The following is a 57,671-nucleotide window of genomic DNA, read 5'->3' as shown; positions in this document are numbered from 1 at the left end:
CCGGGTGCGTTCCTGGGACCGGGCAGCCAGTGGCTGCCGGCCTTCATGGGAGGTGGGATGCTCCGTCACGCGTGGGATTCCGTCCGTCCGGGCCGGTGGTGCGAGACAACCGATTCGACTGGGTCCTGTCGCCGGACAGGACCTCGCGATGCCACCCTTGTCCAGGGGGCCCCGGGTCTGTGACCGCAGGGGCCCTCGCGGCCGGGCATCGGTACCTTGCGGCGGAAACGCCCGACAAGGATCCCGGGAACGCGGGTGTCGGCACGGCAGGCGTCCTGCACGGCTCCACCCCCTCGTTCGGTGTCCAGCGGCTGATGTGCGGCTGTCCTGCGGCTGTCTACGGCTCGTTCGTCGTACGAATCGTTCTCGCGTGCGTCGTGCGTCGTGCGGCTCGTTGGTCCAGCGACATGACCCTAAGTCAGCTCCGCTACCCCTGCGGTGCGTTGGTCAGGCGCAGCCTTGCGGAGGACGATCCTACGTTTGAACCCTGGGGGCGCATCAAGGGTCTCACGACGTCGGCGAACCCGCCCCGGCGATCACCAGGTACGTGCGGCCACCAGCACCCTTCTGCCTCATCTGGTCCGGACCTTTGCCGGTTCGGGCGCCCGGTCCCAGCCCTCCGGCAGCTCGGGAACGGACCACCGGGGATCGGGCCGCCAGTCCTCCCAGCCCGCGGAGAACGGCGCGCCCCACTTCTTGATCATCTCGACCGCCGCACTGCCGGCCTCCCGTACGCGCAGCGCCTTGCCGGTGTCGAGCAGCCCGACCCGCTGGGCCTCGGCGAACTCGTCCTCGTCCCGCCAGAGCCAGCTGCGGTCCGGGTAGACCGAGATGTCGAGGAAGTGGTCCTCGGAGTCGATGCCGCCCGCCCAGCGCAGCCGGGGCTCCTCAAGATTCACGTACCAGCTGCGGAACTGCCATCCGTCGTCCCAGAACAGCCAGATGGACCACGGCTCGCCGGGCCTGGCCAGCTTCAGCACACCCGTCCCCTCCCAGTGGGCACGGGCGGTGGCGCGCGGCGCCGTGTACCGGGTGGCGAGCGGTTCGTGGTGCACGGGCGTGCCGTCGGCCAGCACCGGCTTGACGCACTCGGTGCCCGGCGCCATCCACACGGCGAGCAGGTCGTCGGTGTCCTGGACGACGGTCACCGGCCGGCAGATGTGCACATGCCGAGAGCCGTTGTCCCGGTAGCGCCAGAGAATCCGCTCGCCCCGGTCCCAGTGTCGAATGCCGTCCGCACCTGTCATGCGCAGATCTTAGAGCCGGGGCCTTCCGGGCGCTGTGAGGTGCGCCCGGACGGCTCGATCTTGTCGGTCGCGATCACCGCCGGGCACGCCGGACGCCCAGGAGGACACCCGGGAGGACGTCCAGGTCTCACGGACGCGTCATCCGGAGGACGTCCAGGGCCTCGTCCAGCTGCTCCAGCGTGAGATCGCCGCGCTCCACGTAACCGGCGTCCAGTACCACCTCGCGGATCGTCCGCCGCTCCGCCAGCGACCTCTTGGCGACCTTCGCCGCCTCCTCGTAGCCGATGTACTTGTTCAGCGGGGTGACGACGGAGGGGGACGACTCCGCGTACTCGCGGGCGCGCTCCACGTTCGCCGTGATGCCGTCGACGGTGCGGTCCGCCAGCAGCCGGGAGACGTTCCCGAGGAGCCGTACGGACTCCAGCAGGTTCCTGGCGATCACCGGCAGCATCACGTTGAGCTCGAAGTTCCCCGCGGCCCCGGCCGTGGCGACGGTCGCGTCGTTGCCCATGACCTGGGCGGCGACCATCAGGACGGCCTCCGGGATCACGGGGTTGACCTTGCCCGGCATGATCGACGAGCCGGGCTGGAGATCGGGCAGATTGATCTCGGCGAGCCCGGTGCGCGGTCCCGACGACATCCAGCGCAGATCGTTGGAGATCTTCGTGAGGGAGACGGCGACGGTACGGAGCTGGCCCGAGGTCTCCACGAGCCCGTCGCGCGCGCCCTGCGCCTCGAAGTGGTTCCTCGCCTCGGTCAGCGGCAGCCCGGTCGTGCGGGCCACCTCGGCGATGACGGCGGCGGAGAAGCCGGGCGGAGTGTTGATGCCGGTGCCCACCGCCGTACCGCCCAGGGGCAGCTCGGCCAGGCGCGGGAGCGCCGATTCCAGCCGCTCGATGCCGTACCGGACGGCCGCGGCGTAACCGCCGAACTCCTGGCCCAGCGTCACGGGTGTGGCGTCCATCAGATGCGTACGGCCCGACTTCACGACGTCCGCGAACTCCTCGGCCTTGCGCTCCAGCGAGGCGGCGAGATGACCGAGGGCCGGGATCAGATCGGCGGTGACGGCGGCCGTCGCGGCGATGTGGATGCTGGAGGGGAACACGTCGTTGGAGCTCTGCGAGGCGTTGACGTGGTCGTTCGGGTGCACCTCGCGGCCCAGGCGCTCGGTGGCGAGGGTGGCGATGACCTCGTTGGCGTTCATGTTGGACGAGGTGCCCGAACCGGTCTGGAAGACGTCCACCGGGAAGTGCTCGTCCCAGCGGCCCTCCGCGACCTCGGCCGCCGCGCTCCGTACCGCCTCGGCGATGTCCCGGTCCACCACGCCGAGTTCGGCGTTGACGGTGGCGGCGGCGGCCTTGATTCGGGCCAGGGCCTCGATGTGGGCCCGCTCGATGGGCCGGCCCGAGATGGGGAAGTTCTCCACGGCCCGCTGGGTCTGGGCGCGCCATTTGGCGTCGGCCGGGACCCGGACCTCGCCCATGGAGTCGTGCTCCGTGCGGTAGCCGCCGGCGGTGGGGCCGGTCGCCGGGGGCGTGCCGTCCTGCGTGTTCGCGTCGCTCGTCATCGTGGTCGTACCTCCTGCAGAAGTTGAGCAATTGTCTTGTTCGGAGTGTTCCCAACTCCCTTACCCGCCAGTAAAAACCTCTGGTACCACTGAGATCGGGGAGGCCATGCAACGTACGAGACCCACGTTCCGAAGTACCGTCGCCACGCTCGCCGCATTCGCGACCGTCGTCGGCGGACTCGTCGCGCTGACCCCCGCGGCCCAGGCGTCCGACCGTGCGGGCGCGCCCGCCGAGGTCCGGGCGTCCACACCGCTGCCGCCCGCCCTCGAAGAGATCCGCGCGGCCGAGGCCACCCGCCTCTACGGCGACTCCGCGGAGAGGCCCCTCGACCAGCGCAAGACCGGGCTCGTCGCGCTCGGCGACAGTGAGATCTCCGGCGAGGGCGTCGGCACCTACGAGCCGGGCACGAACGGGCCCGACAACTGGTGCCACCGTTCGCCCGACTCGGCGATCCACCGCACCGGGATCGCCGCCGACGTCACCTACAACGTGTCCTGTTCGGGTGCCTCGACCGTCAACATCCGGGTGGGCGGCACGGCGCAGTTCGCCGACGAACTCGTACAGAGCGACAGCCTCGCCATCAAGGCGCGCAACACCAGGATCAAGATGGTGGTGCTGGTGGCGGGCGCCAACGACGATCTCCAGTTCGGTCCGGTGATCACCGACTGCGTGCTCCGCTGGTTCACCCTTCAGGGGCCCTGCGCCGACAAGTACCGGCCGGGCTGGCAGGCGCGGGTCGACGCGCTCGTCCCCAAGGTCGAGTCGACCGTGGCCGACCTGCGGGGCGTCATGCGCGGCGCGGGTTACGCCGACGGTGACTACAAGCTCGTCGTGATGGGCTACCCCGGCCCCCTCACCCCCGACTACGGCGACAACCCGAACTTCCCGGGCAAGATCCCCGGAGGCTGCACCGGCCACGACGCGGACGCCGCCTGGGCCCGTGACGGCGCCGTCCCCGCCTTCCAGAGCGGCATGCGCAAGGCCGCCAAGAACTCGGGCGCGGTGTATCTGGACAACTCGCGGCTCTTCCACGGCCACGAGGTGTGCACCGACGACGACTGGGCGCGGGGCCTGTTCATCGACATCGGCAACCCCTTCCCGCCGAACGAGAATTCGGTCCGGCAGTCCTTCCACCCGAACGCCGCCGGGCATGTCGCCTTCGCGTCGTGCCTGACCCAGCTGTACGACTCGGGCCTGAACGAGGCGAGTTGCGCCGACCCGGCGAGCACAGGACAGCCGGTGCTCCAGCCGGGCGGCTGGGACGACGTTTTTCAGCCACTCAAGAACGAGGGAACGGGCACCTGCGTCGACGTCAACGCGTCGAAGACCCGCAACGGTTCCAAGGTCACCGGTCACGGCTGCGACGACGGCCGTGACCAGGGCTGGTGGTACGACACCGGTGCGGGCGCCGGCGCCCGGTCGCTGCACAGCGAGCTGAGCCACGACCGCTGCCTCGACGTCCCGTCCGGCACGTACCGCGCGGGCACCGCGGTCACCCTCTGGGACTGCCACGGCGGCGCGAACCAGAAGTTCGTACGCGAGGCGGGCACCATCCGCCCGGCGTCGGCGGGCACGCTCTGCCTGACCCTGGCGTCGGCGCGGGACCCGCTCCGGCTCCAGAACTGCGACGGATCGGCGAACCAGCGCTTCGTCTGAGCCCCGGCGCGAGGAAGCCCCCGGCCGGACGGGTCCGCCGGGGGCTTCGTCATGCGGCCTGGGTCCGCGCTTACGCGAGGCCCGGCCCCCGCACCGGGATGCTGGTGAACGTGGGCGCCGGGGCGGGCTCGGTGAAGAAGTCGTTGCCCTTGTCGTCCACGACGATGAACGCGGGGAAGTCCTCCACCTCGATCTTCCACACTGCCTCCATGCCCAGCTCCTCGTACTCCAGGACCTCGACCTTCCGGATGCAGTCCTGCGCGAGCCGCGCCGCCGGGCCGCCGATCGAACCGAGGTAGAAACCGCCGTGGGAGCCGCAGGCGTCGGTCACCTGCTTCGAGCGGTTGCCCTTGGCGAGCATGACCTTCGAGCCGCCGGCCGCCTGGAACTGCTCCACATAGCTGTCCATCCGCCCCGCCGTCGTCGGGCCGAACGACCCGGACGCGTACCCCTCGGGCGTCTTGGCCGGTCCCGCGTAGTAGACCGGATGGTCCTTCAGGTACTGCGGCATCTCCTCGCCCGCGTCCAGCCGCTCCTTGATCTTGGCGTGCGCGATGTCGCGCGCCACGACCAGCGTTCCGGTCAGCGAGAGCCGGGTCTTGACGGGGTGCCTGGTCAGCTCTGCCAGGATGTCGTCCATCGGGCGGCCGAGGTCGATCCGTACGACGTCGTTCTCGTCGCTCCGGTCCAGATGCTCGTCGGTGGTGTCGGGCAGGAAGCGCGCCGGGTCGGTCTCCAGCTGCTCCAGGAAGACACCCTCGGCGGTGATCTTCGCGACGGCCTGGCGGTCCGCCGAGCAGGACACGGCGATGGCGACCGGAAGCGAGGCGCCGTGCCGGGGGAGCCGTACGACCCGCACGTCGTGGCAGAAGTACTTGCCGCCGAACTGGGCGCCGATGCCGATCTTCTGCGTCAGCTCGAAGACCTTCTCCTCCAGGTCCTTGTCACGGAAGCCGTGGCCGGCGGGGGAGCCCTCGGCGGGCAGCTCGTCCAGGTAGTGCGCGGAGGCGTACTTCGCGGTCTTGAGCGCGAACTCGGCGGACGTGCCGCCGACGACGATCGCCAGGTGGTACGGCGGGCAGGCGGCCGTACCCAGCGAGCGGATCTTCTCCTCCAGGAACTTCATCATGGAGGCCTCGTTCAGGACGGCCTTCGTCTCCTGGTAGAGGAACGACTTGTTGGCCGAGCCGCCGCCCTTGGCCATGAAGAGGAACTTGTAGGCGCCGCCGTCGGTCGCGTACAGCTCGATCTGCGCGGGCAGGTTCGAGCCGGTGTTCTTCTCCTCCCACATGGTCAGCGGGGCCATCTGCGAGTAGCGCAGGTTGAGCTTGGTGTACGCGTCGTAGATGCCGTGCGAGAGGGCGGCCTCGTCGCCGCCCTCCGTAAGGACGTTCTGTCCGCGCTTGCCCATCACGATCGCGGTGCCGGTGTCCTGGCACATGGGGAGGACGCCGGCGGCGGCGATGTTGGCGTTCTTCAGGAGGTCGAGCGCCACGAACTTGTCGTTGGACGAGGCGTCCGGGTCGTCGACGATCCTGCGCAGCTGGGCGAGGTGGGCCGGGCGCAGATAGTGCGAGATGTCGTGCATCGCCTCGGCGGCCAGCGTGCGCAGCGCCTCGGGGGCGACCTTGAGGAACGTACGGCCGTCGGCCTCGAAGGTGGAGACGCCGTCGGCGGTCACCAGGCGGTACGGCGTGGTGTCCTCTCCAAGAGGGAGCAGATCGGAGTACGCAAACTCTGGCATTTCGGCCATTCCTCACTCGGCAGACGGCGGCTGACCTTCGTCGGGCAGCGCGCCTCTCAGCGTAAGACGTGGCGCGCGGGCGGACGGGGTGAGGTGAGACTCAGTAGGAGGCCGGGGTGCGGGTGCGGGTGCGGGTGCGTGGGCGGGGCGCCGGATCGGGGAAGCTCGGCCGCGTCGCCCCTAGTCGCGATCTATCGCGTTTAGCTACTCTGGTGCGGTGGACCTCGAAAAGCACCCCCAGAAGCCGGTGGCACCGGCGGAGCCCGACTCCGGCATCCGGGCCTCCGACGCCGACCGAGACCGGATCGCCGACATCCTCAGGGAAGCCCTCGCGCTCGGTCGCCTGGATGCCGAGGAGCACTCCGAGCGGATCGACGCCGTGTACCGCGCCAAGACGATGGGTGAACTGGAGCCGCTGGTAAGAGACTTGCCGGCGACCCCCACCACCGCGCGGCCCGCGGCGGCACCACACACGTACGGCCCCGACGACGACACCGAGCCCGCCGACAACATGGTCGCGATCTTCAGCAGTTCGACCCGCAAGGGCCGTTGGCGCGTGGGTCGCCGTACGAACGCCTTCGCGCTCTTCGGCAACATCGAGATCGATCTGACCGAGGCGATCTTCGGCCAGCGGACGACCGTGATCAACGCGACCGCCATCTTCGGCTCCATCGAGGTACGGGTCCCGGAGAACATCTCCCTGCGCGGCGGCGGCACCGGCATCTTCGGCAACTTCGAGGTCAGAACGTTGGAGGGCACCCAGTCGGATGCCCCCGTCGTGGTCGTCAACGGCTACTCGGTGTTCGCCAGCATCGAAGCCAGGCCGAAGCGCGGGAAGTTCATCGCGGACCTCAACAGGCGGCTGCGCAAGCACCTGGGCCACTGACCCCCCGACGTTGATCGGTTCCGGTTCCGGTTCCGATTCCGGTTGGGATGTGGCCGGGGGGGCTTTTGGCCAGGCGGAGCGCGGGTGTTCGGCATTCCGCACGTGATTCCGCACCTCGCATCTCAGTGCCACTCAGTGCTTAGGCGCGCGCACAGCGGGTAGGGACTGCTGCATCGTCTCTCGCTCGCGAAGCCGTCGTCAGGAGTGGACCGTGCTGCCAATGCCGCATCAGCCCCTGCAGGTCGCCGCCGTACCGCCTCAGCGGAGTCCCGCTCGGGAGGTTCAGGCCGGACCCTGGCACACAGAGGCGGTGTGCCGCCGGGACGAAGCCGGATTGTTCTTCGCCCCGTCCAAGGAGCCGACGGCCGCGAGGCTGGCCCGTGAGGAGGCCGCGAAGCGGGTCTGCGGCCGCTGTCCGGTGATGGTCGACTGCCGGGAGCACGCGCTGCTCCAGCCCGAGCCGTACGGGGTGTGGGGCGGCCTGACCGCCGCCGAGCGCCGTGTGGTCCTGGCGCGCCGCAGGCGCCGCGAGGTGGAGCTGCGGAACGCGGCGTCGGCCGCGGGCCGGATCGCCGCGGCGGGCTGACCGCCCGTCCCACCCGATCAGTTGTGACCGGGGCGCCCCGCCGCACATGAGGGGCGCCCCGGTTTCACGCGTGCCGCCAGTTCGCGCGTACGGCCACTGGCACGCTGCCGGCGCGTGTACCGCTACTTCGCGCGGTCGAAGTCGATCGTGCTGTAGGCGCGCAGTTTCGACAGCCGGTGCGTCGAGTCGATCAGCCGGATCGTGCCGGACTTGGAGCGCGTGACCATGGACTGGGTGGTCGCTGTCTCCGAGCGGTAGCGCACCCCGCGCAGCAACTCGCCGTCCGTGATGCCCGTCGCGACGAAGAACACGTTGTCGCCGCCGACCAGGTCGTCCGTCGACAGCACCCGGTCCAGATCGTGCCCGGCGTCCAGCGCCCGCTGCCGCTCGGCGGCGTCCTTCGGCCAGAGCTTGCCCTGGATGGTGCCGCCCAGGCACTTGATCGCGCACGCCGAGATGATGCCCTCGGGCGTGCCGCCGATGCCCATCAGCAGATCGACGCCCGTTCCTTCGCGTACGGCCATGACCGAGCCGGCCACGTCGCCGTCCGAGATGAACTTGATCCGCGCCCCCGTCTCGCGGATCTCCTTGACGATGCCGTCGTGGCGGGGGCGGTCGAGGATGACCACCGTGACGTCCTCGGGAGCCGAGTTCTTGGCCCTGGCGACGCGTCGGATGTTGACCGAGACGGGTGCGTTGATGTCGACGAAGTCGGCGGCCTCGGGCCCGGTCACCAGCTTGTCCATGTAGAAGACGGCCGACGGGTCGAACATCGTGCCGCGGTCGGCCGCCGCGAGTACGGCGATGGCGTTGGGCATGCCCTTGGCGTTGAGCGTGGTGCCGTCGATCGGGTCCACGGCGATGTCGACCTCGGCACCGGTGCCGTCGCCGACCCGCTCGCCGTTGAACAGCATCGGGGCTTCGTCCTTCTCGCCCTCGCCGATGACGACGACGCCGTTCATCGAGACGGTCGAGACGAGGGTGCGCATGGCGTTCACGGCCGCGCCGTCCGCGCCGATCTTGTCGCCCCGGCCCACCCAGCGGCCGGCCGCCATGGCGGCGGCCTCGGTGACCCGTACGAGTTCGAGGGCGAGGTTGCGGTCGGGGGCCTCCGGAGAGACCTCCAGCGGGGGCGGGAGTTGGTGCTCGGTCATCGGAACGCACCTTTCTGCACGGTGACGGCCGGAATGAGGGTGCTGCGACTCTATCGGTAGGTCGACAAAATGAGCAGAGGGGCCCACGTATGAGCGTGAACCCTTGATGCGACTATGGGGAGGTGGCAGGTATGCGAGGCAAACAGACGGTACGGGACATGTTCCTGTCGATGGGCGTCATCGTCGCCGTCGCCGGGGTCATTTACATCGCCAACCCGCACGACGAGGACGCCGACCCGCTCAAAGCGGTCGACTACCGGGTCGAGCTGACGACGGCGCAGCGCGCGGCACCCTACCCGGTGATGGCCCCGGAGGGCCTTCCCGGGACATGGAAGCCGACGTCCGTGTCGTACGCGCGACAGGACGGGAACTCCTGGCACCTCGGTTTCCAGGATCCCGACCGTGAGTACGTGGCTGTGGAGCAGTCGACGGAGCCGGCGGACGAGTACATCGCCAAGGTCACGCACGACGCCGAGGACACCGGTAAGACCGCGCGGGTGGACGGTGAGACGTGGCAGCGGTGGGAGGGCCCCAAGTACGACGCCCTGGTGCGCACCGGGGACGGGGCGACGACGGTCGTGACGGGCACGGCGCCGCACGAGCGGCTGGTCGAGATGGCGCAGGCGCTGGAGCCGGGCAGCGAGTCCTGAGCCGGTCCTGAGCTGGTTCTGAGCGTCCCGCGCTTCCCCGGCCCCCTTCGACGACTTCTGCCGATCAGGCGTCCGGCTCGCGTCCGGGGGCCGCGGTCGGAGCCGGGTCCGACAGTGAGGCGTCCAGGCGGGCGCGCGCGCCGTCCAGCCAGCGGCGGCAGACCTTGGCCAGTTCCTCGCCCCGCTCCCACAGGGCCAGCGACTCCTCCAGGGTCGTACCGCCGGTCTCCAGACGCCGTACGACGTCGATCAGCTCGTCCCGTGCCTGCTCGTAGCCGAGCGCGTCCGCGCCCTCGGCGGCCGCTGCTGTCCCGCTGTCCTTCTTGGCCATGTGATCCACCCTATGTGCGGTCTACGACAACGACATACGTGAAGAAACGCGTGCACGAGGACCGGCCGTCCCCGGCCCCCGCCGGGTGCCCGCGGCTCATTCGGTGACCCGCACCGTGAACTCGCCCTCCGCCACCCTCGCCCGCAGCTCCTGGTCCGCCGAGACCTCCGAGGGCGAGCGGACGACTGCCCCGTCCGGCCGCTGGAGCACCGCGTATCCCCGCTCCAGCGTCGCCGCCGGCGACAGCGAGACCACGCGCGCGCGGGTGTGCGACAGCTCCGAGTCCGCGCGGTCCAGCAGATGCCGCAGCACCCGCCGGCTGCGGTCGGCCAGTGCTTCGATCTCGCTCCCGCGCTCGTCCACCATCCGGTGCGGCCGCTCCATCACCGGCCGGGCCAGCGCGTGCGCGAGCCCGCGCTCCTCCCGGTCGAGCAGCCCCTGCACCGTCCGCAGCGCCCGGTCGCGCAGCGCCTGCACACGGTCCAGCTCCTCGCCGACGTCCGGCACGACCTTCTTCGCCGCGTCCGTGGGCGTCGACGCCCGTACGTCGGCGACGAGGTCCAGCAGCGGTGAGTCGGGCTCATGGCCGATCGCCGACACGACGGGCGTACGGCACGCGGCCACCGCCCGTACCAACTGCTCGTCCGAGAACGGCAGCAGATCCTCCACGCTGCCTCCGCCCCTCGCCACGACGATCACGTCGACCTCGGGCAGGTCGTCCAGCTCCTTGACCGCCTGGACGACCTGACTCACCGCGTTGACGCCCTGCACGGCGGTGTTGCGCACCTCGAAGCGGACGGCGGGCCAGCGCCGCCGCGCGTTCTCCAGGACATCCCGCTCGGCCGCCGACGCCCGCCCGCAGACGAGGCCGATCAGCTGGGGCAGAAAGGGCAGCGGGCGCTTGCGATCGGCGGCGAAGAGCCCCTCCGCGCCCAGGGACTTCTTCAACTGCTCCAGCCTGACGAGCAGTTCGCCGATGCCGACCGGCTTTATCTCCGTGGCCCGCAGCGACAGCTGCCCCCTCGGCGCGTACCACTCCGGCTTCGCGTGCACCACGACCCGCGCGCCCTCGGAGACGACGTCGGCGATCGCGTCGAAGACCTGCCGATAACACGTGACGCTCACCGAGATGTCGTACGACGGGTCGCGCAACGTCAGGAACACGACCCCGGCACCGGGCCTGCGCGACAGCTGCGTGATCTGTCCCTCGACCCAGATGGCGCCGAGCCGGTCGATCCAGCCGCCGATGAGGCGCGACACCTCCCCGACGGGCAGCGGGGCGTCCGCGGACGTGTTGAGAGCCATGCCGTCGAGCGTATCGGCCGCCTCGGACAACGCGGCCCACGCGACGGGCGGCCGGACCCTACGGAACCGGGGGACCCTACGGAACCGACGGATCCTTCGGCGCGACCCTGCCGTTCCGCCACTGGATCGCGAGCACCACCAGTCCGACCGCCAGCCAGATCGCGCCCACCACCTGCGCCGTCCCCGCAGCCTCCACGATCACCGCGACCAGCACGGCCGCGCCGACCACCGGCAGCACCACATGGGCCAGGACCCGCGGTCGGCCCTCCATGCGCCGTACCGCGAACCACCCGACCACCGACGCGTGCAGCAGGATGAACGCCGTCAGCGCCCCGACGTCGACCACCGACACCAGATGGTCGAGCCCGTCGTCGGCCCTCGCCGCCCACACGGCGGCGATGAGGGTCACGACCGCCGCGAGCAGCAGCGCCACGCGGGGCGTCCCCGCGTCCGTACGGGACAGCAGCCGCGGCAGTCGCCGTTCGCGGCCCATCGCGAAGAGCAGCCGCCCGGCGGCGGCCTGGCCCGCCAGCGCGGCGAACGCGGCGCCGATCGCCTTGCTCACCGCGACCAGGTCGTGCAGCCACGTTCCTACGGAGGCGTCCACGGCGTCGTAGAAGGCCGACCCCTGCCTGACCAGGTCTGCGGCCAGCTCCGCCGAACTGAGCGGTTCGAGGAGGGCCACGAGATACGTCTGCGCGATGAACAGGACCCCGGCGAGCACCAGACAGAACAGCACCGCCCGCGCCACCTTCCGCGACCCGCCCGTCACCTCCTCGGCGAACGAGGCGATCGCGTCGAAGCCCAGATACGACAGCACGGCGACCGACACCGCCCCGAGGACCGCCGTCATGGAGAAGCTCATGTCCCCCGTGAAGGGAGTCAGCCAGCCGCGCGTCGCCCCGTCCCGGACGAGCACCACGATCGCCGACACCACGAACACCATCAGCACCACGATCTCCATGGCGAGCACGAAGAAGCCGACACGCGCGGCGGCCCGTACACCCCGGAGATTGAGCAGCGTGGTGATCACGACGGCGATCCCGGTCCAGATCCACCGGTCGACGGAGGGCACCAGCGCCTCCATCGCGATCCCCGCGAAGAGGTAGGCGACGGCCGGGATCAGCAGATAGTCGAGCATCGCCATCCACCCGGCGATGAACCCGGGCCCCTCGCCGAGCCCCTTGCGCGCGTACGCGAAAACCGAGCCGGCCTGCGGAGCGACCCGGACCATCTGCGCGTAACTGAAGGCCGTGAACGCCATCGCGACGGTGGCGCAGACGTAGACCAGTGCCACGGCCCCGTGCGACTTGGCGTCGAGCGTGCCGTAGACCCCGACGGGCGCCATGGGCGCGATGAACAGGAGTCCGTAGACGACGAGATCGCGGAATCCGAGAGTCCGTCGCAGCCCGCCGTCCTCGCCGGAGCCTTCCGCCGGGCCTTCGCCACCGCCCGTCCCCTTGCGCCCGCCCGTACCCCTGCCACCGTGGCCGCCCATGTGCCCACCCACATGCACGCCCGGGGGCGCGTCCGAACTCAGGTCCGGTCCCGGGTCCAGGTCGAAGCCGCCGACGCCGTCGCCCGTACGCGGGTCCGAACCGTCCGGACCGTCCGGAACGCCCGTACCGCCCGCATCCCCCGCACCGCTGTCGGCCATCGCGTCCCTCCGTCGATCACGTAGGCCCAGTCTCGGCCCGGCAGGTGATCTTCCGCCTCTTCTGGACGGCCTTACGATGGTGGGCATGACTGCTACGCCCAGCCCGTCGCCCGCCGCCACCCCGAGTGGAGACGCCGCGCGCCGCGCCGGCAAACGCGTCCTGCTCGCCGCGCCCCGTGGTTACTGCGCCGGCGTCGACCGTGCCGTGATCGCCGTGGAGAAAGCTCTGGAGCAGTACGGGGCGCCGATCTATGTCCGCCACGAAATCGTCCACAACAAGTATGTCGTGCAGACCCTTCAGAGGAAGGGCGCGATTTTCGTCGAGGAGACGGCGGAGGTCCCCGAGGGATCGATCGTCATGTTCTCCGCGCACGGCGTGGCCCCCGTCGTCCACGACGAGGCGGCCGAGCGCAAGCTCGCGACCATCGACGCGACCTGCCCCCTGGTCACCAAGGTCCACAAGGAAGCCGTCCGCTTCGCCAACGAGGACTACGACATCCTGCTCATCGGCCACGACGGCCATGAAGAGGTCATCGGCACCTCCGGCGAGGCCCCCGACCACATCACGCTGGTCGACGGACCCGGCGACGTCGCGAACGTCGCGGTGCGCGACGAGTCCAAGGTCGTCTGGCTCTCGCAGACGACGCTCTCCGTGGACGAGACGATGGAGACGGTCGACAAGCTCAAGGAGAAGTTCCCGCTGCTCATCTCGCCGCCGAGCGACGACATCTGCTACGCGACGCAGAACCGGCAGATCGCCGTCAAGCAGATGGGCGCCGACGCGGATCTGGTCATCGTCGTCGGCTCGAAGAACTCCTCCAACTCCGTACGGCTCGTCGAGGTCGCCCTCGGCGCGGGCTCGCGCGACGCGCATCTGGTGGACTCGGCCGACGAGATCGACGAGGCCTGGCTGGAGGGCGTCAGCACGGTCGGGGTCACCTCGGGCGCGTCCGTCCCCGAGATCCTGGTCGAGGGTGTCCTGGAATGGCTCACCAAGTACGGCTTCGAGGACGTCGAGATCGTCAAGGCCGCCGAGGAGTCGATCGTCTTCTCACTCCCGAAGGAACTCCGCCGCGACCTGCGCGCCGAAGCCGCCGGCCTGGCCGAGAAGTAGAGAGGCCAGGTCATCTCCCCGTAACGTTGCGTCCATGAACGTCTTCGGAGTGGACATCGGCGGCTCTGGCATCAAGGGCGCGCCCGTGGACCTGGAGCGCGGCGATCTGGCGGAGCCGCGCCACAAAGTGCTCACACCCCAGCCGGCCACGCCCGACGAGGTGGCCGACCGCGTCGTCGAGGTGGTCCAGCACTTCAACTGGTCCGGCCCTGTCGGCGTCACCTTCCCTGGGGTGGTGACAGGCTCGGTGATCCGTACAGCGGCGAATGTCGACAAGCGCTGGATCGACACGGACGCCGGCAGTCTGCTCGGCGACCGACTGAACCTGCCCGTCACGGTCCTCAACGACGGGGACGCGGCGGGGGTGGCGGAGATGACCTTCGGCGCGGGCAAGGGCCGCCAGGGCACAGTCTTCCTGCTGACCTTCGGTACGGGGATCGGCAGCGCGCTCTTCATCGACGGCAAGCTCGTCCCGAACACCGAGCTGGGTCATCTGGAGCTGAACGGCCACGACGCGGAGAAGCACGCGTCGACGAAGGCCAAGGAGGACCACGACCTCAGCTGGCACCACTGGGCGCACCGGGTGCAGAAGTATCTGGCGCATCTGGAGATGCTGTTCTCGCCGGAACTGTTCATCATCGGCGGCGGGGTCAGCCGCAAGTCGGAACGGTTCATCCCGCTCATCGAGGGCATCAAGGCGGAGATCGTTCCGGCGCAGCTTCAGAACAACGCGGGCATCGTGGGAGCCGCGATGACGGCCGCGGAGCAGTAGGCGGGCGGCTGATCAGCCGCGGCGGGCGACGGCGGTGCCCGCCTTCACTCCTGTCCGAGTCCCGGGGGCGCCGCCGCGCGTCGCCAGGTCGCGTGCGCGCTGTCGGCGGCCCATCTGACGCACCTTCCTCACGGAGGCGATGAGTCCGGCGACGAGCGTGCCGCCGTACAGCCAGCCCGCCTGCACGGCGAGCGCGGTGACGACGGCCATCGTCTGCCCGCCGAAACCGCTCGTCCCGCCGGAGATCGGGAGAGTGCCGAAGGCGAAGGCGATCGGCACGCTGATCGGGGCGGTCACCAGATCGGCGGTCCGCACCCAGAGCGCGGTCAAGGCACTGACCGGCAGGAACAGCACCCCGTACACCAGGGGCTCACCGTCGAACAGCAACTCGTCCAGGCATCCGATCACGAACATCGTGGCGGCGGCGAAGAGGCCGGCGCCCAGCCCGGTCAGCCGCGGATTCGGGAGTCTGCGCAGGGTGAGCATGACAGGCGGCACCCGGCGCGTGGTCGGCGCGGGAACCCGGTAGACGGCGCCGGCCTCGGCGCCGGCGCCTCGCGGACGGAGAGGGCTCTGCGGCGGCCGCGGCCGGCGCTGGGGGGGACGTGTCCTGTGCTGCTCCACCGGAACAACCTAGGTCGCGCACGTGTGGGATTCAGGCGATGGACACGCCCTTTGGGCGACCTTGGCGTTGCGTTCGACGGAGGCTGGGCGTGTCGCGCCGGCGGGTGCCGCCATCTGCCGTACGGACCGCCGCCCCGGCTGCGTCCGCCGCCGGGACGGCCCGCCCGTAAACTGGGGGATCGGCCCCCATCCGGGCGGCCACCCCGGCCGTACCGGCCCAGCCAGTCCTCACTTCAGGAAGTCGCCAACGTGTCGCTCACGATCGGAATCGTCGGCCTGCCGAATGTCGGCAAGTCGACCCTGTTCAACGCCCTGACCAAGAACGACGTGCTGGCGGCCAACTACCCGTTCGCCACGATCGAGCCCAACGTCGGCGTCGTCGGTGTCCCCGACCCGCGCCTGGCCGTCCTCGCCAAGATCTTCGACTCGCAGAAGATCCTCCCCGCGACGGTCGACTTCGTCGACATCGCGGGCATCGTGCGCGGCGCGTCGGAGGGCGAGGGCCTGGGCAACAAGTTCCTCGCGAACATCCGTGAGTCCGACGCGATCTGCCAGGTCATCAGGGCCTTCAAGGACGAGAACGTCGTGCACGTCGACGGCAAGGTCTCGCCGAAGGACGACATCGAGACGATCAACACCGAGCTGATCCTCGCCGACCTCCAGTCGGTCGAGAAGGCCGTCCCGAGGCTGACGAAGGAGTCCCGCCTCCAGAAGGAGAAGGTCGCCGTCCTCGCGGCGGTCGAGGAGGCCCAGAAGATCCTCGAAGCCGGCACGACGCTCTTCGCCGCGGGCATCTCGGCGGGCACGGAGAAGGGCCGGCTCCTGCACGAGCTGCACCTGCTCACCACCAAGCCCTTCCTGTACGTCTTCAACGTCGACGAGGACGAACTGGTCGACGAGGACTTCAAGAACGAACAGCGCGCCCTCGTCGCCCCGGCCGAGGCGATCTTCCTGAACGCCAAGATCGAGTCCGAACTGATCGAACTGGACGACGACGAGGCCCTCGAACTGCTCCAGTCCATGGGCCAGGAGGAACCGGGCCTCGCGACCCTGGGCCGCGTCGGCTTCGCGACCCTGGGCCTCCAGACGTACCTGACGGCGGGCCCGAAGGAGACCCGCGCCTGGACGATCAAGAAGGGCGCGACGGCTCCCGAGGCGGCGGGCGTGATCCACACCGACTTCCAGAAGGGCTTCATCAAGGCGGAGATCATCTCCTTCGCCGACCTGGTGGACGCGGGCTCGGTCGCGGAATCCCGCGCCAAGGGCAAGGCCCGCATGGAGGGCAAGGACTACGTGATGCAGGACGGCGACGTGGTGGAGTTCCGCTTCAACGTCTAGCTGGTGAGCGCCACCACATCACTGATCTGGCACGCGCGCAGGTCTGAAGAGGCCCGACTCTCCCGAGTCGGGCCTCCGGTCATTTCCCGCGCCGGTTCGTGGCCGGGGTGCCCGATCGGGCCGGTGATCACGGCGATCGAGCCCGTATCAGGCCGGTGGGCCGCCCGAAGTTGAGTGATTGCCTCCGGTGGGCCCGTGACTGGGTCCTGAGGCCCTGCGGCTGGGCCCGGTCTCGTCCCTAGTCTCCCTTTCGCTCGGGGAAACGGGTGACGGCTTGGGCGAGGAGTCCGGATGAACGGCACGGAATGCGTACCGAGGTCGCGGCGCCGGCGTGACAGGGGTCAGGGCGGTGTCGAGTACGTGGCGATGATCGGCGTCGTCGCCGCGGTCGTCGCGGGGATCGTGGCGCTGACCGTTCCCGAGGACACGGCCGTGGGTCTTCAGGACGCGGTGTGCCGGATCGTCAACGCGGGTGATGGCGGTGAGGGCTGTGACTCCGGAGAGGGAGGCGGGGGCGACGACGGCGGAGGTAGCGGCGGGGGCAACGGCACACCCGAGGGCCCTCCGGGCGACCCGTTCCAGCCCGCGAAGTGCCTGCTCTCCCAGGAGCAGACGAAGGACACGGTCGTCGTCCAGATCGCCTTCATCAAGATCAGCGGCTCCGAGCAGGTCAAGCTTCAGCAGTGGTCGGACGGCACGGTCACCCTGGAGCGCGTTGGCGAGGGCGGCATCGGGGCGACGGCAAGCATCTCCGCCGGTATCCCCGGTCTGAAGGACTGGGGTGGCAGCGCGTCGCTGAGCGGCAGTTACATGAAGGGCAGCGGCAGCGGCGGCCAGTGGCTGTTCAACGGCAACAAGACCGGCGACCCGCAGAAGGACCTGGAGCTCAACCTGGAGGACGCCAGGAAGTTCGCCGGGTACCTCAAGCAGAACGACGGGTGCCGCTACCAGAGCGGCTACAACCCCGGTGCGGCGATGGGGGCTTGCCAGCAGGACGCGGCCTCCAAGAAGCCCGACCTGCCGCCGGAGCGGGCGCCGGACGTCGACATCACCAAGACCAGCACCGAGGCGGCGGGCAGCGTCAGCTTCGGCAAGTCCTTCACGAAGGGCAAGGGCGGGAAGGACAAGGACGGCAAGCCGACCGATCTCGGCAACATATCCGGTGAGTTCGGGACCGGCACCATGACCGAGGACGTCGTGGTCATGCGTGCCAACACCGGCCCGGACGCCGGGAAGATCACCTTCGTCTATACCTTCAGCGTCGACGCCAAGGGCGGCGAACTCGCCCAGGGCAAGGCCACTCGCATGCAGCAGGTCGCCGTCACCTACGACGCCGCGACCTACGACCAGGAGGAGAAGGACGGCAAGGAGCACCGGCCCGAGAAGCTGGTGATCACCACCAGCCAGGAGAACGGCGCGGGCGCCGGCGTCCAGGCCGGGGCAGGCGCCAACGTCCCCGGCACACCGGTCACCATCGACGTCGGCGGCGGTGGCGGCACCATCGAATCCAAGATCCACACCGAGTCCGCCGAACTGGTCCTCGACAACGACGGCGACAGCAAACTCGTCGAGGACTGGCTGCGCGGCCGCGGCGACTTCCCCGCAAGCGACGCCCTGCCCACCCCGTCGGAGGCGGCGGAGGCACCCGGCAGCGACGCGGGACCGCTGGAGCGCCTGCTCCACGACAAGGCCAAACTGTCCCGCCTGGACTACAACGCCAACACCGACTGGTGGAACGCCTCACTCGGCATCGGCTTCGGCGTCGCGGCCGGCCAGGTGACGATGGGGTTCAAGCTGTTCGGCATCGACATCACGCACGAGGAGAAGAACCAGACCATCACCGGCGACCCGACGTACGCCACAGGCCCGAAGAACGGTGGGGCCAGGCCGTGGGTGGAGTGGAAGAACTGCACCCAGACGCAGCCGATCGTGTAGCGGGCGAAACCAACGGTTTCGGACAAGTCGTCTCCGCTCACTCCGACGGCAGCGCGATGACTCCGAGACACAGTCCACGCCCCGAAAAGTCGGAGCCTCCGGTGAGCCGATGATCAAGCCGCAATCCGGAAGGCTCGGCCTGAAGGAGCGGAAGGGTCGTCGGTGGACGTGGGGGTCCAATTCCGAGGTCAGAGGGAACGGCCGCGCGGAAAAAGGCGGCACTGGCAGCGACGGAACGGTGGGTTCGGATCGGGCCAAGCCGGCATGGCGCGGGAGTTCATGGCGCGGGCGCACCGGCTGGTGGCACGTATCGAGAGGCTTGGCGAGCCTGGATGAGTCGGATCGGGATGCTCGGGGGCCGGTGCGGCCTTGGTTCGCGGCCCTGCCCCTAACCCCGCAGGCACTCGCGGGCCGACGCGCGGAACGCTGCCACCAGTCGGCCGCGGTCCGCGGAGCGGGTCGCCACGACCACGTGGCCCGCTTCGACGCCGTGCAGCGGGATCGTGGTGAGGTCGGGGCGGACGCCGGCCGCGTGCAGGGTTGCCGGGACGATGGCCACGGCCTGTCCGGCGGCGATGTGTTCGAGCTTGTCCTCGATCGACTCGACCGCCGGTCCGTCGGGCGCGGGACGGCCTCCGGGCCGTGGATCGATGCGCCAGTACGCGTCGTACTCCCGATCCGGAAAGCGCGGGATGGGCTCGCCCTCGATGTCGTCGAGGGTGACCGACTCCTTGCCCGCCAGCCGGTGTCCGACCGGGACGAGCAGCATCTTGGGCTCGTCGTGGAGGACCGTCACGTACAGGTCGTCGCTTCGCAGCGGCAGCCGGGTGACCGCCGCGTCGACGCGGCGGTCGAGCAGGGCCTCGCGCGGCTCGTTCCACTCCAGGTGCAGCGTGCGAACGTCGGCGTCGGGGTGCTTGCGCCGCAGGTGCTGGACCGCCGGGGTAATGATCAGGCCGGTGGTGTAGCCGACGGTGATACGGGTGGGTCGCGCGGCGGCCCGGGCGGTGGCCGCGGCCTGCTCGGACAGGCGCAGCAGATCGCGTGCGTGGGGGAGGAAAGCCTCTCCCGCTTCGGTGAGCCGGGTGCCCTGCCTCGTACGGTCGAGAAGCCGCGCACCCACCTGGGCCTCGAGCTGACCGATCTGCCGGCTCAGGGACGGCTGCGCGATATGCAGCTCGGCGGCGGCGCGGCCGAAGTGCAGGTGAGACGCGACGGCGACGAAGTAGCGAACCAGCCGGAGATGGAGATCCGTCATACCTGAATCGTATGACGTGTTCCAGAACAGGTCTTTGATCACTGTGGGTGTGCGTCCCTACCGTGAGATCCATGACTACTGACAACGAGATCGCGGTCCGGCGCTCCTACGAAGCCCTCGTCACCGGTGACACGGCGCTGGTCGACGACGCCCTCGCCCCCGACTGGGAGGCCGTCCCGCCCCTGCGTACCGGGAACGGCCCGGAGGGATGGAAGGCGACCATCAGTCACCTTCACGGGGCCCTCGGCGACCTGACCGTCGAGATCGAGAACATCGTGGTGAACGGGGACATGGTCGCGGTGATGGCGGTCACCCGCGCGAAGCACACCGGGCACCTGCTCGGCGTGGAAGGCACCGGCCGAGAGGTCGAGTTCCGGGCGGCGGACTTCCACCGGGTGCTCGACGGCCGGATCGTGCGGACCTGGCACCTGGAGGACTACTTCGCGATCGCGCGGCAGATCGGCTTGGAGTTCACACAGGGCGCTTGAGGGAGAGACGGGGACGGATCCCGCGCGTGGTTACCCTGTGTGAACGACGGGGACTTCGGCGGGGTCCCCGGGGCAGGGAAATCCGTGGTGGGCATGATGGCGTTGGCGTGACCGGCCGGCCACGCCTCGTACGTCGTGCCGAGGGAGTGCAGAACATGTCGTACCCGGAACCCCGCCACCACGGGGACAAGGGCGAGGTCAACGCGGTGTTCCGGCCCGCGAGTACCCCCGCCGACGTGCGGTCCCCGTCGGGCACCGAGACGCACTTCGTGGCGTCCAGCGTGTCGACCGGCGGTGAGTTCGGGCTCTACCGGATGGACATGGTGCCCAGGGGCGGCGGGCCGAGCACCCACTTCCACAAGACGATCTCGGAGTCCTTCTACATCCTGGAGGGCACGGTCCGGCTGCACGACGGTGAGCGCTGGATCGACGCGGAGAAGGGCGATTTCCTGTACGTGCCGCCGGGTGGACTGCACGGCTTCCGGAACGACTCGGACGAGCCCGCCTCCACGCTCATCCTCTTCGCGCCCGGCGCTCCGCGCGAGGAGTACTTCGAGAAGGTCTCCACGATCGGGCAGATGACGGACGAGGAGCGCACGGCGTTCTTCATCAAGCACGACACGTACTGGGTGGACTGACGGGGCGTCGTCAGATGGCGAGACCCGTCTTGGCGCCCGCGCCGCAGAGGGGGACGGCCACGGTGCGATCCGTCCACTCCCCGACGGCCGCCCAGCAGGCGACACCGGTTGACTCGACGAAGAGGCCGCGCGATGCCAACTCCATTTGCGCCACGCGAATCCGGTCCTCGGTCACGGTGAGGAAGGTCCCGCCCGACTCGCGTACCGCTCGCAGGATCTGGCGGGCGCGTGGTGGCCGCGGGATGGCGATGCCCTCGGCGAGAGTGGGAGCCGGGGGCTTGAGTGTCGCGAGGAATTCGGTGCCGAGGTCGTCTTCCCCCGCGTGGAAGGCGGCGGCCAGCGGTGAGACGGCCTCGGCCTGGACCGCGATCAACTGGGGTCGGTCCGCGATGAGTCCGTGCGCGTGGAGTTCGTTGATCGCCAGCGAGGCGCCGAGCAGCAGAGTGCCGTTGCCGACGGGAACGGCGATCGCCTCGGGGAGGCTGCCGCCGAGGTCCTCCCAGAGCTCGTAGACGTAGGTCTTCGTGCCGTGCAGGAAGTACGGGTTGTACACATGGCTCGCGTAGAACGTGCCCTCCTCGTCGGCCGCGGCGCGGGCGGCTCGCGCGGTCGCCTCACGGTCGCCCTGGACGCGTTTGAGGCGCGCGCCGTGGGCTCGGATCTGCTCGGTCTTCTTGGGCGACGTGGACTCCGGGACGTACACGGTGCAACTCAGCCCGGCCCGGGCGCAGTACGCGGCGACGGCCGTCCCCGCGTTGCCGCTGCTGTCGGCGACGACACGGTGGACGCGCTCCGGTCCCAGCCGCAGGGCCAGTTCGGCCAGCATGACGGCGCCCCGGTCCTTGAAGGAGAGGGTCGGCATCAGGAAGTCGAGCTTCGCGCAGACGGTGGGCGTCATCGGCACCAGCGGCGTACGGCCCTCGCCGAGCGACACGGCCTTTGTCGGGAGCGGCAGCGCCTCCTCGTACCGCCACAGTGAGTTCACGCGCTGCCCCAGGGACTTGAGGGGCACGGGCGCCGCGGTGAACTCCAGGTCCCAAGGGCTGCCGCACTCGGGGCAGCACCAGGGGGCCGAGTCGACGGCGGCGCGGACCCCGTCGACCGGGCAGAGGTACGTCGTCATACGACCAGCATGACAGGCCCCGGGGAAGCCGTACGCGGCAAAGCCCCTGCTGATAACCCATCTAGTCACTTCATGTTAAAGCCTGGCCTATGCTTGCGGGCAACAACCAACGGTTGCCAGGGTGTTGCTGTCTGTCAACTTGTTGGGAGTGGCCCTGTGGCTTTCGGTGAGCAGCCGGCCTATCTGCGCGTCGCGAGTGATCTTCGGCGGAAGATCGTCGATGGTGCTCTGCCGCCGCACACCCGACTGCCTTCCCAGGCCCGGATCCGCGAGGAGTACGGGGTCTCGGACACGGTCGCCCTCGAAGCCCGCAAGGTGCTGATGGCGGAAGGGCTCGTCGAGGGCCGTTCCGGGTCGGGCACCTACGTCCGTGAGAGGCCCGTCCCGCGCCGTATCGCCCGCTCCGGCTACCGGCCGCCGTCGGGCGCCAACCCCTTCCGGCAGGAGCAGGCCGAGGAAGGGATGCGCGGCACCTGGGAGTCGAGCAGCGAACGCGACGAGGTGGCCCCGGACATCGCGACGCGACTCGGCATACAACCGGGCGACCCCGCGATGCGTACGCGTTACGTCTTCAGGGACGCGGGGGAGCCGATGATGCTCTCCACCTCGTGGGAGCCCCTGGAGGTCACAGGACGCACGCCGGTGATGCTTCCCGAGGAGGGGCCGCTCGGGGGATGCGGGGTCGTGGAGCGGATGGCGGCCATCGGGGTCGTGGTGGACAACGTGGTGGAGGAGATCGGCGCGCGCCCGGGGCTGGCGGAGGAGCTCCTGTTGCTCGGCGGTGTACCCGGCCATGTGGTGATGGTCCTGGAGCGGACGTACTACGCGTCCGGCCGCGCGGTCGAAACGGCGGACGTGGTCGTCCCGGCGGACCGGTATCGCGTCGCCTATCACCTTCCGGTCAGATGACGGTCCCCTGACAACCGGCCGGCCGAACAGACCGCCCCGTAGGTCCGCGACGGGTGCCTGCTGCCTCAACAGGACGTCGTAAGCGGGGAGATGACGGGGACCTATGCGGGTGCGCCCTGGGGCTGCGAATCTTCTTGGCCAGATGTGTACCTCTTTGTGTAAACGCGCATCCGCTGAGTGAAGGTCAGGCGTAGGCTCGGGCATATGCGGATCGGGGTTTCCAACAGATCGTCCGAGTGGTGTGGACCGTTGGTGGGAGGGGCGCGATGAGCGACGGCGGGGCTGTGCTGCCCTGGCTGGTCATACGCCAGGACGACAACGGAAACCGGTATCGCGTGGGCAGGTACGCCACGAAGGACGAGGCGCAGAAGACCGCCGACAGCCTCGGCATCAAGGGCGCCAAGCAGCTCTACTGGGTCGAGCGCCTGCAGCAGACCAGCCGCTGACCTCGCGGACCGCGGATCGCGCCCCCTCGTCGAGTACGCACGGACGAGCGCGTTACGATCCGGCGCATGAGTGACGGCGGAGCTGCAACGGTCTTGATCGACACGGTCGCGTGGGTCCGGGTGGAGCAGGGCAGGATCCTCTGTGCGCGTTCCCGCGGGAAGGATGTCTTCTACATCCCCGGGGGTAAGCGCGAAGGCGCGGAGACCGATCTGGAGACCCTGGTACGTGAGGTCGAGGAGGAACTGGCCGTGGCCGTTCTTCCGGCCACGGTGACCCATCTGGGTACGTACGAGGCCCAGGCCCATGGCCAGCCCGACGGTGTCCTCGTCCGGATGAGCTGCTACTCCGGCGACTACCGGGGCACGCCGGCCGCCACGAACGAGATCGAGGAGATCGGCTGGCTTTCCTACGGCGACCGGAGCCGGGTGGCTCCCGTGGACCAGCTTCTCTTCGACGACCTCAGGGCGTCGGGCGAGCTGACATGACCTCCCGTCAAGATAGATCGTCTTTGTTTCCGGGTATGTGCTGACAAGCCCTCCTGTAAGGGGCACGGGTCCGCTGTCAGTCTGGGGAAGTGGTCGGCTTGATCGAGGCGGAGAGCACCTACGCCGAGTGGACCTTCCCTGCCGAGCCGGATGCCGTACGCACCGCACGCCACGCGGTACGCGATGCCCTCGGCGCCTGGCTGCTGGACCACTCCGTTCGCGATACGGCTGTCCTGCTGGTCAGTGAGCTGGCCACCAATTCCCTGCAGTACACACAGGGGCCGATCGGTGTCAGGCTGGCTGTCGTCCCCTTGGGCCCCGCGGACCTCACCGGTGCCGCACTGCTGGTGGAGGTGTCCGATCCGCTCCCCGATCCGCCGACCGCACGGTCCGCCGGCCCCGACGACGAAGGCGGCCGCGGGCTCCAGCTCGTCGCTTGCTCGGCACGGCGCTGGGGTACACGCCGGGGGAAGACGGGTAAGACGGTGTGGTTCGAGCTGCCCCTCCCTGGTTAGGAGTGTTGAGGGACAACGATCACGAGGGTCTCGGCTCAAAAAGAACGAGACTGTGCTGTGATCGTGAACGCCGTGCCTGTCAGGGCCGTAGTGCTGAATACTGCGGGGATGGCCGGTCCGGTGCGTGAGCTGGAGGGGACGGTCGCGTGAGCGAGATATCTGGAACGGCGGACGACGTCGTGTGGCAGAGCAGTCCGCCCGGCTCGATCTATGACTACATAAGGGTCGCTTCCTTCTCGATCGGGCCCGACGGGCTGGTCGACCAGTGGAGTCTGCGTGCCGCTGAGCTGTTCGGAATCACTCCGGACCAGGTCAGGGGCAAGGACCCGGTCGAGGTGTTCGTACCTTCCGACCTCCGTACGCGAGGGCACAGCAAGATCGCTGAGATCCTCGACGGCAAGGAGTGGACGGGGCTCGTCCCGTTCCGCGTGCCCGGCGAACGTGGCCTGCACGGCCTCGCCGAGGTCTATGTGATGCCCAGTGAGACGGAGAACGGCGAACGGGCCGCGCTCTGCATCGTGGTGGACGTCCGAGCGCTGCGCCGCATCGAGACGGATCTCGCCTCTTCGCAGGCGATTTTCGGTCAATCTCCCTTCGGCTTCGTGCTGTTCGGCACGGACCTCACCGTCCAGCGGGCCAACCAGCGCTTCGCCGCGGTCTTCGGAGGCTCCGCGGACGAGCACCGCGGCCGCACGGTCCACGACTATCTCTCCCGTCCCGAGGCCGAACGGTTGAACGCCTCTCTCAAGCGGGTCCTGGAAACCGGCGAATCGGCCACCGACATCCAGATCGTCGGCGTCACCCCGGGCGGCAAGGAACGCCGGCACTGGTCGGTCAACCTCTACCGCGTACTCAGCGGAGCCGGCCGCACGATCGGGGTCGCCGGGCTCGGCAGCGACGTCACACGGCGTCAGATCGCCGCACGCGAGGCCGCGAGCGCCCGCCGCAATCTCGCGATCCTCAACGAGGCGAGCGCCCGGATAGGCAACTCCCTCGACCTGGAGACCACCGCCAAGGAACTCCTCGACGTCTCCGTCCCCGGCTTCTGCGACCTCGCGTCCGTCGACCTCTACCAGGGGCTGCTCACCGGGGAGGAGGCCCCGCCCGGACGCGGTGGCTCCTCCGGCTCCGATTCCGGCGGTGGCAGCGCGGCCCTGCGGCGAGTCGCCGTCGCCAGCGCCGTCGCCGACGCGCCCCTGCTCGGAGCCGACCTGACGGGCGAAGGCGCGGTCGAGCCTCCGTCGGCCGGTGCCGTCCACCGGTACCCCTTCAACTCGCCTTGTGCGAACGCCCTGCGGACCGGGCGAGTCCAGACCGTGCCCGGCGGGCCCGGCAGCCTCATCCAGTCCACCTTCGCCGTGCCGATGGTCGCGCACGACACCGTGGTGGGACTCGCCCAGTTCTCCAGGACCAAGGGCAGCGAGCCCTTCGGCGAACGGGACCGCGCCCTGGCCGTGGAACTCGCGGCGCGCGCCGCCGTCTGTATCGACAACGCCCGCCTCTACCGGAGGGAGCACGAACGCGCGCTGATACTGCAGCGCAGTCTGCTCCCGCCCGGCGACCCGGAGGCCGCCGGGCTGGACATAGCCTGCCGCTATCTGCCGGGCAACACCGCCACCGAGGTAGGCGGCGACTGGTTCGACGTCATAGAACTGCCGGGACACCGGACGGCGTTGGTCGTCGGCGACGTGATGGGACGGGGGCTGCGCGCCGCCGTCGCCATGGGCGAGCTGCGCACAGCCGTCCGTACCCTGGCACTGCTGGACCTGGAGCCCGCCGAGGTCCTCTCCGCGCTGGACGAGATCGCCCGTGGCCTCGGCACTCCGAGCGGCGCCCAGCAGGCCTCCCGCGTCGCCCACAAGTCGCGCGACGCCGACCTCTCCGAGGTGTATCTCGCGACCTGCGTCTACGCCGTCTACGACCCGGTCACCCGCCGCTGCACCTTCGCCAACGCCGGGCATCCCCCTCCGGTGCTGGTCGAACCCGGTGAGGAGGCGCTGCTCCTCGACGTACCGCCAGGGATGCCCCTCGGTGTCGGTGGAGAGCCCTTCGAGCAGGTCGAGGTCGACCTTCCCGAGGACGCACTGCTCGCGCTCTACACGGACGGTCTCGTCGAGTCGCGCGACCATCCCATCGACGAAGGGCTGACGGCTTTCCGCCGAGCGCTCACCAGCCCCGTACGCCCCCTGGAAGACGTCTGCGACCACGTACTCAACACGCTCGACACCCGGCACGGTGAGGACGACATCGCGCTGCTGATGGCCCGAATACAGGGCCTGCCCGCCGAAGCCGTCGGCGACTGGCAACTGCCGCGTGAGCCGCGCTCCGTCGGCCGAGCCCGCGAGGTCGCCCGCGCCCAGCTCCACTCCTGGGGCCTCGAACCGCTGGTGGACACCGTCGAACTGCTCGTCAGCGAGCTGGTCACCAACGCCATGCGCTACGGCGAGGGCGAGATCAGGCTCCGGCTGCTCCGTGACCGCACGCTGGTCTGCGAGGTGTGGGACGCCGGTCTCGTACAGCCGCGCAGGCGACGCGCGCGCGACACCGACGAAGGTGGTCGCGGGCTCCAACTGGTCGGACTGCTCAGCGCCGCCTGGGGGTCGCGCCGCACCCCACGCGGCAAGACGGTCTGGTTCGAACTCGCCCTGCCCGACGGGGACTCGACTGCGGAGCCCACCGTCGAACAGCTCCTCAGTATGTTCTGAAACCAAGTCACTCACCCCGGCCGACCCACGAGAAGGCGTCGGCCGGAGGGGACTGCCCACTCCCACTTGCCCGTCACCCCGGCCTCCGCCCGGACCAGCGATTCGTCGACATCGGCCTTCGACGGCTGGGCGACACCGCCGAGAACGGTCCGCCTGGACATCGAGCTGCTCCTTCTTCGCGCGAGGGACAAAGGGGATCGCCTCAGAAACGGCCGCCGCTGCCCATCCGGCCGCCAGTGCCGGCGCCCCCGAAACTGCCAGGACCAGCACCACGACCGCCCCCGTCACCGCCGCCCAAACCCCCGCCAAAGCCGCCACCCCCACCAAGTCCACCTCCGCCGCCGATCAGGCCGCCGAGGATGATTCCGCCGAGCACGGCACCGCCGAGCCCGTTTCCTGCCCCTGTTACACCGCCCGCGCCGAACCGGTTCCCGAACGACCGCACATCGCGCTCGGCGAGGTTCTGTGCCTGCCTGGCGAGACCGTCCGCGTGCTGGGCCTCGGCGAGTGCACCCTGCACGTCGCCCAGTTCCGTCAGCGTCCCGGCCTGGTCGAGCCGTCGCTGTGCCTCCGCCAGCCGGGTGCGGGCCTCGCTGCCCACCCCACCGCGATGCGTCGAGATGTAGCCGGCCGCGGCGCCGACCGCCGAGCGGGCACCGAGCGACGCAAGGTCGAGAAGCGCCAGTGCCCTGCGTCCACCCACTTCGCGCTCGCGCGCGCCCGCGAGGGCCTCGTCCAGCACCGCGTCCGCCTCCTCGACCCTGCGCAGGGCGTCGATCGGGTCGTGCGGCCCGGCGGCCCGTTCCTGCCGCACGTCGGCGATCACCGCGTCGGCACGCGCGATCCGCCCCTCGAGGTCCGCGGTGGGTGTCCCTTCCGCCATGCTTTCGAGCAGGTCGCGAGTGTCCGCCAGATCGGTCTCCAAGTCGGTCAGCGCGCCGGGGAGTCTGCCTGCCGCCTCGGCCAGTTCGAGTGCGCGCCGCTCCACCGTCTCGACCAGGGTCGCCGCCTGCCCGACGGCGCTCTCCGCCGCACGCACATGCACCGCCGCGGCTCCGTTGTCGCCCGCCTCGATCGAGCGGCGCGCGTCGTCCAGGTTCGTCGTCGCGAACACCAGCCGGTCGTCCGCCTGTTCCACAGCACCGTCGACGGGGGCCGATGCCGACTCCGCGTACCGCTCCCGCATCGCGGCGAGGGTGCCGGCGGCCGTGACGGTCCTCCCGCTCAGCCCCCGGAAAGCGGCCTCGGCGGCGGTCAGCGTCTCCGGGGCGTCTCGTTGCCTGGCACGCAGCCGGTCGAAGTCCGCCGACCGGGCGTCCAGTCGGCTGTTGGCGTCCGTACACCGGGCGACGATCTCGTCCAGCACGCGGCGTCGGTCGTCGTCTTCCTCGGGTAACGCGTCGTCCAGTTGCTGGCGCAGCCGGAAGGCGGACGCCAGCTCGCCCTTCGCGTACGTCACGGCATCTTGAAACGGTCGCGCCTCCTTTTCCCCGAACTGCGAAGTGGCGAGGTGGAGTTCCTCCTCGCTGGTGCGCACGGCGTCGTCGGTCTCGACGAGTGCCTCTCCCGCCCTGCGGTCGAGCTCCGGCAGCGGAGTGCGCGGCGACTGCCCCGTGTCCCCCCAGCCTCCCTGGCCTCCCCTCGGTGTTGTACGGGTCGAGGCACGGCGCCTGCGTTTGATGGAGGCGTACGCGGCGAGAGCCGCAGCTCCGCCCACCAGGACGACAGGCAGGACGAGTGCGCTGCCCGACCGGTTGGAGGCGGCCTCGCCGTCCGTGTCCGCCGGGCCGGGAGAGACGGCGGGCGTGGGAATGGGCGTGCCGGCCGCAGCCGCGCGGTAGCCGTCGGCCGCTCCGATCGCCGCTCCCGCCCAGTCGTTCTCCCGGAGGGCGGGTTCGACGGCCGTTCTCGCCACCTCCGCGAGCTTGCTCTTCGTAAGAGGGGGGTCGGCCGCGGCGGAGTACGCGTACTGCCGGTCATGAGTGGCGACGGCGAGCAGGATGTCGTCGCGGCCGAGACTGTTTCGCTCGGCGGTCGCGGCGACCCAGCTCTGTCCGGCCCTCCCGGAGAAGTCGCGCACATAGACGACGAAGAGATGGATACGGGCGTCGCTGTACAGCCGGTCGAGCGATGTGGTCACCGCCCGCTGCCGGCCTTCGAGTGCGTCGACCTTGTCGGTGATCTGTCCCTGATGCGAAAGGGTGGCGGGATCCTCGGCGTGCGCGTCCGGCGAGACGGCGGGCATCAGCAGCCACCCGGACGTCAGCAGCATGGCCAGGAGGCTCCGGCCAGCTGTTCGAGTCCGGATACGACTTGCTGTCCGCGTCACATTTGGGAGGCTATGTCCGCCATCGGTGGTCCGCGACCGGACTGTGTGCCCAGTGCGGGCGCCTGAGGCGCCGGGGGCCTCGGTGCCGTTCCGACCGGCGCCACTACGGCTGTGGCGCCGGTCGATCTCTCGCAGCCCGGGGCGGGACTCAGATGCTGAAGCGCTCCTTCGCCAGCATCGGGCGGATACGGGAGGCGAAACCGCCGCTGCGGAAGGGGCGCTGCAGCAGTCCGGGGCGCAGTTCCTGGGCGAGAGCGGCGGCGATCATGCCCTGGTCCAGAGCGAGAGCGGAGCCGCTGACGTGTCCGGTCCCCACATTGACCGAGTCCCGGAAACCGAAGCCGTCCTCGTACGCGCCGAAGTCGGCGGCGATCGCCTTGAGGTTGGCGAGGGCTTCCGACCGGGCGTAGGGGAGGGCGAGGAACGAGGCGTGCGGGGTCACGACCCCGTTGGTGTAGGCGGAGGCGGGAGGCAGCGGCTCGCCGTGCGTGACATAGGTGCGGTCGGTGTTCGAGGCGTATCCGTCGATGTTCATGCCGATCGCGTCGACGCCGTACTCCTGGTAACCACCTTCGGGCACCTCGGAGGGGGAGAATCCCCAGTAGCCGTACTCCGCCTCCTCCAGTCCGTGCTCGATCTGGGAGCGGACGAAGCGGCGGTGGGTGGTGCCCCATGAACGGGGGGACCACTCCGGCTCGGGCACGAACAGCGGCACCATCAGGGCTTCGAACATCGAGCCGCCCCAGGTCGGGACCAGCTTGCGGCCCCGGTAGGTGTAATGCCCCTGCCAGAGACGGACGCCGTCGACGGTGTCGTACGCCCCGCCGGGCGACTGCTCCTGACCGTGCTCGGGGAGCATTGTGCGGAACATGTGCCAGTAGTGGTCCGAGGGAATGCTGCCGTCGGCGATCCCCAGATAGCTGGCCATGCGCGGCTCGGTGTTGAGCGCCCCGTAATGGTGTGCCGTCGGCTCGCCGGTGTCGGTCCAGAAACCGCCGCGGAGCTGGCCGGGGCCGGCCACCGGGTCCGCGGCGTCGTAGGGCGTGTAGAAGTACGACCAGTCGGCGCTGGCGAGGAGCCTCGCGATGCGGGGGCGCAGCCGGCTGTCCGCGTCCGCGGCGATGAGCAGACCCGTCACCAGCCACGCGTTGTCGACCGACGAGAGGAAGGGACGGACCGGGTCGCCGGTGCCCGGCCAACTGGTGAGCACCGAGCCGTCGTGGGCGTCGTACCAGTTGAGCCAGAAGCCGTGGTGACGTTCGAGCTTCTCGACGGCCGTGACGGTGAGGTCGAGCCGGCGGCGCAGGGTGTCCTGGTCGATGACGCCGAGCCCGGCGGCCGCCACGGTGGACCACAGACCGCAGCCGATGTTGGTCGGTGAGGTGTTCTGCGAGGGGACGGGCCCGCCCGGGGCTTCGAGGTCGATCTTGTCGGCGGCGAGACCGATGTCGGTCGTCATCGCCTCGATCGAGTGATACGTATCGCGGAACCAGCGACGCAGCAGCGGTGTATCAGAGGCATGAACAACACGAGCACGCGACGCGGACACGGCCGGCGCGGATATGGCGGGTGTGGCGACGGTTCCGAGGGACAGGGCGGTGGCCCCTGTACCCGCGGCGGCGAGAAATGTACGACGGTCCATGAGAGTCCAGCTCCCCTTGGCAGATGTGGAGTTGTGGCCAGGGTCGGTGCCTGGGCCAGGTCTTTGGCCGCCGCCATGGCCGGAAGAATGGGCGGAGGCCCGGCCATGGCGGCGGTGTTGGCACGAGGGCCGACGGCTGTCAGGTGCCGCCGGCCCCCGGGACTGTGGGGGCGATCAGGCGCGGGTGAGGCGCAGGAAGCGGATGCCGGGGTTGGGCAGTGGGACGGTCAGCGTCGCCGTGCCCGCGTCGTCCGCGACGAAGGGCCCGAGGGGCTCCGCCGGCAGCTCGTCCGCGGAGCGCAGCTTCGCCCACTGGGGCTCGTCCGGCCAGTCGCCGCCGCCGAGGTCGTTCCAGACGGCCTGGATGTTGCCGTGCTGCTCGTCGACCCGGCGGGAGGAGGCGGTGTATCCCGCGCCGGGCTCAAGTCCGGTGACTCGCACGATCGCCGTGCGGTCCAGGGGCGCGGAGCCGTCGATCTTGGACTGGTCGAGGGTGCCGTTCCAGAGCAGGACGTCGACCGTGGAGCTGTCGTCGGCCCGGGTGGCCAGGGACTCCACCAGCGCCTCGGCGCCGTCGCCCGTGACGACGGCGGGGATCCGTCCGCCGGCCAGCTGGGAGAGGAGATAGAGCGCCCAGAAGCGCGGCTTGCGGAGGTTGCCGACCGTCAGCAGGCCGAATCCGCCATGGAAGAGACGGGGCGGCCAGCCCAGTTCCTCGAACTGGTCGGAGGCGACCCAGTAGGCGAGCGCGTCGGTCGACGACAGCGCGCTCTTCATGCCGCGCAGGACGAACGGAGCGGCGAAGACGGAGTCGCTGACCCGGTGGAAGTGGGTGGGGGTGACACCCCACTCGGTCCACAGGATCTCCGGCTCGGGACGTCCGGTCGCCTCCGCGAACGCGCGGGTCATGGGGCGGAAGTCGAGTGGGGCGTTGCCATAGGTGTGGGTGGAGATGAAGTCGACGGGCACGTCGCGCTCCTGGCAGTACTCAAGGAGGGCGCCGACCCAGCCGGCCGCGGCGGACGACGGGCCGCCGACCTTGATCCGCTCGTCGACACCCTTCACGGCGCGGACAGCGACTTCGTACAGCCGGTGATAGTCGTCCTGGGTGCCGTTCCAGAAGACTTCCAGATTGGCCTCGTTCCAGACCTCGAACTCCCAGCCCGCGACGGTGTCCTTGCCGTACCGGTCCTGGAGGTGGACGGTCAACTCGCGGCAGAGATCGCCCCAGTGCTCCCACACGGCGGGCTTGGACACCAGTGCCCGGTAGTCGAAGACCGTGTAATGGGGGTCGGCGGCCAGTTCCTTCGGCATGAAGGAGAGTTCGACGACGGGCTGGAGCCCCGTCGCCAGGAAGCGGTCGTAGACCTCGTCCAGGCCGGAGAAGTCGAAGGAGCCGTCCGGCTGGACGGTCAGTGTCTCCGGGAGGAAGGTGCCGTGCGCCCGCACGGAGCGGACGCCGATCTCGTCGCGGACGATCTCCAGGGCCCGGGCGTACTCCTTCGCGACGTCCGAGCCGCCGGCGCCGGGCTTGTCCCAGGCCAGCAGGGAGAAGTGCTCGGCGCCCATCATCCTGTTCCAGACGCCGGGGAGAGGAGTACCGGGTACCGCGGCGTCAACCGTGACGGTGACCGGGGCAGGGCCGGAGTCGGCGGACATGGCGCGGGCGAAGGCCGCCTCGGAGAGGGAACCAGCTCCGGTGTCGGACCAGGTGGCGACCTTGTAGTGGTGGATACGACCGGGCTCGACGCGAGTGTCTGCGTAAGGGGGATGGGGCACGGCGAGCACATCGCCGCCGAGGTGGTCGAGCGGTTCGTAGGGGCCGTCGACGGAGTCGGCACGGTGTACGAGATAGCCGAGCGCGCCCGCAACCGGTTGCCAGGTCAGCAGCACATGGCCGGTGCCGTCCTCGGCGGACAGGCCGACGGGGGCGGGGAGTTCCCCGATGCCGGTGAGCCGCTGATCGCTGGGCTTCCCGATACGGGTCTCCCAGTCGGCGCGAGCGGTGGACTTCTCGGTCATAGCGGTACAAACCTTTTCGTCGATGAGTGCGCGGCGGTAGGGCGGCGGCGTCGGAGCCGCGATACGCGTCGGGAAGGTCGGTGGTGGCGGCTACTTCAATCCGGTGGTGGCGAGGCCCTGGGTGAAATGCCGTTGCAGGACGAGGAAGACCAGCAGCACGGGCAGGATGATCAGGAGGGAGCCGACCATCAACATGCCGTTCGAACCGTCCGACTGGTTGGGATCGGTGGCGAAGGTGGCGAGGGCCACCGGGAGGGTGTATTTCCCCGGGTCGTTCGTCGCGATCAGTGGCCAGACGAAGTTGTTCCAGGAGCCCAGGAAGATAAGGATCGAGAGCGTCGCCAGTGCAGGTTTGACCAGCGGCATCGCGATCCGCCAGAAGATGTACCACTCGCCGGCGCCGTCGATGCGGGCCGCTTCCAGCAGTTCGTCGGGGATCGACTGCATGAACTGGCGCATCAGGAAGACCCCGAAGGCCTGGGCGGCGAACGGCAGGATCAGCCCCGCGTAGGAGTCGATCAGCTGGAGCTTGCTCATCAGGACGAAGAGCGGCAGCAGCATCAGGTTGCCGGGCACCATCAGGGCGGCGAGCACCAGCGCGAAGATCCTGTTCCGTCCGCCGAACCGCAGTTTGGCCAGTGCGTAGCCCAGCATCGAGCAGAACACCAGATTGGAGAGGGTCACCAGGGCGGCCACGGTGAGGGAGTTGAAGAAGTAGAGCGGGACGTCGAGGCGGTCGAGCAGTTCTCCGAAATGCTCGAAGGTCCACTCGGTGGGGATCCACACCGGCGGGCTGGCCGTCAGGTCACGGTCGGTCTTGAACGCCGACAGACCCATCCACAGGAAGGGCGCCGCCATGACCAGCAGGCCGATCGAGAGCAGTGCATAGACGCCGGTCTTCTTCAGCCGTCCGCCGCTCGATGTCCGGGCGCCGCCGGACCAGGTCGGATCCACCGGGTCCTTCGGGCCGGCGGGCGCGGAGGAAGCGGGCGGGGGGGTGGTGGTGCGTGCGGCGCTCATTTCGTGTTGTCCTTCAGCAGACGGAGCTGGAGCACCGTGATCGCCATGATCACGACGAAGAGCACATACGCCATGGCGCTCGCGTAGCCCATGTGGAAGAAGTTGAAGCCCTCGCGGTACATGGACAGCGACACCGTGAGCGTGCTGTCCGAGGGCCCGCCCTGCGTCATCACGAACGGCTCCTCGAAGACGTTGAGATAGCCGATCGTGGTGATGACCGAGGTGTAGAGCATCGTGGGCCGCAGCAGTGGCACCGTGATGCGGCGGAACTCCTGCCAGGTGCTCGCGCCGTCCAGCCGTGCCGCCTCCCGTACGTCGGGCGGGATGGCCTGGAGGCCGGCGATGAAGAGCACCATGACCGTGCCGAGGTTGCGCCAGACGGCCATCACGATCAGCGAGGGCATGGCGAGGACCTCGGAGCCGAGGAAGTCCGGGGAGGTCAGGCCGACTTCGGAGGCGAGGCCCGCGATCAGTCCGTCGGACGGGTCGAGGACGAAGCGCCAGACGACGGCGATCGCGACGATGCTGGTCACGACCGGGGCGTAGAAGCCGACCCGGAAGAAGGCGCGGGCCCGGTCGATGCCGCTGTTGAGCAGGACCGCGGCGACCAGCCCGAGGCCGACGGTCAGAGGTACGCCGACGACCACGAAGTAGGCGGTGTTGAAGAGGGCCTTGAGGAACTTCTCGTCGTCGAAAAGCTTCGTGTAGTTCTCAAGGCCGATGAACTCCGCCGAGAAGGGATCGGTGACATTGCGCAGGCCGAAGTCCGTGAAGCTCATGATGAGCGTCGCGAGGATCGGCAGGGCCATGAAGACGGCGAAGAGCACCAGGAAGGGGGTGGAGAACAGCCAGCCGGCCACGTGCTGCACGGCGACGGGTCGCTGTCTGCGGTGGTCGCGGGCGCCGGGTGGGGAGTGAGTCCCCGGCCCGGTCTTCACCGGGGCCGCGTCCGCCACAGGTTCGGTCTTGGTGCTCATGACGACTACTCCACAAGCCCTTCGATGTCGGACTGGGCCTTCTGCGCGGCGTCCTCGGCGGAGGCCTTGCCCTGGGTCACCTGGGAGATGGCCTCGTCGGCCTTCGAGGAGATCTCTGTCCACTGGGGCAGGACCGGCCCGGACTTGGCCGTCTCCATCTGGTCGCGGAAGATCTTGAAGTTGGCGTCGTTGGCGAGTTCGCCGGAGTCCCAGGCGCTGGTGTTGGCCGGCAGATCGCCCGAGCGCTTGAACCAGTCCTTCTGGCCCTCGGTGCCGGTGAGGTAGCTCAGGAACTCCTTGGCGGCTTCCTTGTGGTCGCTGTCCTTGGAGACGACGAGGCTGGAGCCGCCGGCCATGGAGACGGAGCCCTGGTCGGCCGGGACCTTCGCGATGGCCCACTTGCCCTTGAGGTCCGGGTAGTTGTCGTTGATGCCCGCCATGGTCCAGGGGCCGGAGTAGAACATCGGGACGTCGCCGCTGTTGAAGTCGGTGAGGACCTCGTAGCCGGGCTGGAAGCTCTTCTTGGAGAGACCCTTCTCGAAGTACGTGCCGTACTCCTTGAGGGCCTTGACGGTCTCCGGGCTGTTCATGGCGGCCTTGCCGTCGTCGGAGACGATCGAGCCGCCGGCCGAGTACAGGAAGGGGTACCAGCTCTGCACGGTGTCCAGGCCGCTGGGCTGGAAGTAGATGCCCCACTGGGTGCCGGCCTTGTCCTGGAAGGCGGTGGCCGCCTGCTGGAGTTCGGGCCAGGTGGTGGGGGGCTTCGTTATGCCGGCCTTCTTCGCCAGGTCGGTGCGGTAGTAGAGGACGCGGGTCTCGACGTACCAGGGGACGCCGTAGACCTCGCCGTCGGCCACGCCCTGCTCCCAGGCGGCGGGGAAGAAGGAGTCCTTCTTGAAGGTCTTGGTGTCGACCGGTTCCAGGACGCCGAGTTCGACGAACTCGCCCATGTAGCTGCTGCCCATCTGCGTCACGTCCGGCAGGGTGCCGGCAGCGGCGGCGGAGACCAGTTTCTGGTGGGCGACGTCCCAGCCGATGGGGGTGACCTTCACAGTGATGTGGGGGTTCGCGTCCTCGTACACCTTGGCCACCTCGGCGAGCTTCTCGCCCTCGGCGCCCATGGCCCACACGGTGAGGGTCTGCTTCTTGTCGGCGGCGACACCCGCGCCCCCCGAACTGCCGCATGCGGTGATCCCCGCGGCCATCGCGAGAGCGAGGGCGGCAGAGGCGGTTCTGGCGTTGCGATGCATGGACGGCTCCTCCTTGAGCTCACCGATGTATGCGCTGCCTGTAAGCGCATACATCACTCTGGTGCAGTCGTTCCGGGAACCGCAAGGGGGCCTTTGGTCACACTCGTGCAACATGTGGGACATCCGGAGGTGCTGCCTCCGCAGGCTAGGTGGGCTGTTTGCGTTGCGGAAGTGATGAGTGGGATTCCGGTTGTGGTCTTCGGCGGTGGGCCGGGGTTAATGTCGCGCTCATGTCTGAGTTCGAGCACGGCTATCCCTTCGACCCGGCCTACGGCCGGAGCCTCGACGAGCTGCTCGACATCCCCGCGCCTGCCCCTCCGGTGGGATTCGACGCGTACTGGCGGGACCGGTTCGCGGCAGCGGCCGGGGTGGCGACCGCGCCGGCCGTGGGGCCGCAGGAGGACGAGCGGGACGGCTCCCGGATCTTCGGCTTGTCCTACACCTCGGTGGGCGGACTGCGCCTCGGCGGCTGGCTGGTGCTGCCGGCCGCGGGTCCCGTCGAGCACGGCTTCGTGATCGGGCACGGATACGGCGGGCGCCAGGAGCCGGGGGCGGATGTGCCGCTTCCGCTGCCCCGGAGCGCCGCCATCCTCCCGTGTGTACGGGGGATGGGCTCGCGGAGCCGCCGCCCCGGCATCCCCGGTGAGGCCGGGGAGCATGTGCTGCACGGGATCGAGTCGCGCGAGACATATGTGATCGGTGACTGCGTGGCCGATCTGTGGTGTGCGGCGTCGGCGCTGCTGGAGCTGGTACCGGAGTTGAAGACGGGGCCGGGGTCAGGGCCGGGGGAGGGGGCGCGGCTCGGGTATGTGGGGGAGAGCCTGGGCGGCGGGCTCGGGGCGCTCGCGCTGCCGTGGGACGACCGGTTCGACTGCGGGCAGTTGACCGTGCCGACGTTCGGGAATCATCCGCTGCGGGTGACGCTGCCGAGCGTGGGCAGCGGTGAGGCGGTACGGGTGTACAGCGACCGGCATCCGGAGGTCATGGACGTCCTCGCGTACTTCGACGCGGCGACCGCGGCGAAACGGATCGGGGTGCCGATGCTGGTCGCTCCCGCGCTGTTCGATCCGGCGGTGCCGCCGCCGGGGCAGTTCGCCGTGTACAACGCTTTGCCCGAGCCGCGTGAGCTGCACCTTCTGCGGGCGGGGCACTTCGAGTACGTGGACGAGCGAGGCGACGTGGCGGCGCTGGTGAAGGCCCGGCGCGGTTTCTTCGCCGCCCGGCTGGGCTGACCCCCGGTGCGGGAGTCTTGGCCGGGGAGCCGCGATCGCCGCGCCGCCAGGCCCCGTCCGGCGGACCTTCGCGGGCCGGGTACGCCTGGCACGGCACCGCGCCGCGTTGTCGGACTCGTCAATACGAGCTCATCCAAGTACGTCCATTACGAGGGTGATCGTCCGCATTGCGATGCGCCGCACCACGTGGCATCAGCCGCTCCGCGGCGGGCCCGGCAAGATCGGCAAGGCACCGCCTGGGCCCCCCGCGCCCCAGCCCAGCCCGCGCCCCAGCCCAGCCCGCGCCCCAGCCCAGCCCGCGCCCCAGCCCCAGCCTGCGCCCCAGCCCAGCCCAGCCCAGCCCGCGCCCCGGCCAGTACCCGCGCCCTCAGCCGCAGCCGCAGCTCGATCGGCGGGTCACCGACACCGGGAGCATCAGGGAGACCGGGGCGCGCGTGGGGTCGGCCAGGCGGTGGATCAGGAGTCCCACCGCCTCCTCGCCCAGTCGGCGCATCGGCTGGCGGACCGTCGTCAGGGACGGGCGGACGATCCGGCTCAGCGGGATGCCGTCGAAGCCGGTCACCGCGATGTCGTCGGGCACCCGCACCCCACGCCGTTCCAGCGCGTGCAGCGCGCCGATCGCCATCTGGTCGTTGGCGAAGAGGATCGCCTCGGGCCGCTCGCGCCCGGCGGCCCGGTCCAACAGCGCGTCGGCCGTCCGTTCGCCCTCCGCCTGCGTCATCATCTCGGCGCGCAGGTCGGGCTCGTCGGCCACCGGCAGGCCCGCCTCCCGGCAGGCCTCCTGGTAGCCCCGGAACCGCGCCTGCGCGTCCGGCGATTCACGCTCGCCGCCCACGAAGGCGAGTCTGCGCAGCCCGTGGTCACGGATGAGATGGCGGGCCAGCTCCCGTTCCCCGTCGGAGTTCGCCACCTCGATGTGGTCGAGGTGGTCGATCTCGCGGGGCCCGGCCAGCATCACGATCGGCAGCCGCCGCGAGATCACCTCAAGGTCCTCGGTGGGCACGGTCTTCGCCAGTACGGCGAACCCGTCCACCCGCCCGGCCACCTTGGCGACCAGGCTCTCCGGCCCGCCCACCAGGGAGGCCGCGATCAGCAGCGCGTAGCCGTGCCGCCGTGCCGCCCGCTCCATGCCACGGATGATCTGGTCGGAGTAGAGCATGACGGCGGAGTCGTCGGCCTCGGCCTCCGCTTCCGCCTCCGCGCCGGTCTCGGCGTCCGGGTCGGCGTAGTCGGGGAAGCAGAGTCCGAGGACGCCGGTGGTGCGGCTGGCCAGACCACGGGCGTTGCCGCTCGGTACGTAACCGAGGGAGCGGGCCGCGTCCAGGACGCGGTCGCGGGTCTCGGCGCGTACCGAGTCGGGATTCCGGTAGACCCGTGAAACCGTCGCGATCGAGACGCCGGAGCGTTCAGCGACGTCGTACACCGTGGGGGCACTCAACCGATCCGACCGTCCGCTCTCGCCGCGCTGTCTCTGACCGCTCACTCTCCACCGGGCCCGTTCTGCTGCCGGGCGCCGGCACTCCTACTCGTGTAAGCGCATTCACTTTACGGCGCCGGTCTGTGCAGGAGCAAGGTCGCCCCCCTCGGTACCCCCCTCGGTGCCTGCCCCGGCGCCCCTCCCAGGGCCGCCGGCCGCGCCGTTCGTCCCGTTCTCGGCCGTGCCCCTGAGCAAAACGAACGAGAAGAGCGCCGCCCCCACCATGACGACGGCCGCGCCGACCGACGCCAGTCCCATCCCGTGCGTGAAGGCGTCCCGCGCCGCCGTCAGCACACCCGCGGCCGTCTCCTCCGGGAGCCGGGCCGCGGCAGCCGCCGCGCCGCCCAGGGTCTCGCGTACGGCGTCGGCCTCGCCGCCCGGCAGCGCGGCGGTGACGCCGGCGGGCAGGGCGTCGGCCATGTCCCGGCTGTAGACCGCCGCACCGACCGAGCCGAGGACGGCCATCCCGAGGGCCCCGCCGAGTTCCTGGCCCGATTCGAGTACGGCGGCGGCCGAGCCGGCGCGCTCGGGCGGGGCGGCGCCGATGGCGAGTTCGTTGGCGAGTGTCATGGCAGCGACGAGACCGCCGGCGTACAGCGCGGCGGCCGTGAGGCAGAACCAGAGGGCCGACTCCGGCCGGATCTGGCTCAGCCAGAAGAATCCGGCCGCCGAGAGGAGAAAGGCGCCGCCCATCACGTTCGCGCGGTCGGTGCGCTGCGCGAGGACCGCCGCCATCGGTGCGGCCACGATCACACCCGAAGCCGGTACGAGGCTCCACAGCGCGGCCTTGAAGGGGCTCAGTCCTTGCACGGACTGGAGGTACTGCGTGAAGAAGACCGCCATCCCCACCGTGGCGAACATCGCGAGCGTGTTCGCGGACACCGGGCCCCCGAAGGCCCGTCGCCCCAGCAGTCCGAGGTCGATCATCGGGTGGGCGAGGCGCTTCTGGCGCCGTGCGAAGACGTGGCCGAGCACCAGCCCCAGGGCGACGGCCGCGGCGGGCACCGGCGCGAACCCGTGCCGGGCCCACTCCTTGACGCCGTAGATGACCGTGAGCAGTGCGGCGAGCGAGAGCGCCGCGCTCACCAGGTCGAACGGCTCCCGCGACGCCCCCGGCGCGATCCTGGACTCCGGCACCAGGAACGGCACCAGCACCAGCAGCAGCACCATCGCCGGCAGGTTGATCAGGAAGATCGACCCCCACCAGAAGTGTTCGAGCAGCAGCCCGCTGACCACCGGCCCCAGCGAGATCCCGGTGGTCATGACGCCCGTCCAGATCGTCACCGCCCGGCCCCGCTGCTTCGCGTCGTGGAAGAGATTGCGGATCAGCGCGAGCGTCGACGGCATGAGGGCGGCGCCCCCGAGCCCCAGCAGCGCGCGTACGCCGATGAGCGCGTCGGCCGAGTGCGCGTACGCGGCGGCGACCGAGGCCGCGCCGAAGACCGCCGCGCCGGCGAGCACCAGTTTGCGCCGGCCGATCCGGTCGCCGAGCGCCCCCATGGTGATGAGCAGCCCCGCGAGTACGAAGCCGTACATGTCGAGGATCCACAACTGCTGGGTGGCGCTGGGCTCCAGATCCTGGCTGACGAACGGGATCGCGAAGTAGAGGATCGAGATGTCCATCGAGACGAGCAGCAGCGGCAGCATCAGGACGCCGAGGGCGATCCATTCCCTGCGGCCCGCGAGTCCGGGCGCGTGTGAGTTCTCCATGGCCGGTACGTAATCGGCTCCGGGTGTACGCGGCAAACAGCTGCCTAGTGCACTGGACCAGAGACCCTGTTCAGAGCGGGACTTGGGCCCTCAGTGCACTAGTACGCTGAGGCCCGTGACCGTCGATCCGCCCTACCTCCGCATCGCGGCCGAGCTCCGCCGCCGTATCGACTCCGGCGAACTCGTGCCCGGCGACCGTGTGCCCTCCACCCGCCGTATCACCCAGGAGTGGGGCGTCGCGATGGCGACCGCGACCAAGGCGCTCGCGGCGCTCAACCAGGAAGGGCTCGTACGGGCGGTGCCGGGCGTCGGCACAGTGGTCGCGGAGCCTGCCGGCCCCCGCGGCCGGGACACGGCTCCCGGCGAGGGCCTCAGCCGTGAGCGCGTCGTGCGGGCCGCCATCGCCCTCGCCGACGCCGAAGGGCTGGGCGCGCTGTCGATGCGGCGCGTGGCGACGGAGTTCGGTACGTCCACGATGGCGCTGTACCGCCATGTCCCCAGCAAGGGCGAGCTGGTGCGTCTGATGTCCGAGACGGTGTTCGCCGGCGCCCCCTCGGGCCCCGAACCGGTCGGCTGGCGTCCGCGGCTGAGGCGGGAGATCCGTTGGCTGTGGACCCGTTACGAGCGGCACCCCTGGCTCGCCCGTGCCATGGCGGGGCTGACCAGGCCGATGGCAGCACCGCATGCCATGAGCTACACCGAGCGGACGCTGGGCACCATCCGCGGGCTCGGTCTCACGCCGCACGCGATGATCCACATCCATCTCTCCCTGTTCGGTTACGCCCAAGGAGTGGCGATGGCCGTCGAGTTGGAGTCGCAGGCGCGGCAGGACACGGGGCTGACGGCCGAGCAGTGGATGGCGGCCAACGAGACCCGACTGGATTCGGTCCAGCTCACCGGCGCGTATCCGGTCATGTCGAACCTCTTCGGGGACGAGGAGTTCGACCTCGAACTCGGCACACTCTTCGAGTTCGGTCTCGAACGGATGCTGGACGGCATCGAGTCGTTGATCGAGCGGTCACCCGGGCCCTGAGAACCGGGGGCCCCGAGCAAAGCCTCCTGTCCCCAAGCGCCGGACGGGCCACGCCGGCCCGTCCGCCGCCCGAGTACAGGCCCTAGCCGGTCGTACGGCGGCGGATCTTGTTTCCGAGCCAGACCAGCGGGTCGTACTTCTTGTCCGCGACGCGCTCCTTCAGCGGGATCAGCGCGTTGTCCGTGATCTTGATGCCTTCGGGGCAGACCTCGGTGCAGCACTTGGTGATGTTGCAGTAGCCGAGCCCGTGCTCGTCCTGCGCCGTCTCCTTGCGGTCGAGGCCGGTCTCCTCGGCCGCGTCCAGCGGATGCATGTCCAGCTCGGCGACCCGCATCAGGAAGCGGGGACCGGCGAACGAGGTCTTGTTCTCCTCGTGGTCCCGGACCACATGGCAGGTGTCCTGGCACAGGAAGCACTCGATGCACTTACGGAACTCCTGCGAGCGTTCCACGTCCACCTGCTGCATCCGGTACTCGCCCGCCGCGACGCCCGGCGGCGGCACGAACGCCGGTACCTCCCGCGCCTTCTGGTAGTTGAAGGACACGTTCGTCACCAGGTCCCGGACGATGGGAAAGGCGCGCAGCGGGGTGACGGTGATCGTCTCCTCGCGGGTGAAGGTCGACATCCGCGTCATGCAGAGCAGCCGAGGCCGGCCGTTGATCTCCGCACTGCACGAACCGCATTTGCCCGCCTTGCAGTTCCAGCGCACCGCCAGGTCGGACGCCTGCGTCGCCTGGAGCCGGTGGATGATGTCGAGGACGACCTCGCCCTCGTTGACCTCGACGGCGAAGTCCTTCAGCTCGCCGCCCTCCGCGTCGCCCCGCCAGACCTTGAACTTGGCCTCGTAGGAGGTGGCCGGGGTGGACGTCGTGGACGTGGCGGGTGAGGGGGTGGACGAGGCGGACGAGGGGGGTGTGCTCTGAGTCGGAGTCGTGCTGGCACTCACTCGTGGAGCTCCTCTTCGGCGAGGTACTTGACCAGCTCTTCCTTGTCGAAGAGGTCGAGTAGGTCGGGACGGATGGGCTCGGTCGTCTTCCTGGAGAGGGTGATCCGGCCGAGTGCGGGGTCCGCCGCCGGGTCCCGTGCGGAATCGTTCAGCCGGCAGTGCAGATTGACCCGCCGCCAGTCGAGAACCATGCCCGGCAAGTCCTCGCGGGTATGACCGCCCCGGCTCTCCGTGCGCTCCAGGGCCGACAGGGCGATGCACTCGCTGACGAGCAGCATGTTCCGCAGGTCGATCGCGAGGTGCCAGCCGGGGTTGAACTGCCGGTGGCCCTCCACGCCGGCGCGAGCCGCGCGCCCGCGCAACTCGCCCAGCTTCTCCAGGGCCTGCTCCATCTCGCCCTCGCGCCTGATGATGCCGACGAGGTCGTTCATCGTCTGCTGGAGCTCCTGGTGGACGCTGTACGGGTTCTCCGGCGGGCCGCCGTCCGCCGACTCCTCGGCGCCGAACGGGCGCAGCGCCTCGGTGGCCGCCGCGTCGATCTGACCCTCGTCGAGAGCCGGTCGCTCGGTGAGCCCCGCCGCGTACTCGGCCGCGTGCAGTCCGGCCCGCCGACCGAAGACCAGCAGGTCCGAGAGCGAGTTGCCGCCGAGCCGGTTGGAGCCGTGCATCCCGCCCGCGACCTCGCCGGCCGCGTACAGACCGGGGACCCCGGGCGTGGCGGCGGTGTCCGAGTCGACGGCGATCCCGCCCATCACGTAGTGACAGGTGGGGCCGACCTCCATCGCCTCGGCGGTGATGTCGACGTCGGCCAGCTCCTTGAACTGGTGGTACATCGAGGGCAGTCGGCGCTGGATGACCTCGGGCGGCATACGCGTGGACACGTCCAGGAACACGCCGCCGTGCGGTGAGCCCCGGCCGGCCTTGACCTCGGAGTTGATGGCCCGGGCCACCTCGTCGCGGGGGAGCAGCTCGGGCGGGCGCCGGTTGTTGTCCGGGTCCTCGTACCAGCGGTCGCCCTCCTCCTCGGACTCCGCGTACTTCTCCTTGAAGACGTCCGGTACGTAGTCGAACATGAACCGTTTGCCTTCGGAGTTGCGCAGCACTCCGCCGTCGCCGCGCACCGATTCGGTGACGAGGATCCCCTTCACCGACGGCGGCCAGACCATGCCCGTCGGGTGGAACTGCACGAACTCCATGTTCAGCAGCGGGGCACCGGCGAGCAGCGCCAGCGCGTGTCCGTCGCCCGTGTACTCCCACGAATTCGACGTCACCTTGAAGGACTTGCCGATGCCGCCGGTCGCGAGGACGACGGCGGGCGCCTCCAGGACGAAGAAGCGGCCGGACTCGCGCTCGTAGCAGAACGTGCCCGAGACCCGCTCGCCCTCCTTGAGTACGGAGGTGACGGTGCACTCCTGGAAGACCTTCAACCGGGCTTCGTAGTCACCGAATTCGCGGAAGTCCTCCTGCTGGAGGGCGACGATCTTCTGCTGGAGCGTACGGATCAGCTCAAGGCCGGTCCGGTCGCCGACGTGCGCGAGACGGGGATACTCGTGCCCGCCGAAGTTGCGCTGGGAGATCTTCCCGTCGGCCGTACGGTCGAAGAGCGCGCCCCAGGTCTCCAGTTCCCAGACCCGGTCGGGCGCTTCCTGTGCGTGCAGCTCCGCCATCCGCCACTGGTTGAGGAACTTCCCGCCGCGCATGGTGTCGCGGAAGTGGACCTGCCAGTTGTCGCCGGAGTTCACATTGCCCATGGAGGCCGCGATACCGCCCTCGGCCATCACCGTATGGGCCTTGCCGAAGAGCGACTTGCAGATGACAGCGGTACGGGCGCCACGCTCACGCGCCTCGATGGCGGCCCGCAGACCCGCTCCGCCCGCGCCCACCACCACGACGTCCCACTGCTCGCGTTCGAGTTGCGTCATTGCTGAAGGCTCTCCCTAGGACTAAAAGAGGCGCGGATCGTCGAAGACACCGCTGGCGAGCAGATACACATAGAAGTCCGCGAGGGCGACGCTGATCAAGGAGGCCCAGGCGAGCTGCATATGACGGTGATTCAGTTTCCCGACCCAGCCCCACAGCCGGTAGCGCACCGGATGCTTGGAGAAGTGCTTCAGCTTGCCGCCGATGACATGGCGGCAGGAGTGGCAGGAGAGGGTGTACGCCCAGATCAGCACGATGTTGACGACCATGATGATCGTGCCGAGGCCCATGTGGCCCCACTCGTAGTCCGAGTTGCGGAAGGCGAGCACCGTGTCGTACGTGAGGATGACCGCCACCGGCACGGCCGCGTAGAAGAAGTACCGGTGGATGTTCTGGAGGATCAGCGGGAAGCGCGTCTCGCCGCTGTACTTCTTGTGCGGTTCGGCGACGGCGCAGGCCGGCGGTGAGGCCCAGAAGCCCCGGTAGTAGGCCTTGCGGTAGTAGTAGCAGGTCATCCGGAAACCCAGCGGGAAGATCAGGATGATCAGCGCGGGGGACAGGCCCCACCAGCTGCCGAAGATCTCCAGGTTGGGGCCGCCCTTCATCGGCTCACAATTCTCCGCCAGACAGGGCGAGTAGAACGGTGAGACGTACGGCGCCGCGTAGTAGTGGGCGTTCCCGAACGCGCGCCACGTCGAGTAGATGACGAAGGCGAGCAGTCCCGCCGCCGTGGCGGCGGGGGCCAGCCACCAGCGGTCGGTCCGCAGGTGGCGGGCGGTGATGGCGGCACGCGTGGTGTCGTGCACGCCCGTATTCAGTTGGGGTCGTTCCGTGCCTGTTGCCAACGAAGACTCCGTATGGAGATGGAGTGGGATCTGGTGGGGGGTCGTAGGGCCGGGGCGATTGATGGCGGGTGCTTCGGTGCGGTGTCGGGGGCGTGCGGTGTGATGTCCGTGCGGGTGACGTCCGTGCGGCGCTGGTCAGAAGGTGGTCGGTGGTCGGGGGATACGTCGGCCCCGGCGCGGAGAGCGTCCGAGGCCAGGCCGGCGGACTAGGGAGCGCGCCGGTCCCGCAGCCCCAGACCCTCGTCGTCCGAGTCCGTCCACAGCGCCGCGTTGTACGGCGCGTCCGGGATGGTGACCACGTCCGGCCGGCGGTCCCTTGGCGCGGGCCTGGACGGTGCCGCCGGTACGGCTTCGTTCAGTCGGTCGACCGTCCGCTCCAGGTCCGCGACGCGCTGAACGAGCTCATCGATACGACGGTGGACTGCTGTCAGATCTTCCGGCTGGGACATGACTTGCCCTCACTTCCGCAGGGGAGCGATGCCATCGGTAATGCGCCTGCGAGTGTCGCTCCTCACATCCCCGCTTGTGAAGGGACGTGCAGGGATTCCCGGCGCATACGTGAGCCGTGCGCTCCGCGTCGTTGATGTCGCGCCCCTCCATTTTCGCCCTTTCGGCCGTCCTGTGTCCCGTTCCTCGTTGGGCCGTTCGGGTGGGCTTCGGGCGCCGGGCCGCCGTGTCGCCGCTGTCGTGTCGGACCGGTCCACTTCAGTGGGCGGGCAATAGGTGTGATCATCTCTAAATTCCACAAACAGGACGAAGAGGTAGAAGCCATGTCCCAGGTCGGCGCCCCACGCGGGAGGACATGCTCCCGGACCATCCGATCCGTCGCGCTACTCACCACCGGCGTGCTCGCCCTGCCCGCGCTCGCCGGGTGCAGCTCGGGCGAGGAGCGGAGCAAGGTCCCGGGCGCCGCCCAGGACGTCGGGCCCGCCGCGCGGGACAGGATCGCCGACGGTGGGACGCTGCGCTGGGCCGTGGACACCGTGCCCACCACCCTCAACACCTTCCAGGCGGACGCCGACGCCACCACGTCGCGCATCGCGGGCGCCGTACTGCCCGCACTCTTCACCCTCGACAAGACCGGCCGCCCGCAGCGCAACCCGGACTATCTGGAGTCCGCGAAGATCGTCGAGCGCGAGCCCAAGCAGGTCGTGCTCTACAAGCTCAACCAGCAGGCGGTGTGGACCGACGGACGTGAGCTGGGCGCCCCCGACTTCGTCGCCCAGTGGCGCGCGCTGAGCGGGAAGGAGTCCGCGTACTGGACCGCGCGCAACGCCGGTTACGAGCGCATCCAGAAGATCGAGCGCGGCAAGGACGACCTGGAGGTCCGGGTCACCTTCAACAAGCCGTACGCCGACTGGAAGGCGCTCTTCAGCCCGCTGTACCCGAAGAGCGTGATGGGGGCGCCGAACTCCTTCAACGACGGCGCGCGCGCCAAGCTCAAGGCCACGGCCGGGCCCTTCCAGATCAAGGAACTGGACCGCGAGGAACGCGAGATGACCCTCGTCCGCAACCCTCGTTGGTGGGGCGCGCGGCCGAAGCTCGACTCGATCGTGCTGAGCGCGGTGCCGCGCGGCAAACGCGCCGCCGCGCTCGTCGCGGGCACGCTCGACCTCGCCGAGATCGACAGCCCGGTGGCCGAGCGGATCAACAAGGCGCGCTCCGACAAGAGGGGCGCGGGCGCGGGCCCGCGGGCGGCGACCGGATCACCGTCGGCGACCGGGTCGCCATCGGCGGAGGAGTCACCGAACGGCTCGGACGAGGAAGAGACCGAGGAAGAGACGGAGACCGGGAACGAGGCCGCGCGGGATTCCCAGGAGAAGCGGACCAAGGCGCTCGCGACGTTCTCCAAGGAGCAGCAGGGCCTGCGGGGCTATGTCGTACGGAAGTCCCTGGAGCCCGCCTTCACACAGCTCGCGCTCAACGGGGAGACCGGGCCGCTCGCCGACGAGCGGGTACGGCGGGCCGTGGCCCGGGCGCTCGACCGGAAGAAGCTTGCCGAGGCCGTACTCAAGCCGCTCGGCCTGCCGGCACATCCGCCCGGCAGCCATCTGGCGCTGGCCGGACAGCACGCGTACGCCGACAGCAGTGACGCGCTCGGGGACCAGAACACCCGCGAGGCGCAGGCGCTCCTGGCCGACGCGGGCTGGGTGCTGGGCGGCGCGCTGAAGAAGGACGAGGGCACGAAGGCCGGGAGCGAGGCCGACGCCGACAAGAAGAAGGACAAGGCCAAGGCCGGCGAGGAAGCCGAGAAGGACGAGAAGGACGCGGAGAACAAGGAAAAGGAATCCGACACGAAGGACACCGATTCCGATTCCGGCTCGGATTCCGAGTCGACGGCCGATTCGACCGCCGACTCGGACTCAGCCTCCGGCTCCGAGTCCGGCTCCGAGTCCGACGCCGACAGCGCCTCCGACGACGGTTCGTACGTCGTCGGTGACGACAAGCCCGGACGTGGCGCCCCCATCTCCGAGAGCGGCACCCGTGTCATCGCCCCCGCCCCCGCCGCCGCCTTCCACCGTGCGGTCCTGTTCGGCCAGGCGGGACTGCTGGACGACTCGGACGTCAGCGCCCAGGACAGGCAGCCGGGCGGTATGGCCGGCGCGTACGCGCCGCGCGGCACGGCGGCGCCCTCCGAATCCGAGTCCGCGTCCGACGCGGAGTCGGACACCGAGTCGGAGACTGAATCGGACTCCGGCTCTGATTCCGAATCCGAATCCGAATCCGAATCCGAATCCGAATCCGAATCCGAGTCCGCGTCCCCCTCGTCCTCCGCTTCGGCGTCGTCGTCCGCCTCGGCCTCGTCCGCCGCCGCCCCCCTGCCCGGTCCGCTCGCCAAGAACGGCAAGCCCCTCACCCTCCGCTTCGTCCTCCCCTCCGGCCCCGGCTCCGAGCAGCTGCGCACCGTCGGCCAGAAGATCGCGCGCATGCTCGACCGCATCGGCATCCGTACGGAGATCAGCAAGGTCGCGGACGCCAACTACTTCAAGGACCACGTCGCGTCGGGCGACTACGACCTCGCGCTGTACTCGTGGCCCGCGACGGCCTACCCCGCGACCGACGGCCGGCCGATCTACTCCAAGCCCGTCCCCGCCTCCGACGGCTCGCTGCTGGTGGAGCAGAACTACACCCGCGTCGGCACCGACCACATCAACCAGCTCTTCGACCAGGCCGCCTCCGAGCTGGACGAGAACGAGGCCCGCGATCTGCTCAGGCAGGCCGACGCCCGCATCTGGGCGGCGGCCGGGTCCATCCCGCTCTACCAGCGCCCGCAGCTCGTGGCGGCCAAGCCGTCCGTGGCGAACGCCGGTGCCTTCGCCTTCGCCTCCCCCCGCTACGAGGACATCGGCTTCAAGGACTCCGCCAGGAGCGGTCCGCAGAAGCCGGCGAAGTCCGAAAGCGACAAGAAGTAGAAGGTCAGCGGTAGCAGAGAAGAAGAAACGGAGAGAACCGGCAGGTCAGACCCTGGAAGCCGGACGATCGACTTGCCCGCCGGGCCTCCCGGCGGGCAAGATCGTGCCATCCCCTGACCCGGGCCGTTTCACACCCCGCAGTACGTCCCCGCAGACGCACGACCAGCACTCCACGAGCGCGTCCCCCAGCGCTCCGCCTCTTATCGGATCGGTCCCGGAAGCCCCGGCATCGCCAGCCCCGTACGATGGGGTAGGCCGTGGCGTGTCCGCCCGGCAGGCGTACGAGGAAAACAACGCCGCATCCCACGATCGAGAGAAGCGCCAGCCAGCATGCCCACGCGCCACGACATCCGTAACGTCGCCATCGTCGCCCACGTCGACCATGGCAAGACCACTCTGGTCGACGCCATGCTGAAGCAGGCCGGTGCCTTCGCCGCGCACGCCGCCGAGCACCTCGACGACCGGATGATGGACTCGAACGACCTGGAGCGTGAGAAGGGCATCACGATCCTCGCCAAGAACACGGCGGTGAAGTACCACCCCAAGGAGGGCGGTACAGGTGACATCCCGAACCTGGTCACGATCAACATCATCGACACCCCCGGCCACGCCGACTTCGGTGGTGAGGTCGAGCGGGGTCTGTCGATGGTCGACGCGGTCGTCCTCCTCGTCGACGCCTCCGAGGGCCCGCTGCCGCAGACCCGTTTCGTGCTGCGCAAGGCACTGTCGGCCAAGCTGCCGGTGATCCTGTGCATCAACAAGACGGACCGGCCCGACGCCCGTATCGCCGAGGTCGTCGACGAGACGTACGACCTCTTCCTCGACCTCGACGCGGACGAGGACCAGATCGAGTTCCCGATCGTCTACGCCTGCGCGCGTGACGGCGTCGCCTCGCTGACCAAGCCGGAGGACGGCACGGTCCCGGCCGACAGCACCAACCTGGAGCCCTTCTTCACCACGATCCTGGGCTCCGTCCCGGCTCCGGTGTACGACGAGGACGCACCGCTCCAGGCCCACGTCACCAACCTGGACGCCGACAACTTCCTCGGCCGTATCGCGCTCTGCCGCGTCGAGCAGGGCGAGCTGAAGAAGGGGCAGACCGTCACGTGGATCAAGCGTGACGGCACGATGTCCAACGTCCGCATCACCGAGCTGCTGATGACGGAGGCGCTCACCCGCAAGCCGGCCGAGAAGGCGGGCCCGGGCGACATCTGCGCCATCGCCGGTATCCCGGACATCATGATCGGCGAGACCCTGGCCGATCTGGAGAACCCGATCGCGCTGCCGCTGATCACGGTGGACGAGCCGGCCATCTCGATGACCATCGGCACGAACACCTCGCCCCTCGTCGGCAAGGGCGGCAAGGGCCACAAGGTCACCGCCCGGCAGGTGAAGGACCGCCTGGACCGCGAGCTGATCGGTAACGTCTCGCTGCGCGTCCTGGACACCGAGCGTCCCGACGCCTGGGAGGTGCAGGGCCGCGGTGAGCTGGCGCTGGCCATCCTGGTCGAGCAGATGCGCCGTGAGGGCTTCGAGCTGACGGTCGGCAAGCCCGAGGTCGTCACCAAGGAGGTCGACGGCAAGATCCACGAGCCGATCGAGCGCATGACGATCGACTGCCCCGAGGAGCACCTGGGCGCGATCACGCAGCTGATGGCGACCCGCAAGGGCCGTATGGAGACCATGACCAACCACGGGTCCGGCTGGATCCGGATGGAGTGGATCGTGCCGTCCCGCGGCCTCATCGGCTTCCGTACGGAGTTCCTCACCCAGACCCGCGGCACCGGCATCGCGCACTCGATCTTCGAGGGGCACGAGCCGTGGTTCGGCGAGCTGCGGACCCGTAACAACGGCTCGCTGGTCGCGGACCGCTCCGGTTCGGTGACCCCGTTCGCGATGGTCAACCTCCAGGAGCGCGGTGTCATCTTCACCGAGCCGGGCACCGAGGTGTACGAGGGCATGATCATCGGTGAGAACTCGCGCGCCGACGACATGGACGTGAACATCACCAAGGAGAAGAAGCTCACCAACATGCGTGCCGCCTCCGCCGACACCACGGAGAACGTGGTGCCGCCGCGGAGGCTCTCGCTGGAGCAGTCCCTGGAGTTCTGCCGCGACGACGAGTGCATCGAGGTGACCCCGGAGACGGTCCGTATCCGCAAGGTCGTCCTGGACCAGAAGGAGCGCGGTCGCGCGGCCTCCCGCGCCAAGCGCTGACGCACCGCCGCCCCCGGATCATGACGGTCCGGCGGATGTACGTCCCCCGGCCCGGCCCCGCGAGGTGCCGGGCCGGTGGTCTGCCCCTCGTCGGCGGCCGGACAGTAGGGTGTTTTGCCCGAGCCGGGAGCTCCTGTCAACTCGTTTTCCGTGGCGAAACGTCCGGATACCGGGTAACGCTCACCGGAAGCTGCGTTAACAGTCCGTTTCGCGGGTGTCTGTCTGTGCTTACTTTGTCCGGATTTCGGGCGTAGGTGATGGGTCGATGTTGTCAAAACGAGACGCGGTAAGTGTGGTTTACAGGTCGGGCGTACTTAATAGTTGGCTGCATTGAGCTCGGGTCAATGGGTCATGCGCTGTGGGGAGCGCCGACTCACGAGCACACACTCGGTGCACTGATCGACCGCCGTCAGGGGTGTCGGCGTAACGATCGGTGCCCATCTTGTTGTGACAAGTGGACTCATGAGGAGGAACCCATGCGCGGTGCCAAGAGCGCCAAGTGGGTCGCGGGCGCGATAGTTATCGCCCTGGCTGCGACCGCCTGTGGCGGCGGCGACAGCGACAGCGGCGACGACATGAAGGCGGGGAAGGCCGACCCGAATGGCATTCTGACCGCACAGCTCGGCGAGCCGCAGAACCCGCTGCAGCCGGCTAACGCCAAGGAGAGCCAGGGCAGCCGTGTCCTGCGCGCCATCTTCTCCGGCCTGGTCGACTACGAGCCCGGGACCGGAAAGCTTCAGTACGTGAACGCCGAGTCGGTCACCCCGAACGACGACTCGTCCGTCTGGACCGTCAAGCTCAAGCCCGGCTGGAAGTTCCACGACGGCACCCCGGTCACCGCCGAGTCCTACGTGAACTCGTGGAACTGGTCGGCCAACGTCAAGAACAACCAGACCAACTCCAGCTGGTTCCAGGACATCAAGGGCTACGCGGACGTCCACCCCGAGAAGGGTGACCCGAAGGCCGACAAGATGTCCGGTCTGAAGGTGGTCGACGAGAACACCTTCACGATCACGCTGACCAGCTCGGTCTCGTACTTCGCGTACAAGCTGGGTTACGACGTGTGGGCGCCGCTCCCCGAGTCGTTCTTCAAGGACCCGAAGGCCGCCGGCGAGAAGCCGGTCGGCAACGGCCCGTACAAGTTCGTCTCCTGGGACCACAAGAAGCTGATCAAGGTCCGTAAGTTCGAGGACTACACCGGGCCGAACGCGGCCAAGAACGGTGGCATCGACTTCAAGAACTACACCACCGCCGACTCCGCCTACTCGGACCTGCGGTCGGACAACCTCGACTGGATCGAGCAGGTCCCGACCACGGCCCTCACGAGCTACAAGGACGACCTGGGCGACCGCGCGATCGACCAGGAGTACTCGGCCGTCCAGTCGATCGTCCCGGCGTTCTACACGGACCAGTTCAAGGACATCGACCCCAAGGTCATCCAGGGTCTGTCCATGGCGATCGACCGTGACACGATCACCAAGACCGTGCTGCACGGCACCCGTACCCCGGCCGACTCGTACGTCGCCCGCGGTGTGCTCGGCTACAAGCCCGGCGCCCTCGGTGACGTCACGAAGTTCGACCCGGCCGCGGCCAAGGCCCTCATCGCGGAGGGTGGCGGCGTCCCCGGCAACAAGATCTCGATCCAGTTCAACGCCGACCAGGACCACAAGCCCTGGGTCGACGCGGTCTGCAACAGCATCCGCAAGAGCGTCGGTGTCGAGTGCGTCGGTGACTCGAAGCCGGACTTCCAGGCGGACCTGAACGCGCGTGACAACAAGCAGGTCAAGTCCATGTACCGCGGTGGCTGGGTGCTGGACTACCCGACGAACTCGAACTTCCTTCGGGACCTGTACGGCAGCACCGCCGCCGGTAACACCTCGGGCTACTCCAACAAGGAGTTCGACGCGCTGGCCTCGAAGGCCGACAAGGCGGCGACCCTCGACGAGACCGTGGAGCTGTACCAGGAGGCCGAGCAGCTGCTGAAGGCTGACATGCCTGCCATCCCGCTGTGGTTCTACAAGAACAACTCGGGCCAGTCCAGGAACGTCTTCGGCAAGATCGTTTACGGCCAGGACGGCGACCCGATCTTCACCGGCGTCCAGGTGAAGGCCAAGAGCTAAAACAACGGGACCGTCAACAGGTGCCGCCGTCCCCTCGTGGGGCGGCGGCACCGGTCCGGCCAGGCCGAGGCCCCGGGAGACTCCACCCCATACCCCGTGGCGGAGAAAACTACGTAGGCCATCGCCGACCCCTCACGGCATGGAGGCATGATGGGGCGCTACGTCGCAAGGCGACTGCTCCAGATGATCCCGGTATTCATCGGGACCACTCTGATTATTTTCCTTATGGTCCACATCCTTCCGGGCGATCCGATCCGGGCGATGTGGGGCGACAAGGCGGCGGACCCCGCACAGGTCGCCGCCCTACGTGCTGACTTCGGGCTGGACCAGCCCCTGTGGAAGCAGTACGTCGACTACATGTGGGGCCTCCTCCAGGGAGACTTCGGCGAGACGTTCGGTGGCCGTCAGGTCGCCGACGAGATGTCCGAGGCCTTCCCGGTGACGCTCCGGCTCACCATGGTGGCCCTCGTCATCGAGATCATCATCGGTATCGGCCTCGGCGCCTGGGCGGGTCTGAAGGCCGGCAAGGCCGTCGACACCGGCGTACTGATCTTCACGCTCATCGTCATCTCGATCCCGGTCTTCGTGCTCGGCTACCTGGCGCGCTTCGTCCTCGCCGACGAACTGGGGTGGGTCGCGCCCAATGTGCAGGACTCCACGGACTACGCCCAGCTGTTCCTGCCGGGCTTCGTCCTGGCGATGCTGTCGATGGCGTACGTGGCACGGCTGACCCGCACGACGTTCGCGGAGAACCTGCGGGCCGACTACATGCGTACGGCGATGGCCAAGGGCCTGCCCAGACGCCGCATCGTTGGCGTCCACCTGCTGCGCAACTCGCTGATCCCGGTCGTCACGTTCCTCGGCACCGACGTCGGCGGCTTCATCGGCGGCGCGGTCATCACCGAGGGCATCTTCAACGTCCAGGGCGTCGGAAACCTGCTCTTCAAGGCGCTCCAAGGCCGTGAGGGCTCGACGATCGTCGGCGTGGTCACGGTCTTCGTGCTCATCATCCTTCTGATCAACCTGGTCGTCGACCTGCTGTACGCGGTCCTGGACCCGAGGATCCGGTATGCCTGACGTGATCAAGACCAAGACCGACGCGACCACCGACGCCATCGCGCCGCCGGCCGCCGGAGCTCCCGAGACCGCGGCCGAGGGCCACAAGTCACAGGGCAGGCCGCGGAGCCTGTGGGGCGACGCCTGGTACGACCTGCGGCACCGCCCGATGTTCTGGATCTCCTCGGTTCTGCTGCTCTTCCTGATAATCGTGGCCGCCTTCCCGGGTCTGTTCACCAGCGTTGACCCGCGCGACGGCGACCTCACCAACCACTTCCTGACCAAGCCGGAGCTGGGCAGCTTCTTCCAGCCCGACTGGTTCGGCTACGACGGCCAGGGCCGCTCGATCTACGCGCGTGTCGTCTACGGGACGCGCGCCTCGATCCTGGTCGGTGTCGGCGTCACCGCGGCGGTGACGCTCCTCGGCGGACTGCTCGGGATGCTGGCCGGCTACTTCGGCGGCTGGCTCGACTCGGTCATCTCCCGTATCACCGACATCTTCTTCGGCATCCCGTTCCTGCTCGGCGCGATGGTCGTCCTGAACGCCTTCACCGAGCGCAAGGTCTACGTCGTGATCTTCGCCCTGGCCTTCCTCGGCTGGACGTCGATCTGCCGCGTGATGCGCTCGTCGGTGATCACCGCCAAGCAGGCGGACTACGTGACGGCGGCGCGCGCCCTCGGCGCGGGCACCCGGCGGATCCTCTTCCGCCATGTGCTGCCGAACGCGATGGCGCCGACCATCGTCGTCGCGACGATCGCGCTGGGTGGCTACATCTCGGCCGAGGCGACCCTGTCGTTCCTGGGTCTCGGCCTCGCCGATCCGACCATTTCCTGGGGCATCGACATCGCCCAGGGCAGCAAGGACATCAGGGACAACCCGCACGCCCTGTTCTTCCCGGCCGGAATGCTGAGCCTCACGGTCTTCGCGTTCATCATGCTGGGTGACGCCGTCCGCGACGCCCTCGACCCGAAGCTGCGCTGAGGAGGGCGTACGTGACCATCATCGAAGAAACCTCAAGTGTCCCGACGCCCCGACAGGGCGACTCGGACACCACCCCACTGCTCGAAGTACGCGACCTCCACGTGGAGTTCCACACCCGGGACGGTGTCGCCAAGGCCGTCAACGGTGTGAACTACAGCGTGGCCTCCGGCGAGACCCTGGCCGTGCTCGGTGAGTCCGGCTCCGGCAAGTCCGTGACCGCGCAGGCGATCATGGGCATTCTCGACATGCCGCCCGGCTCGATCCCGCAGGGCCAGATCCTTTACCGCGGGCAGGACATGCTCACCATGAGCTACGAGGAGCGGCGGAAGATCCGTGGCCGGAAGATCGCGATGATCTTCCAGGACGCGCTCTCCTCGCTGAACCCCGTGCTCTCGGTGGGCTACCAGCTCGGCGAGATGTACCGGGTCCACGAGGGCCTCTCCCGCAAGGCGGCCAAGACAAAGGCCATCGAGCTGATGGAGCGGGTCAACATCCCGGCGGCGAAGGCGCGGGTCAACGACTACCCGCACCAGTTCTCCGGCGGTATGCGCCAGCGCATCATGATCGCGATGGCGCTCGCCCTGGAGCCCGACCTGATCATCGCGGACGAGCCGACGACCGCGCTCGACGTGACCGTGCAGGCCCAGGTGATGGACCTGCTCGCGGATCTTCAGAGCGAGTTCAACATGGGGCTGATCCTGATCACCCACGACCTCGGTGTCGTCGCCGATGTCGCGGACAAGATCGCCGTCATGTACGCGGGCCGGATCGTGGAGACCGCGCCGGTGCACGAGCTGTACAAACGGCCGGCGCACCCGTACACACGTGGTCTGCTCGACTCCATCCCCCGGCTCGACCAGAAGGGGCAGGAGCTCTACGCGATCAAGGGCCTGCCCCCGAACCTGCTCAAGATCCCGGCCGGCTGCGCGTTCAACCCGCGCTGCCCGAGGGCGCAGGACATCTGTCGTACGGATGTTCCGGTCCTCGAACCGGTGACCGAGCAGGACGGCACCGAGCTGCCCGGCCGCGGCAGCGCGTGCCACTTCTGGAAGGAGACGATCCATGGCTGACCCCAAGAAGACGGACGGGAACCCGGCCGGACCGGCGGACGCCGGCTCCGAGGTCGTCACCCCCAACGTCACCGACGTGACGGAGATCGACGTCGCCACCGAATCGGCGGCGGTCGCCGCCATCGAGGCGCCGGTGGAGCGCGGGAAGCCGATCCTCCAGGTCCGCAACCTGGTCAAGCACTTCCCGCTGACCCAGGGCATCCTCTTCAAGCGCCAGGTCGGCGCGGTCAAGGCCGTGGACGGGGTCTCCTTCGACCTCTACCAGGGCGAGACCCTGGGCATCGTCGGCGAGTCGGGCTGTGGCAAGTCCACGGTGGCCCGGCTGCTGATGACGCTGGAGACGGCGACCGCGGGCGAGGTCTTCTACAAGGGCCAGGACATCACCCGGCTGTCCGGGCGGGCGCTCAAGGCGGTCCGCCGGAACATCCAGATGGTCTTCCAGGACCCGTACACCTCGCTGAACCCCCGTATGACCGTGGGCGACATCATCGGCGAGCCCTTCGACATCCACCCCGAGGTGGCGCCGAAGGGTGACCGGCGGGGCAAGGTGCAGGACCTGCTCGACGTCGTGGGACTGAACCCGGAGTACATCAACAGGTACCCGCACCAGTTCTCCGGCGGCCAGCGCCAGCGCATCGGCATCGCGCGCGGTCTCGCGCTCAACCCCGAGATCATCATCTGCGACGAACCGGTCTCGGCGCTGGACGTGTCCGTGCAGGCGCAGGTCATCAACCTGATGGAGAAGCTCCAGGACGAGTTCAACCTGTCCTACATCTTCATCGCGCACGACCTGTCGATCGTCCGGCACATCTCCGACCGGGTGGGTGTCATGTACCTCGGCAAGATGGCCGAGATCGGTACGGACACCCAGATCTACGACCACCCGACGCACCCCTACACCCAGGCGCTGCTGTCGGCGGTCCCGGTCCCCGACCCGGAGGCCCGCACCGGCCGCGAGCGGATCATCCTCTCCGGCGACGTGCCGTCCCCGGCGAACCCGCCGTCCGGCTGCCGGTTCCGTACCCGCTGCTGGAAGGCGCAGGACAGGTGCGCCAACGAGGTCCCGCTGCTGGCGATCCCCGAGCGCTTCGTCGCCTCGACCACGCCGGCGGCGCACGAGTCGGCCTGCCACTTCGCCGAGGAGAAGGACGTCATCCACGCCGCGTGAGGTGTGATCACGTGAACGACGAGAGGCCCAGGCCGTACGCGGACGCTGTTGGTTAATTCGGGCTCGTGCGTGACGTCGGCCTTCAAGACCTGGTTGTGGTCTTGAAG

General features: G+C 69.3%; 48 protein-coding genes (1 of these 48 running past the window's edge). 24 read left to right on the top strand and 24 right to left on the bottom strand.

Annotation, left to right across the window (positions count from 1 at the left end):
- From IEY79_RS26580 to IEY79_RS26570, 3 genes are all read right to left on the bottom strand, one after another.
- Positions 1–69, bottom strand: partial view of a SpoIIE family protein phosphatase gene (locus IEY79_RS26580; protein ID WP_189110150.1) — the 5' end (the start) only. 1,869 nt of this gene lie to the left of the window's left edge; 69 of the gene's 1,938 nt are visible here — the first part of the coding sequence; the start codon lies at positions 67–69; its stop codon lies off the left edge, out of view.
- Positions 70–572: 503 nt separating this feature from the next.
- Positions 573–1,247 (bottom strand): cytidylyl-2-hydroxypropylphosphonate hydrolase, encoded by a 675-nt coding sequence (gene fomD, locus IEY79_RS26575; protein WP_189110149.1) that lies wholly within the window; start codon positions 1,245–1,247, stop codon positions 573–575.
- A 127-nt stretch (positions 1,248–1,374) separates the two neighbouring features.
- Positions 1,375–2,814 (bottom strand): class II fumarate hydratase, encoded by a 1,440-nt coding sequence (locus IEY79_RS26570; protein ID WP_189110148.1) that lies wholly within the window; start codon positions 2,812–2,814, stop codon positions 1,375–1,377.
- 106 nt (positions 2,815–2,920) lie between these two features.
- On the opposite strand from IEY79_RS26570, the gene IEY79_RS26565 reads away from it, so the two are divergent.
- Complete coding sequence (locus IEY79_RS26565; protein WP_189110147.1) at positions 2,921–4,471, top strand: ricin-type beta-trefoil lectin domain protein; 1,551 nt, start codon at positions 2,921–2,923, stop codon at positions 4,469–4,471.
- A 70-nt stretch (positions 4,472–4,541) separates the two neighbouring features.
- On the opposite strand, the gene IEY79_RS26560 is transcribed toward IEY79_RS26565, so the two are convergent.
- Positions 4,542–6,215 (bottom strand): fumarate hydratase, encoded by a 1,674-nt coding sequence (locus IEY79_RS26560; RefSeq protein WP_189110146.1) that lies wholly within the window; start codon positions 6,213–6,215, stop codon positions 4,542–4,544.
- 217 nt (positions 6,216–6,432) lie between these two features.
- Here IEY79_RS26560 and IEY79_RS26555 point away from each other — a divergent pair, with 217 nt between their 5' ends.
- Entirely contained in the window at positions 6,433–7,101 is a 669-nt protein-coding gene (locus tag IEY79_RS26555; protein WP_189110145.1) for a DUF1707 SHOCT-like domain-containing protein, read from the top strand.
- A 211-nt stretch (positions 7,102–7,312) separates the two neighbouring features.
- On the top strand, positions 7,313–7,687 hold the full coding sequence (locus IEY79_RS26550; protein ID WP_189110144.1) for a WhiB family transcriptional regulator: 375 nt from the start codon (positions 7,313–7,315) through the stop codon (positions 7,685–7,687).
- Positions 7,688–7,809: 122 nt separating this feature from the next.
- On the opposite strand, the gene glpX is transcribed toward IEY79_RS26550, so the two are convergent.
- The gene (gene glpX, locus IEY79_RS26545) at positions 7,810–8,841 is read right to left on the bottom strand and encodes a class II fructose-bisphosphatase (RefSeq protein WP_189110143.1); all 1,032 of its coding nucleotides are present in this window, start codon (positions 8,839–8,841) and stop codon (positions 7,810–7,812) included.
- 122 nt (positions 8,842–8,963) lie between these two features.
- Between glpX and IEY79_RS26540 the strand changes: the two genes are divergently transcribed.
- Positions 8,964–9,491, top strand: a complete 528-nt coding sequence (locus IEY79_RS26540; protein WP_229701140.1) for a DUF4245 domain-containing protein — start codon at positions 8,964–8,966, stop codon at positions 9,489–9,491.
- Positions 9,492–9,555: 64 nt separating this feature from the next.
- Here IEY79_RS26540 and IEY79_RS26535 read toward each other — a convergent pair whose 3' ends face one another.
- From IEY79_RS26535 to IEY79_RS26525, 3 genes are all read right to left on the bottom strand, one after another.
- Positions 9,556–9,822, bottom strand: coding sequence for an exodeoxyribonuclease VII small subunit (locus IEY79_RS26535; RefSeq protein WP_189110141.1), 267 nt, complete (start codon positions 9,820–9,822; stop codon positions 9,556–9,558).
- A gap of 96 nt (positions 9,823–9,918) precedes the next feature.
- The gene (xseA, locus tag IEY79_RS26530) at positions 9,919–11,127 is read right to left on the bottom strand and encodes an exodeoxyribonuclease VII large subunit (protein WP_189110140.1); all 1,209 of its coding nucleotides are present in this window, start codon (positions 11,125–11,127) and stop codon (positions 9,919–9,921) included.
- A 76-nt stretch (positions 11,128–11,203) separates the two neighbouring features.
- Entirely contained in the window at positions 11,204–12,625 is a 1,422-nt protein-coding gene (locus IEY79_RS26525) for an APC family permease (RefSeq protein ID WP_189110237.1), read from the bottom strand.
- Between the two features lie 244 nt (positions 12,626–12,869).
- On the opposite strand from IEY79_RS26525, the gene IEY79_RS26520 reads away from it, so the two are divergent.
- Together IEY79_RS26520 and ppgK are read left to right on the top strand one after the other, a co-directional pair.
- Positions 12,870–13,898 (top strand): 4-hydroxy-3-methylbut-2-enyl diphosphate reductase, encoded by a 1,029-nt coding sequence (locus tag IEY79_RS26520; protein WP_189110139.1) that lies wholly within the window; start codon positions 12,870–12,872, stop codon positions 13,896–13,898.
- A gap of 34 nt (positions 13,899–13,932) precedes the next feature.
- The gene (ppgK, locus tag IEY79_RS26515; protein WP_189110138.1) at positions 13,933–14,670 is read left to right on the top strand and encodes a polyphosphate--glucose phosphotransferase; all 738 of its coding nucleotides are present in this window, start codon (positions 13,933–13,935) and stop codon (positions 14,668–14,670) included.
- Between the two features lie 12 nt (positions 14,671–14,682).
- Here the strand turns inward: ppgK and IEY79_RS26510 are convergent, their stop codons facing one another.
- Positions 14,683–15,294, bottom strand: a complete 612-nt coding sequence (locus IEY79_RS26510; RefSeq protein ID WP_229701138.1) for a DUF6542 domain-containing protein — start codon at positions 15,292–15,294, stop codon at positions 14,683–14,685.
- A gap of 249 nt (positions 15,295–15,543) precedes the next feature.
- Between IEY79_RS26510 and ychF the strand changes: the two genes are divergently transcribed.
- On the top strand, positions 15,544–16,632 hold the full coding sequence (gene ychF, locus IEY79_RS26505; RefSeq protein WP_189110137.1) for a redox-regulated ATPase YchF: 1,089 nt from the start codon (positions 15,544–15,546) through the stop codon (positions 16,630–16,632).
- 291 nt (positions 16,633–16,923) lie between these two features.
- Entirely contained in the window at positions 16,924–18,567 is a 1,644-nt protein-coding gene (locus tag IEY79_RS26500; RefSeq protein ID WP_189110136.1) for a hypothetical protein, read from the top strand.
- 388 nt (positions 18,568–18,955) lie between these two features.
- On the opposite strand, the gene IEY79_RS26495 is transcribed toward IEY79_RS26500, so the two are convergent.
- Entirely contained in the window at positions 18,956–19,825 is an 870-nt protein-coding gene (locus IEY79_RS26495) for a LysR family transcriptional regulator (protein WP_189110135.1), read from the bottom strand.
- A 71-nt stretch (positions 19,826–19,896) separates the two neighbouring features.
- Between IEY79_RS26495 and IEY79_RS26490 the strand changes: the two genes are divergently transcribed.
- Both IEY79_RS26490 and IEY79_RS26485 read left to right on the top strand, forming a co-directional pair.
- The gene (locus IEY79_RS26490) at positions 19,897–20,313 is read left to right on the top strand and encodes an ester cyclase (protein WP_189110134.1); all 417 of its coding nucleotides are present in this window, start codon (positions 19,897–19,899) and stop codon (positions 20,311–20,313) included.
- A gap of 155 nt (positions 20,314–20,468) precedes the next feature.
- Entirely contained in the window at positions 20,469–20,951 is a 483-nt protein-coding gene (locus tag IEY79_RS26485; protein WP_189110133.1) for a cupin domain-containing protein, read from the top strand.
- Between the two features lie 10 nt (positions 20,952–20,961).
- On the opposite strand, the gene IEY79_RS26480 is transcribed toward IEY79_RS26485, so the two are convergent.
- A complete protein-coding gene (locus IEY79_RS26480; RefSeq protein ID WP_189110132.1) occupies positions 20,962–22,074 on the bottom strand; it encodes a threonine synthase in 1,113 nt (370 codons plus the stop codon).
- 156 nt (positions 22,075–22,230) lie between these two features.
- Here IEY79_RS26480 and IEY79_RS26475 point away from each other — a divergent pair, with 156 nt between their 5' ends.
- From IEY79_RS26475 to IEY79_RS26455, 5 genes are all read left to right on the top strand, one after another.
- Entirely contained in the window at positions 22,231–22,983 is a 753-nt protein-coding gene (locus IEY79_RS26475; RefSeq protein WP_189110131.1) for a GntR family transcriptional regulator, read from the top strand.
- A 266-nt stretch (positions 22,984–23,249) separates the two neighbouring features.
- Complete coding sequence (locus IEY79_RS26470) at positions 23,250–23,429, top strand: SPOR domain-containing protein (protein WP_189110130.1); 180 nt, start codon at positions 23,250–23,252, stop codon at positions 23,427–23,429.
- A gap of 66 nt (positions 23,430–23,495) precedes the next feature.
- Complete coding sequence (locus IEY79_RS26465; RefSeq protein WP_189110129.1) at positions 23,496–23,915, top strand: NUDIX hydrolase; 420 nt, start codon at positions 23,496–23,498, stop codon at positions 23,913–23,915.
- 89 nt (positions 23,916–24,004) lie between these two features.
- Positions 24,005–24,430, top strand: coding sequence for an ATP-binding protein (locus IEY79_RS26460; RefSeq protein WP_189110128.1), 426 nt, complete (start codon positions 24,005–24,007; stop codon positions 24,428–24,430).
- A gap of 146 nt (positions 24,431–24,576) precedes the next feature.
- A complete protein-coding gene (locus IEY79_RS26455) occupies positions 24,577–27,135 on the top strand; it encodes a SpoIIE family protein phosphatase (protein ID WP_189110127.1) in 2,559 nt (852 codons plus the stop codon).
- An 11-nt stretch (positions 27,136–27,146) separates the two neighbouring features.
- Here IEY79_RS26455 and IEY79_RS26450 read toward each other — a convergent pair whose 3' ends face one another.
- The 7 genes from IEY79_RS26450 to IEY79_RS26420 form a co-directional block, all read right to left on the bottom strand.
- Positions 27,147–27,296: a hypothetical protein gene (locus tag IEY79_RS26450; protein WP_189110126.1), complete on the bottom strand. Its 150-nt coding sequence runs from the start codon at positions 27,294–27,296 to the stop codon at positions 27,147–27,149.
- Positions 27,297–27,337: 41 nt separating this feature from the next.
- On the bottom strand, positions 27,338–29,407 hold the full coding sequence (locus tag IEY79_RS26445; RefSeq protein WP_189110125.1) for a TPM domain-containing protein: 2,070 nt from the start codon (positions 29,405–29,407) through the stop codon (positions 27,338–27,340).
- Positions 29,408–29,612: 205 nt separating this feature from the next.
- Entirely contained in the window at positions 29,613–31,106 is a 1,494-nt protein-coding gene (locus tag IEY79_RS26440) for a glucoamylase family protein (protein ID WP_189110124.1), read from the bottom strand.
- Between the two features lie 174 nt (positions 31,107–31,280).
- Positions 31,281–33,128: a GH39 family glycosyl hydrolase gene (locus IEY79_RS26435; RefSeq protein ID WP_189110123.1), complete on the bottom strand. Its 1,848-nt coding sequence runs from the start codon at positions 33,126–33,128 to the stop codon at positions 31,281–31,283.
- Between the two features lie 90 nt (positions 33,129–33,218).
- Entirely contained in the window at positions 33,219–34,148 is a 930-nt protein-coding gene (locus IEY79_RS26430) for a carbohydrate ABC transporter permease (protein WP_189110122.1), read from the bottom strand.
- Entirely contained in the window at positions 34,145–35,125 is a 981-nt protein-coding gene (locus IEY79_RS26425) for a carbohydrate ABC transporter permease (RefSeq protein ID WP_189110121.1), read from the bottom strand. Before IEY79_RS26425 ends, IEY79_RS26430 begins: the two co-directional genes overlap by 4 nt.
- Positions 35,126–35,130: 5 nt before the next feature.
- Positions 35,131–36,375: a sugar ABC transporter substrate-binding protein gene (locus IEY79_RS26420; protein ID WP_189110120.1), complete on the bottom strand. Its 1,245-nt coding sequence runs from the start codon at positions 36,373–36,375 to the stop codon at positions 35,131–35,133.
- Between the two features lie 230 nt (positions 36,376–36,605).
- Here IEY79_RS26420 and IEY79_RS26415 point away from each other — a divergent pair, with 230 nt between their 5' ends.
- Positions 36,606–37,607 carry an acetylxylan esterase gene (locus IEY79_RS26415; protein ID WP_189110119.1) on the top strand — a complete coding sequence of 334 codons (1,002 nt, stop codon included), beginning with the start codon at positions 36,606–36,608 and terminating at the stop codon, positions 37,605–37,607.
- A 367-nt stretch (positions 37,608–37,974) separates the two neighbouring features.
- Here the strand turns inward: IEY79_RS26415 and IEY79_RS26410 are convergent, their stop codons facing one another.
- Entirely contained in the window at positions 37,975–39,045 is a 1,071-nt protein-coding gene (locus IEY79_RS26410; protein WP_189110118.1) for a LacI family DNA-binding transcriptional regulator, read from the bottom strand.
- A gap of 102 nt (positions 39,046–39,147) precedes the next feature.
- Complete coding sequence (locus IEY79_RS26405; RefSeq protein ID WP_189110117.1) at positions 39,148–40,794, bottom strand: MFS transporter; 1,647 nt, start codon at positions 40,792–40,794, stop codon at positions 39,148–39,150.
- Between the two features lie 115 nt (positions 40,795–40,909).
- On the opposite strand from IEY79_RS26405, the gene IEY79_RS26400 reads away from it, so the two are divergent.
- Positions 40,910–41,827: a TetR/AcrR family transcriptional regulator gene (locus IEY79_RS26400; protein WP_189110116.1), complete on the top strand. Its 918-nt coding sequence runs from the start codon at positions 40,910–40,912 to the stop codon at positions 41,825–41,827.
- An 82-nt stretch (positions 41,828–41,909) separates the two neighbouring features.
- On the opposite strand, the gene IEY79_RS26395 is transcribed toward IEY79_RS26400, so the two are convergent.
- From IEY79_RS26395 to IEY79_RS26380, 4 genes are all read right to left on the bottom strand, one after another.
- A complete protein-coding gene (locus IEY79_RS26395) occupies positions 41,910–42,773 on the bottom strand; it encodes a succinate dehydrogenase/fumarate reductase iron-sulfur subunit (protein WP_189110115.1) in 864 nt (287 codons plus the stop codon).
- Complete coding sequence (locus IEY79_RS26390) at positions 42,770–44,695, bottom strand: fumarate reductase/succinate dehydrogenase flavoprotein subunit (RefSeq protein WP_189110114.1); 1,926 nt, start codon at positions 44,693–44,695, stop codon at positions 42,770–42,772. The genes IEY79_RS26395 and IEY79_RS26390 overlap by 4 nt, the downstream gene beginning before the upstream one ends.
- A 21-nt stretch (positions 44,696–44,716) precedes the next feature.
- A complete protein-coding gene (gene sdhC / locus IEY79_RS26385) occupies positions 44,717–45,538 on the bottom strand; it encodes a succinate dehydrogenase subunit SdhC (protein ID WP_189110113.1) in 822 nt (273 codons plus the stop codon).
- A 206-nt stretch (positions 45,539–45,744) separates the two neighbouring features.
- Positions 45,745–45,987, bottom strand: coding sequence for an Rv0250c family protein (locus IEY79_RS26380; RefSeq protein ID WP_189110112.1), 243 nt, complete (start codon positions 45,985–45,987; stop codon positions 45,745–45,747).
- Positions 45,988–46,308: 321 nt separating this feature from the next.
- Here IEY79_RS26380 and IEY79_RS26375 point away from each other — a divergent pair, with 321 nt between their 5' ends.
- The 7 genes from IEY79_RS26375 (at position 46,309) to IEY79_RS26345 (ending at position 57,564) form a co-directional block, all read left to right on the top strand.
- On the top strand, positions 46,309–48,951 hold the full coding sequence (locus IEY79_RS26375; protein WP_189110111.1) for an ABC transporter substrate-binding protein: 2,643 nt from the start codon (positions 46,309–46,311) through the stop codon (positions 48,949–48,951).
- Positions 48,952–49,281: 330 nt separating this feature from the next.
- Positions 49,282–51,168 carry a translational GTPase TypA gene (gene typA / locus IEY79_RS26370; RefSeq protein WP_189110110.1) on the top strand — a complete coding sequence of 629 codons (1,887 nt, stop codon included), beginning with the start codon at positions 49,282–49,284 and terminating at the stop codon, positions 51,166–51,168.
- Positions 51,169–51,644: 476 nt separating this feature from the next.
- A complete protein-coding gene (locus IEY79_RS26365) occupies positions 51,645–53,288 on the top strand; it encodes a peptide ABC transporter substrate-binding protein (protein ID WP_189110109.1) in 1,644 nt (547 codons plus the stop codon).
- Between the two features lie 150 nt (positions 53,289–53,438).
- Positions 53,439–54,365 (top strand): ABC transporter permease, encoded by a 927-nt coding sequence (locus IEY79_RS26360; RefSeq protein ID WP_189110236.1) that lies wholly within the window; start codon positions 53,439–53,441, stop codon positions 54,363–54,365.
- On the top strand, positions 54,358–55,326 hold the full coding sequence (locus IEY79_RS26355; RefSeq protein ID WP_189110108.1) for an ABC transporter permease: 969 nt from the start codon (positions 54,358–54,360) through the stop codon (positions 55,324–55,326). Before IEY79_RS26360 ends, IEY79_RS26355 begins: the two co-directional genes overlap by 8 nt.
- 11 nt (positions 55,327–55,337) lie before the next feature.
- Positions 55,338–56,396, top strand: coding sequence for an ABC transporter ATP-binding protein (locus tag IEY79_RS26350; protein ID WP_189110107.1), 1,059 nt, complete (start codon positions 55,338–55,340; stop codon positions 56,394–56,396).
- Entirely contained in the window at positions 56,389–57,564 is a 1,176-nt protein-coding gene (locus IEY79_RS26345; protein ID WP_229701137.1) for an ABC transporter ATP-binding protein, read from the top strand. The genes IEY79_RS26350 and IEY79_RS26345 overlap by 8 nt, the downstream gene beginning before the upstream one ends.
- The last annotated feature ends 107 nt before the right edge of the window (positions 57,565–57,671 follow it).

The organism is Streptomyces camponoticapitis, assembly GCF_014646115.1.
Classification (GTDB): domain Bacteria; phylum Actinomycetota; class Actinomycetes; order Streptomycetales; family Streptomycetaceae; genus Streptomyces; species Streptomyces camponoticapitis.
This window is presented reverse-complemented; position numbering and strand designations above follow the sequence as displayed.

Excerpts from the sequence above, each read along its gene's own strand:
- IEY79_RS26345 (WP_229701137.1), top strand. The coding sequence starts at position 56,389 with ATGGCTGACCCCAAGAAGACGGACGGGAACCCGGCCGGACCGGCGGAC.
- IEY79_RS26425 (WP_189110121.1), bottom strand. The coding sequence starts at position 35,125 with ATGAGCACCAAGACCGAACCTGTGGCGGACGCGGCCCCGGTGAAGACC.
- IEY79_RS26390 (WP_189110114.1), bottom strand. The coding sequence starts at position 44,695 with ATGACGCAACTCGAACGCGAGCAGTGGGACGTCGTGGTGGTGGGCGCG.
- IEY79_RS26495 (WP_189110135.1), bottom strand. The coding sequence starts at position 19,825 with ATGACGGATCTCCATCTCCGGCTGGTTCGCTACTTCGTCGCCGTCGCG.
- xseA (WP_189110140.1), bottom strand. The coding sequence starts at position 11,127 with ATGGCTCTCAACACGTCCGCGGACGCCCCGCTGCCCGTCGGGGAGGTG.
- IEY79_RS26375 (WP_189110111.1), top strand. The coding sequence starts at position 46,309 with ATGTCCCAGGTCGGCGCCCCACGCGGGAGGACATGCTCCCGGACCATC.
- IEY79_RS26570 (WP_189110148.1), bottom strand. The coding sequence starts at position 2,814 with ATGACGAGCGACGCGAACACGCAGGACGGCACGCCCCCGGCGACCGGC.
- IEY79_RS26520 (WP_189110139.1), top strand. The coding sequence starts at position 12,870 with ATGACTGCTACGCCCAGCCCGTCGCCCGCCGCCACCCCGAGTGGAGAC.
- IEY79_RS26535 (WP_189110141.1), bottom strand. The coding sequence starts at position 9,822 with ATGGCCAAGAAGGACAGCGGGACAGCAGCGGCCGCCGAGGGCGCGGAC.
- fomD (WP_189110149.1), bottom strand. The coding sequence starts at position 1,247 with ATGACAGGTGCGGACGGCATTCGACACTGGGACCGGGGCGAGCGGATT.
- IEY79_RS26565 (WP_189110147.1), top strand. The coding sequence starts at position 2,921 with ATGCAACGTACGAGACCCACGTTCCGAAGTACCGTCGCCACGCTCGCC.
- IEY79_RS26445 (WP_189110125.1), bottom strand. The coding sequence starts at position 29,407 with ATGCTGCTGACGTCCGGGTGGCTGCTGATGCCCGCCGTCTCGCCGGAC.
- IEY79_RS26450 (WP_189110126.1), bottom strand. The coding sequence starts at position 27,296 with ATGTCCAGGCGGACCGTTCTCGGCGGTGTCGCCCAGCCGTCGAAGGCC.
- IEY79_RS26365 (WP_189110109.1), top strand. The coding sequence starts at position 51,645 with ATGCGCGGTGCCAAGAGCGCCAAGTGGGTCGCGGGCGCGATAGTTATC.
- IEY79_RS26465 (WP_189110129.1), top strand. The coding sequence starts at position 23,496 with ATGAGTGACGGCGGAGCTGCAACGGTCTTGATCGACACGGTCGCGTGG.
- IEY79_RS26485 (WP_189110133.1), top strand. The coding sequence starts at position 20,469 with ATGTCGTACCCGGAACCCCGCCACCACGGGGACAAGGGCGAGGTCAAC.
- IEY79_RS26560 (WP_189110146.1), bottom strand. The coding sequence starts at position 6,215 with ATGCCAGAGTTTGCGTACTCCGATCTGCTCCCTCTTGGAGAGGACACC.
- IEY79_RS26525 (WP_189110237.1), bottom strand. The coding sequence starts at position 12,625 with ATGGGCGGCCACGGTGGCAGGGGTACGGGCGGGCGCAAGGGGACGGGC.
- IEY79_RS26480 (WP_189110132.1), bottom strand. The coding sequence starts at position 22,074 with ATGACGACGTACCTCTGCCCGGTCGACGGGGTCCGCGCCGCCGTCGAC.
- IEY79_RS26440 (WP_189110124.1), bottom strand. The coding sequence starts at position 31,106 with ATGGACCGTCGTACATTTCTCGCCGCCGCGGGTACAGGGGCCACCGCC.
- IEY79_RS26415 (WP_189110119.1), top strand. The coding sequence starts at position 36,606 with ATGTCTGAGTTCGAGCACGGCTATCCCTTCGACCCGGCCTACGGCCGG.
- IEY79_RS26470 (WP_189110130.1), top strand. The coding sequence starts at position 23,250 with ATGAGCGACGGCGGGGCTGTGCTGCCCTGGCTGGTCATACGCCAGGAC.
- IEY79_RS26360 (WP_189110236.1), top strand. The coding sequence starts at position 53,439 with ATGGGGCGCTACGTCGCAAGGCGACTGCTCCAGATGATCCCGGTATTC.
- IEY79_RS26420 (WP_189110120.1), bottom strand. The coding sequence starts at position 36,375 with ATGCATCGCAACGCCAGAACCGCCTCTGCCGCCCTCGCTCTCGCGATG.
- ppgK (WP_189110138.1), top strand. The coding sequence starts at position 13,933 with ATGAACGTCTTCGGAGTGGACATCGGCGGCTCTGGCATCAAGGGCGCG.
- IEY79_RS26500 (WP_189110136.1), top strand. The coding sequence starts at position 16,924 with ATGAACGGCACGGAATGCGTACCGAGGTCGCGGCGCCGGCGTGACAGG.
- glpX (WP_189110143.1), bottom strand. The coding sequence starts at position 8,841 with ATGACCGAGCACCAACTCCCGCCCCCGCTGGAGGTCTCTCCGGAGGCC.
- IEY79_RS26380 (WP_189110112.1), bottom strand. The coding sequence starts at position 45,987 with ATGTCCCAGCCGGAAGATCTGACAGCAGTCCACCGTCGTATCGATGAG.
- IEY79_RS26430 (WP_189110122.1), bottom strand. The coding sequence starts at position 34,148 with ATGAGCGCCGCACGCACCACCACCCCCCCGCCCGCTTCCTCCGCGCCC.
- IEY79_RS26405 (WP_189110117.1), bottom strand. The coding sequence starts at position 40,794 with ATGGAGAACTCACACGCGCCCGGACTCGCGGGCCGCAGGGAATGGATC.
- typA (WP_189110110.1), top strand. The coding sequence starts at position 49,282 with ATGCCCACGCGCCACGACATCCGTAACGTCGCCATCGTCGCCCACGTC.
- IEY79_RS26355 (WP_189110108.1), top strand. The coding sequence starts at position 54,358 with ATGCCTGACGTGATCAAGACCAAGACCGACGCGACCACCGACGCCATC.
- IEY79_RS26435 (WP_189110123.1), bottom strand. The coding sequence starts at position 33,128 with ATGACCGAGAAGTCCACCGCTCGCGCCGACTGGGAGACCCGTATCGGG.
- IEY79_RS26490 (WP_189110134.1), top strand. The coding sequence starts at position 19,897 with ATGACTACTGACAACGAGATCGCGGTCCGGCGCTCCTACGAAGCCCTC.